The 56145-nt window shown below is 41.3% G+C and carries 62 protein-coding genes, 1 rRNA gene and 1 pseudogene (1 of these 64 only partly in view); 20 read left to right on the forward strand and 44 right to left on the reverse strand.

The annotated features are described in order from the left end of the window. Window positions 1-80 (reverse strand): 16S ribosomal RNA (locus ACRRMM_RS13980); the annotation flags it as partial. Between the two features lie 317 nt (window positions 81-397). Beyond that, window positions 398-1276 carry a nucleotidyltransferase-like protein gene (locus ACRRMM_RS13985; RefSeq protein WP_268439283.1) on the reverse strand — a complete coding sequence of 293 codons (879 nt, stop codon included), beginning with the start codon at window positions 1274-1276 and terminating at the stop codon, window positions 398-400. A gap of 189 nt (window positions 1277-1465) precedes the next feature. On the opposite strand from ACRRMM_RS13985, the gene ACRRMM_RS13990 reads away from it, so the two are divergent. Continuing rightward, window positions 1466-1813: a YgzB family protein gene (locus ACRRMM_RS13990; RefSeq protein ID WP_007496750.1), complete on the forward strand. Its 348-nt coding sequence runs from the start codon at window positions 1466-1468 to the stop codon at window positions 1811-1813. 35 nt (window positions 1814-1848) lie between these two features. Here the strand turns inward: ACRRMM_RS13990 and perR are convergent, their stop codons facing one another. After that, window positions 1849-2286, reverse strand: coding sequence for a peroxide-responsive transcriptional repressor PerR (perR, locus tag ACRRMM_RS13995; RefSeq protein WP_003217782.1), 438 nt, complete (start codon window positions 2284-2286; stop codon window positions 1849-1851). A gap of 159 nt (window positions 2287-2445) precedes the next feature. Continuing rightward, window positions 2446-2913, reverse strand: a complete 468-nt coding sequence (bcp, locus tag ACRRMM_RS14000) for a thioredoxin-dependent thiol peroxidase (protein ID WP_007496746.1) — start codon at window positions 2911-2913, stop codon at window positions 2446-2448. 129 nt (window positions 2914-3042) lie between these two features. Here bcp and ACRRMM_RS14005 point away from each other — a divergent pair, with 129 nt between their 5' ends. Both ACRRMM_RS14005 and ACRRMM_RS14010 read left to right on the forward strand, forming a co-directional pair. Beyond that, entirely contained in the window at window positions 3043-4338 is a 1296-nt protein-coding gene (locus ACRRMM_RS14005; RefSeq protein WP_008341922.1) for a glutamate-1-semialdehyde 2,1-aminomutase, read from the forward strand. A 247-nt stretch (window positions 4339-4585) separates the two neighbouring features. After that, window positions 4586-5659 (forward strand): FUSC family protein, encoded by a 1074-nt coding sequence (locus tag ACRRMM_RS14010; RefSeq protein WP_025206980.1) that lies wholly within the window; start codon window positions 4586-4588, stop codon window positions 5657-5659. 227 nt (window positions 5660-5886) lie between these two features. Here ACRRMM_RS14010 and ACRRMM_RS14015 read toward each other — a convergent pair whose 3' ends face one another. From ACRRMM_RS14015 to fabL, 10 genes and pseudogenes are all read right to left on the reverse strand, one after another. Next, the gene (locus ACRRMM_RS14015; RefSeq protein WP_007496739.1) at window positions 5887-6783 is read right to left on the reverse strand and encodes an ABC transporter permease; all 897 of its coding nucleotides are present in this window, start codon (window positions 6781-6783) and stop codon (window positions 5887-5889) included. A gap of 18 nt (window positions 6784-6801) precedes the next feature. Beyond that, a complete protein-coding gene (locus ACRRMM_RS14020) occupies window positions 6802-7803 on the reverse strand; it encodes an ABC transporter permease (RefSeq protein WP_007496737.1) in 1002 nt (333 codons plus the stop codon). Window positions 7804-7864: 61 nt separating this feature from the next. Then, window positions 7865-9451 carry an ABC transporter substrate-binding protein gene (locus ACRRMM_RS14025; protein WP_096881158.1) on the reverse strand — a complete coding sequence of 529 codons (1587 nt, stop codon included), beginning with the start codon at window positions 9449-9451 and terminating at the stop codon, window positions 7865-7867. After that, window positions 9426-10403 carry an ABC transporter ATP-binding protein gene (locus ACRRMM_RS14030; RefSeq protein ID WP_342493383.1) on the reverse strand — a complete coding sequence of 326 codons (978 nt, stop codon included), beginning with the start codon at window positions 10401-10403 and terminating at the stop codon, window positions 9426-9428. Before ACRRMM_RS14030 ends, ACRRMM_RS14025 begins: the two co-directional genes overlap by 26 nt. Then, the gene (locus ACRRMM_RS14035) at window positions 10372-11394 is read right to left on the reverse strand and encodes an ABC transporter ATP-binding protein (protein ID WP_342493382.1); all 1023 of its coding nucleotides are present in this window, start codon (window positions 11392-11394) and stop codon (window positions 10372-10374) included. Before ACRRMM_RS14035 ends, ACRRMM_RS14030 begins: the two co-directional genes overlap by 32 nt. A gap of 112 nt (window positions 11395-11506) precedes the next feature. Continuing rightward, the gene (locus tag ACRRMM_RS14040; protein ID WP_428828833.1) at window positions 11507-13249 is read right to left on the reverse strand and encodes an ABC transporter ATP-binding protein; all 1743 of its coding nucleotides are present in this window, start codon (window positions 13247-13249) and stop codon (window positions 11507-11509) included. A 95-nt stretch (window positions 13250-13344) separates the two neighbouring features. Further along, window positions 13345-13875: a nucleoside tri-diphosphate phosphatase gene (ntdP, locus tag ACRRMM_RS14045; RefSeq protein WP_008341956.1), complete on the reverse strand. Its 531-nt coding sequence runs from the start codon at window positions 13873-13875 to the stop codon at window positions 13345-13347. 147 nt (window positions 13876-14022) lie between these two features. Then, complete coding sequence (locus tag ACRRMM_RS14050) at window positions 14023-14283, reverse strand: YgaB family protein (RefSeq protein ID WP_129548180.1); 261 nt, start codon at window positions 14281-14283, stop codon at window positions 14023-14025. 174 nt (window positions 14284-14457) lie between these two features. Further along, window positions 14458-14607 (reverse strand): annotated as a pseudogene (locus tag ACRRMM_RS14055) (gamma-type small acid-soluble spore protein); the annotation flags it as partial. 75 nt (window positions 14608-14682) lie between these two features. Continuing rightward, window positions 14683-15435: an enoyl-[acyl-carrier-protein] reductase FabL gene (gene fabL / locus ACRRMM_RS14060; protein WP_007496726.1), complete on the reverse strand. Its 753-nt coding sequence runs from the start codon at window positions 15433-15435 to the stop codon at window positions 14683-14685. Between the two features lie 81 nt (window positions 15436-15516). Here fabL and ACRRMM_RS14065 point away from each other — a divergent pair, with 81 nt between their 5' ends. Then, the gene (locus tag ACRRMM_RS14065) at window positions 15517-15741 is read left to right on the forward strand and encodes a hypothetical protein (protein ID WP_008341962.1); all 225 of its coding nucleotides are present in this window, start codon (window positions 15517-15519) and stop codon (window positions 15739-15741) included. Here the strand turns inward: ACRRMM_RS14065 and mutY are convergent. Beyond that, window positions 15728-16828: an A/G-specific adenine glycosylase gene (mutY, locus tag ACRRMM_RS14070; RefSeq protein WP_017366880.1), complete on the reverse strand. Its 1101-nt coding sequence runs from the start codon at window positions 16826-16828 to the stop codon at window positions 15728-15730. The two genes, ACRRMM_RS14065 and mutY, sit on opposite strands and share 14 nt — an antisense overlap. Before the next feature lie 191 nt (window positions 16829-17019). Here mutY and ACRRMM_RS14075 point away from each other — a divergent pair, with 191 nt between their 5' ends. After that, window positions 17020-18000: a metal-dependent hydrolase gene (locus ACRRMM_RS14075; RefSeq protein ID WP_008341965.1), complete on the forward strand. Its 981-nt coding sequence runs from the start codon at window positions 17020-17022 to the stop codon at window positions 17998-18000. A gap of 27 nt (window positions 18001-18027) precedes the next feature. Here the strand turns inward: ACRRMM_RS14075 and rsoA are convergent, their stop codons facing one another. Continuing rightward, the gene (gene rsoA / locus ACRRMM_RS14080; RefSeq protein WP_041116267.1) at window positions 18028-18249 is read right to left on the reverse strand and encodes a sigma-O factor regulator RsoA; all 222 of its coding nucleotides are present in this window, start codon (window positions 18247-18249) and stop codon (window positions 18028-18030) included. Beyond that, window positions 18197-18799: a sigma-70 family RNA polymerase sigma factor gene (locus ACRRMM_RS14085; protein ID WP_048002116.1), complete on the reverse strand. Its 603-nt coding sequence runs from the start codon at window positions 18797-18799 to the stop codon at window positions 18197-18199. Before ACRRMM_RS14085 ends, rsoA begins: the two co-directional genes overlap by 53 nt. Window positions 18800-18965: 166 nt before the next feature. On the opposite strand from ACRRMM_RS14085, the gene ACRRMM_RS14090 reads away from it, so the two are divergent. The 3 genes from ACRRMM_RS14090 to ACRRMM_RS14100 all read left to right on the forward strand — a co-directional run bounded on the left by ACRRMM_RS14090 (window position 18966) and on the right by ACRRMM_RS14100 (window position 20878). Then, window positions 18966-19130: a YvrJ family protein gene (locus ACRRMM_RS14090; RefSeq protein WP_003217819.1), complete on the forward strand. Its 165-nt coding sequence runs from the start codon at window positions 18966-18968 to the stop codon at window positions 19128-19130. Window positions 19131-19224: 94 nt separating this feature from the next. Next, window positions 19225-20388, forward strand: a complete 1164-nt coding sequence (locus ACRRMM_RS14095) for an oxalate decarboxylase family bicupin (RefSeq protein ID WP_048002115.1) — start codon at window positions 19225-19227, stop codon at window positions 20386-20388. A 67-nt stretch (window positions 20389-20455) separates the two neighbouring features. Next, the gene (locus ACRRMM_RS14100) at window positions 20456-20878 is read left to right on the forward strand and encodes a regulatory YrvL family protein (protein ID WP_048002114.1); all 423 of its coding nucleotides are present in this window, start codon (window positions 20456-20458) and stop codon (window positions 20876-20878) included. A 4-nt stretch (window positions 20879-20882) separates the two neighbouring features. Here ACRRMM_RS14100 and ACRRMM_RS14105 read toward each other — a convergent pair whose 3' ends face one another. After that, on the reverse strand, window positions 20883-21350 hold the full coding sequence (locus ACRRMM_RS14105) for a DinB family protein (RefSeq protein WP_025206969.1): 468 nt from the start codon (window positions 21348-21350) through the stop codon (window positions 20883-20885). A gap of 206 nt (window positions 21351-21556) precedes the next feature. Here ACRRMM_RS14105 and ACRRMM_RS14110 point away from each other — a divergent pair, with 206 nt between their 5' ends. Further along, window positions 21557-22690: an FAD-dependent oxidoreductase gene (locus ACRRMM_RS14110; protein ID WP_129548179.1), complete on the forward strand. Its 1134-nt coding sequence runs from the start codon at window positions 21557-21559 to the stop codon at window positions 22688-22690. A gap of 23 nt (window positions 22691-22713) precedes the next feature. Here ACRRMM_RS14110 and ACRRMM_RS14115 read toward each other — a convergent pair whose 3' ends face one another. The 3 genes from ACRRMM_RS14115 to ACRRMM_RS14125 form a co-directional block, all read right to left on the reverse strand. Next, complete coding sequence (locus ACRRMM_RS14115; protein WP_428828832.1) at window positions 22714-25308, reverse strand: YfhO family protein; 2595 nt, start codon at window positions 25306-25308, stop codon at window positions 22714-22716. Between the two features lie 87 nt (window positions 25309-25395). Next, window positions 25396-26379, reverse strand: a complete 984-nt coding sequence (locus ACRRMM_RS14120; protein ID WP_008341983.1) for a glycosyltransferase family 2 protein — start codon at window positions 26377-26379, stop codon at window positions 25396-25398. A gap of 298 nt (window positions 26380-26677) precedes the next feature. Continuing rightward, complete coding sequence (locus ACRRMM_RS14125) at window positions 26678-26950, reverse strand: YfhJ family protein (RefSeq protein WP_017358840.1); 273 nt, start codon at window positions 26948-26950, stop codon at window positions 26678-26680. A 116-nt stretch (window positions 26951-27066) separates the two neighbouring features. Between ACRRMM_RS14125 and ACRRMM_RS14130 the strand changes: the two genes are divergently transcribed. Together ACRRMM_RS14130 and ACRRMM_RS14135 are read left to right on the forward strand one after the other, a co-directional pair. Beyond that, entirely contained in the window at window positions 27067-27216 is a 150-nt protein-coding gene (locus ACRRMM_RS14130; protein WP_003217849.1) for a small, acid-soluble spore protein K, read from the forward strand. A gap of 25 nt (window positions 27217-27241) precedes the next feature. Further along, complete coding sequence (locus tag ACRRMM_RS14135) at window positions 27242-27415, forward strand: YpzG family protein (RefSeq protein ID WP_003217811.1); 174 nt, start codon at window positions 27242-27244, stop codon at window positions 27413-27415. A gap of 62 nt (window positions 27416-27477) precedes the next feature. Here ACRRMM_RS14135 and ACRRMM_RS14140 read toward each other — a convergent pair whose 3' ends face one another. Together ACRRMM_RS14140 and recX are read right to left on the reverse strand one after the other, a co-directional pair. Then, the gene (locus tag ACRRMM_RS14140; protein WP_282834012.1) at window positions 27478-27792 is read right to left on the reverse strand and encodes a YfhH family protein; all 315 of its coding nucleotides are present in this window, start codon (window positions 27790-27792) and stop codon (window positions 27478-27480) included. Window positions 27793-27795: 3 nt separating this feature from the next. Beyond that, on the reverse strand, window positions 27796-28587 hold the full coding sequence (recX, locus tag ACRRMM_RS14145; protein ID WP_428828831.1) for a recombination regulator RecX: 792 nt from the start codon (window positions 28585-28587) through the stop codon (window positions 27796-27798). A gap of 95 nt (window positions 28588-28682) precedes the next feature. Between recX and ACRRMM_RS14150 the strand changes: the two genes are divergently transcribed. The 3 genes from ACRRMM_RS14150 (at window position 28683) to ACRRMM_RS14160 (ending at window position 29959) form a co-directional block, all read left to right on the forward strand. After that, window positions 28683-29579 (forward strand): TIGR01777 family oxidoreductase, encoded by an 897-nt coding sequence (locus tag ACRRMM_RS14150; protein ID WP_428828830.1) that lies wholly within the window; start codon window positions 28683-28685, stop codon window positions 29577-29579. A 52-nt stretch (window positions 29580-29631) separates the two neighbouring features. Continuing rightward, window positions 29632-29742: a YfhE family protein gene (locus ACRRMM_RS14155; RefSeq protein ID WP_017358836.1), complete on the forward strand. Its 111-nt coding sequence runs from the start codon at window positions 29632-29634 to the stop codon at window positions 29740-29742. A gap of 61 nt (window positions 29743-29803) precedes the next feature. Then, window positions 29804-29959, forward strand: a complete 156-nt coding sequence (locus ACRRMM_RS14160; RefSeq protein ID WP_008341997.1) for a YfhD family protein — start codon at window positions 29804-29806, stop codon at window positions 29957-29959. A gap of 35 nt (window positions 29960-29994) precedes the next feature. Here ACRRMM_RS14160 and ACRRMM_RS14165 read toward each other — a convergent pair whose 3' ends face one another. Further along, window positions 29995-30582: a nitroreductase family protein gene (locus tag ACRRMM_RS14165; protein ID WP_024720283.1), complete on the reverse strand. Its 588-nt coding sequence runs from the start codon at window positions 30580-30582 to the stop codon at window positions 29995-29997. A gap of 270 nt (window positions 30583-30852) precedes the next feature. Between ACRRMM_RS14165 and ACRRMM_RS14170 the strand changes: the two genes are divergently transcribed. Then, window positions 30853-32109 (forward strand): transcriptional regulator, encoded by a 1257-nt coding sequence (locus tag ACRRMM_RS14170; protein ID WP_035391280.1) that lies wholly within the window; start codon window positions 30853-30855, stop codon window positions 32107-32109. A 35-nt stretch (window positions 32110-32144) separates the two neighbouring features. Here the strand turns inward: ACRRMM_RS14170 and ACRRMM_RS14175 are convergent, their stop codons facing one another. The 3 genes from ACRRMM_RS14175 to mprF all read right to left on the reverse strand — a co-directional run bounded on the left by ACRRMM_RS14175 (window position 32145) and on the right by mprF (window position 36163). Further along, complete coding sequence (locus ACRRMM_RS14175) at window positions 32145-32612, reverse strand: thiol-disulfide oxidoreductase DCC family protein (protein ID WP_007496690.1); 468 nt, start codon at window positions 32610-32612, stop codon at window positions 32145-32147. Window positions 32613-32950: 338 nt separating this feature from the next. Further along, the gene (locus ACRRMM_RS14180) at window positions 32951-33499 is read right to left on the reverse strand and encodes a thioredoxin family protein (protein ID WP_008341670.1); all 549 of its coding nucleotides are present in this window, start codon (window positions 33497-33499) and stop codon (window positions 32951-32953) included. A gap of 93 nt (window positions 33500-33592) precedes the next feature. Beyond that, window positions 33593-36163, reverse strand: coding sequence for a bifunctional lysylphosphatidylglycerol flippase/synthetase MprF (gene mprF / locus ACRRMM_RS14185; protein WP_428828829.1), 2571 nt, complete (start codon window positions 36161-36163; stop codon window positions 33593-33595). 168 nt (window positions 36164-36331) lie between these two features. Between mprF and ACRRMM_RS14190 the strand changes: the two genes are divergently transcribed. Then, window positions 36332-36811: a MarR family transcriptional regulator gene (locus tag ACRRMM_RS14190; protein WP_008341672.1), complete on the forward strand. Its 480-nt coding sequence runs from the start codon at window positions 36332-36334 to the stop codon at window positions 36809-36811. A 17-nt stretch (window positions 36812-36828) separates the two neighbouring features. Here the strand turns inward: ACRRMM_RS14190 and ACRRMM_RS14195 are convergent, their stop codons facing one another. The 6 genes from ACRRMM_RS14195 to ACRRMM_RS14220 form a co-directional block, all read right to left on the reverse strand. Next, window positions 36829-37113 carry a hypothetical protein gene (locus tag ACRRMM_RS14195; protein ID WP_048002106.1) on the reverse strand — a complete coding sequence of 95 codons (285 nt, stop codon included), beginning with the start codon at window positions 37111-37113 and terminating at the stop codon, window positions 36829-36831. A 12-nt stretch (window positions 37114-37125) separates the two neighbouring features. Beyond that, the gene (locus ACRRMM_RS14200) at window positions 37126-37653 is read right to left on the reverse strand and encodes a YfiT family bacillithiol transferase (protein ID WP_048002105.1); all 528 of its coding nucleotides are present in this window, start codon (window positions 37651-37653) and stop codon (window positions 37126-37128) included. 13 nt (window positions 37654-37666) lie between these two features. Continuing rightward, window positions 37667-38674: a zinc-binding alcohol dehydrogenase family protein gene (locus ACRRMM_RS14205; RefSeq protein ID WP_048002104.1), complete on the reverse strand. Its 1008-nt coding sequence runs from the start codon at window positions 38672-38674 to the stop codon at window positions 37667-37669. Between the two features lie 89 nt (window positions 38675-38763). Next, entirely contained in the window at window positions 38764-39261 is a 498-nt protein-coding gene (locus ACRRMM_RS14210) for a hypothetical protein (RefSeq protein ID WP_048002103.1), read from the reverse strand. A gap of 99 nt (window positions 39262-39360) precedes the next feature. After that, window positions 39361-40119, reverse strand: coding sequence for an anti-sigma factor (locus ACRRMM_RS14215; protein ID WP_048002102.1), 759 nt, complete (start codon window positions 40117-40119; stop codon window positions 39361-39363). After that, complete coding sequence (locus tag ACRRMM_RS14220; protein ID WP_017358828.1) at window positions 40116-40682, reverse strand: RNA polymerase sigma factor; 567 nt, start codon at window positions 40680-40682, stop codon at window positions 40116-40118. The genes ACRRMM_RS14215 and ACRRMM_RS14220 overlap by 4 nt, the downstream gene beginning before the upstream one ends. Before the next feature lie 354 nt (window positions 40683-41036). Here ACRRMM_RS14220 and ACRRMM_RS14225 point away from each other — a divergent pair, with 354 nt between their 5' ends. Continuing rightward, window positions 41037-41363, forward strand: coding sequence for a YnfA family protein (locus ACRRMM_RS14225; RefSeq protein ID WP_007496671.1), 327 nt, complete (start codon window positions 41037-41039; stop codon window positions 41361-41363). Window positions 41364-41418: 55 nt separating this feature from the next. Here ACRRMM_RS14225 and ACRRMM_RS14230 read toward each other — a convergent pair whose 3' ends face one another. From ACRRMM_RS14230 to ACRRMM_RS14260, 7 genes are all read right to left on the reverse strand, one after another. Beyond that, window positions 41419-43134, reverse strand: a complete 1716-nt coding sequence (locus tag ACRRMM_RS14230; RefSeq protein WP_048002101.1) for an ABC transporter ATP-binding protein — start codon at window positions 43132-43134, stop codon at window positions 41419-41421. A 12-nt stretch (window positions 43135-43146) separates the two neighbouring features. Then, window positions 43147-44073: an ABC transporter substrate-binding protein gene (locus ACRRMM_RS14235; RefSeq protein ID WP_169476138.1), complete on the reverse strand. Its 927-nt coding sequence runs from the start codon at window positions 44071-44073 to the stop codon at window positions 43147-43149. Window positions 44074-44184: 111 nt separating this feature from the next. After that, window positions 44185-45789: a helix-turn-helix domain-containing protein gene (locus tag ACRRMM_RS14240; RefSeq protein WP_048002100.1), complete on the reverse strand. Its 1605-nt coding sequence runs from the start codon at window positions 45787-45789 to the stop codon at window positions 44185-44187. A gap of 75 nt (window positions 45790-45864) precedes the next feature. After that, on the reverse strand, window positions 45865-46905 hold the full coding sequence (locus ACRRMM_RS14245) for an NAD(P)/FAD-dependent oxidoreductase (RefSeq protein WP_007496663.1): 1041 nt from the start codon (window positions 46903-46905) through the stop codon (window positions 45865-45867). Between the two features lie 153 nt (window positions 46906-47058). After that, window positions 47059-47688, reverse strand: a complete 630-nt coding sequence (locus tag ACRRMM_RS14250) for a rhamnogalacturonan acetylesterase (RefSeq protein ID WP_017358823.1) — start codon at window positions 47686-47688, stop codon at window positions 47059-47061. A 150-nt stretch (window positions 47689-47838) separates the two neighbouring features. Further along, window positions 47839-48303 (reverse strand): DUF6884 domain-containing protein, encoded by a 465-nt coding sequence (locus tag ACRRMM_RS14255; RefSeq protein WP_025206957.1) that lies wholly within the window; start codon window positions 48301-48303, stop codon window positions 47839-47841. Further along, window positions 48300-48848, reverse strand: coding sequence for a VanZ family protein (locus tag ACRRMM_RS14260; RefSeq protein WP_007496656.1), 549 nt, complete (start codon window positions 48846-48848; stop codon window positions 48300-48302). The genes ACRRMM_RS14255 and ACRRMM_RS14260 overlap by 4 nt, the downstream gene beginning before the upstream one ends. A gap of 164 nt (window positions 48849-49012) precedes the next feature. Here ACRRMM_RS14260 and ACRRMM_RS14265 point away from each other — a divergent pair, with 164 nt between their 5' ends. The 3 genes from ACRRMM_RS14265 (at window position 49013) to ACRRMM_RS14275 (ending at window position 50331) form a co-directional block, all read left to right on the forward strand. Beyond that, complete coding sequence (locus ACRRMM_RS14265) at window positions 49013-49591, forward strand: TetR family transcriptional regulator (protein WP_008341700.1); 579 nt, start codon at window positions 49013-49015, stop codon at window positions 49589-49591. 80 nt (window positions 49592-49671) lie between these two features. Beyond that, entirely contained in the window at window positions 49672-50016 is a 345-nt protein-coding gene (locus tag ACRRMM_RS14270; protein WP_003217798.1) for a DMT family transporter, read from the forward strand. Beyond that, window positions 50017-50331: a DMT family transporter gene (locus ACRRMM_RS14275; RefSeq protein ID WP_017366853.1), complete on the forward strand. Its 315-nt coding sequence runs from the start codon at window positions 50017-50019 to the stop codon at window positions 50329-50331. It begins immediately after the preceding gene. Window positions 50332-50371: 40 nt separating this feature from the next. Here the strand turns inward: ACRRMM_RS14275 and ACRRMM_RS14280 are convergent, their stop codons facing one another. The 4 genes from ACRRMM_RS14280 to ACRRMM_RS14295 all read right to left on the reverse strand — a co-directional run. Next, the gene (locus ACRRMM_RS14280; RefSeq protein ID WP_025206956.1) at window positions 50372-51184 is read right to left on the reverse strand and encodes a hypothetical protein; all 813 of its coding nucleotides are present in this window, start codon (window positions 51182-51184) and stop codon (window positions 50372-50374) included. 383 nt (window positions 51185-51567) lie between these two features. Further along, window positions 51568-51894: a hypothetical protein gene (locus ACRRMM_RS14285; protein WP_048002098.1), complete on the reverse strand. Its 327-nt coding sequence runs from the start codon at window positions 51892-51894 to the stop codon at window positions 51568-51570. Further along, window positions 51887-52489, reverse strand: a complete 603-nt coding sequence (locus ACRRMM_RS14290; RefSeq protein WP_008341713.1) for a class D sortase — start codon at window positions 52487-52489, stop codon at window positions 51887-51889. The genes ACRRMM_RS14285 and ACRRMM_RS14290 overlap by 8 nt, the downstream gene beginning before the upstream one ends. Window positions 52490-52510: 21 nt before the next feature. Further along, on the reverse strand, window positions 52511-56145 hold the 3' portion of the coding sequence (locus ACRRMM_RS14295) for a SpaA isopeptide-forming pilin-related protein (RefSeq protein WP_432450827.1). Its footprint extends 2509 nt past the window's final position; only the last 3635 of its 6144 coding nucleotides appear in the window; its start codon lies beyond the right edge, outside the window; the stop codon is at window positions 52511-52513.

Genomic DNA, 56145 nt, shown 5'->3' on the forward strand with positions numbered 1-56145 from the left:
CTCCCTTCTGTCCGCTCGACTTGCATGTATTAGGCACGCCGCCAGCGTTCGTCCTGAGCCAGGATCAAACTCTCCGAGGTATGCAGGATGCATATCACACATGCGTTGCTACACGATGTAGCGAACTTAGCATGTGATCATTTCCTGCCTCGTCAGTCTGACTGACTACCTATGAAGTATCATAGGATTTTTTTATAAAAAACTCGAATTAACAGGTACGTTTTGTCTTGTTTAGTTTTCAAAGATCATTTTCGTTATCGCTCAGAAGCGACTTTCTTAATATAACATTTGAGCACCGTGTGCGTCAAGTGTTTTTCTGAATTTCTTTTTGTCCGCTTTTCTTTCAAAGCAACTCAGTTGCTCATTAGCGACGTTTAATAATATACCATCATAATATTCATACGTCAATATCTTTTTTAACAAAATATCCTCGATGATAGATTTTTTGCCCCTTCGTCTCAATTGGCTCTACTAGCACAATTCCTTTTTCCACAAAGAAATCAATCATCACACTAAGATCAGGCGTGAAATGTTTGAGATCAGGATGTGCAAGAAGCTCGCCAAACAGCCAAATTTCCTGCTGTTCCATGACATGACGCAAATGAGCCGCACCAATTTCTGCTTTTGAATGAATCAAGAAATCATTCGCTAGGAATAAAAGTTCTAACCGTTTATGAAGACTTTCGTGGCTTTCAATCAGCTCTGAATAAAGTTTATATACTTCCGGCTCCATATGACGTACTTGGTTCCAAACGGTCACTTCTGGGTGGAAGCCTTTATCAATCACTTCAATACGCGCCAGATGATGCAGGGCATGCACAATGGAATTATATGCATCGAGGAATTGATTTGATTCAAAAAATGCTTTTCCTTCTATATATCTTCGAATGAGCTTGCCATATTCTAAACCAATTTTGAGCTTGCGGTTAGAAAACGGGAATGTACTCAGTTCATCAATCAAGTTGAAAATATATTCATTTCGATCAAACAGGACTTTTCCGTTTAAAATCCAATCAATAATCCGTCTGTTGGTACCTAAGGTAATCCATTCCTTCAACTGATCATCTGTGACAACATTTAAAGAAGCTGTTTGGTGACCGGATTCATAGTGCTTAATAAATAACGGTTCTTCCGCATCCTTTACGATGACTAGAAGCGCTGCATCAAAGTTATCCGTCTCAGAAGATACTTTATGTCTTCTTTCTACTATAATCACAGCTAATGTATCTGGATGACTTGCTCTCTCTTGATAAATAGGACGGAGAAGATTTTCCATAGTGATTCCTCCAATACTCGGGTGTAAGGTTCTTCTCTAATGCTATGTATTTCTCCTCATAGAATCAAAATTCCTTCAATACATGAAAAAAGATCGTTGAATCATTATAAGCAATTTATTCACAAAACTCTATAACTAATTCAAACAGAAAGGTAAAATGTGCTATATTGGAGATAAGGGGGACTAGGGATGGCGAAATACTCCAGTAAGATTAATAAAATCAGAACATTTGCACTTAGTTTGGTTTTTGTTGGTTTTTTGATCATGTATATCGGTGTGTTCTTCAAGGAATCGGTCTGGCTGTCGACCTTCTTTATGCTACTCGGCGTGTTATCGATTGGATTGAGTACAGCCGTTTACTTTTGGATCGGTATGCTTTCTACGAAGGCAGTCCGGGTCGTATGTCCAGGCTGTGAGAAGGAAACAAAAGTGCTTGGGCGGGTGGACATGTGCATGCATTGCAGAGAGCCACTTACACTCGATCCAGCATTAGAAGGCAAAGAGTTTGATGAATCCTACAATCGAAAAAAGTCATAAAAATAAGCTGACCATTCAACTGGTCAGCTTTTTCATTAATGATTTTCTTTTTTTGCACATTCTTGACAAGTGCCATAGATCTCCAAGCGATGATGACTTACTGTAAAGCCTGTCACATGGGATGCAAGCTGTTCTACTTCATCAAGGCCAGGATAGTGAAAGTCAACGATCTTTCCGCAGTTTTCACAAATCGCATGGTAATGGTCAGATGTCGCAAAATCAAATCGGCTTGAGGAATCCCCATACGTTAATTCTTTTACTAATCCAGATTCCCGGAAGACTCGTAAATTGTTGTAAACCGTTGCTACACTCATATTAGGAAATTTTCCTTCAAGTGCCTTATATATATCGTCCGCGGTTGGGTGTGTCATAGAATTTACGAGAAACTCCAAGATGGCATGGCGCTGCGGAGTAATTCGAACACCGGTTTCTTTTAGAGCGTCTAAAGCATCTTTTAGTTCGTGAGCAGCCATTTCATCATGCACCTCTCTTTTCAAAAATATTCTTATATTATAATCTTTATAAATAGTGTACCCCCAGAGCCGAAACTTTGTCAATTACAATCCTCTTTTTTACCTATTCTTCTATACAAAAAAGACCGGCACGACTGCCGATCTCATCACGTCAACATATTAAGCGTGAGCTTTCAGTTCCTCAAGCGCTTCTTCCACATGATCTTTCACCTTTACTTTACGCCACTCTTTCACAAGCTTTCCTTCTTTATTAATAAGAAACGTTGAGCGTTCAATTCCCATGTATTCCTTACCAAAGTTCTTTTTCAGCTTCCATACACCGAAAGCTTCAGACAATTTTTGTTCGTCATCTACAAGAAGCAGGAAAGGTAAGTCATGTTTTTCTTTAAACTTTTGGTGCTTGTCTTGACCGTCTGGGCTTACGCCGATGATCACAGCATCTAATTCCGCAAAGCTTTGATGGCGGTCACGGAAATCACAAGCTTCCGTTGTGCACCCCGGCGTCATATCTTTTGGATAAAAATAAAGGACAATGTGTTTCCCTTTAAAATCAGAGAGCTTTACTTTCTCTCCATTATCACCAAGTAATTCAATATCAGGTACTTGCTGCCCCACTTCGATTGTCATGATACAATCCCTCCAACCTATTTTTTCATTAGCCTATCCAATTTCGAGAAGATATTCAACTAAGGACGCTTGCATCGGCATGTTAAAATAATGATAGACGACGTGATACGTTGAGATAGGAGGCTATTTATGAAATTCACCGAATCAGAAAAATTACATCAAGAGGCGCTGGAGCATATTGTTGGAGGGGTTAACAGCCCATCTCGTTCATATAAAGCAGTGGGCGGCGGGTCACCTGTTGCAATGGAAAAAGGCGAAGGCGCTTATTTTTGGGATGTTGACGGAAACCGTTATATCGACTATTTAGCAGCATACGGTCCAATTATTACGGGACATGCTCATCCTCATATTACAAAAGCCATCACGAAAGCAGCCGAGACGGGTGTCCTTTACGGAACACCAACGAAGCATGAAGTCACTTTTGCTAAGATGCTGAAGGAAGCGATGCCTGCTTTGGACAAAGTTCGTTTTGTCAATTCAGGTACAGAAGCTGTGATGACGACAATCCGTGTCGCTCGCGCTTATACAGGCAGAACAAAGATCATTAAGTTTGCCGGATGTTACCACGGTCATTCTGATCTTGTGCTAGTTGCGGCCGGCTCTGGACCTTCCACTTTAGGAACACCAGATTCAGCGGGCGTGCCTAAAAGTATTGCCAATGAAGTCATTACCGTTCCATTCAACGATATAGACAGCTACAAAGAAGCATTAGACCGCTGGGGTGATGAAGTAGCAGCTGTTCTTGTTGAGCCAATTGTCGGGAACTTTGGCATCGTAGAGCCTAAAGACGGTTTCCTGCAGCAGGTGAATGACCTGACTCATGAAAAAGGGGCTCTAGTCATCTATGATGAAGTCATTACAGCTTTCCGCTTTATGTATGGTGGTGCACAGGACTTGCTTCAAGTAAAACCTGACCTCACTGCATTAGGTAAAATTATCGGCGGCGGTCTTCCAATCGGCGCTTACGGCGGCAAAAAAGAAATTATGGAGCAAGTCGCCCCGCTTGGACCAGCATACCAAGCTGGTACGATGGCAGGTAATCCTGCCTCCATCCTTTCTGGTATTGCATGCTTGGAAGTGTTAAAAGAAGACGGGGTCTACGAACGTCTTGATCAGCTTGGGGCCATGTTAGAAGAGGGAATTTTAGCCCACGCAAAAAAACATCAAGTAGATATTACAGTGAATCGCTTAAAAGGTGCTCTCACCATTTATTTTACAAAGGAAACGATTGTGAACTACGAGCAGGCTGAAAATACGGATGGTGAAATGTTCGCCCGTTTCTTTAAATTCATGCTCGCACAAGGTATTAACCTCGCTCCTTCTAAATATGAAGCTTGGTTCTTAACCATTGCACATACTGAAAATGATATTTCTGAAACGCTCAAAGCAGTAGATCATGCGTTTGAACAGCTGAAACAATCATAATGAAGAGAAAAACAGACGTAAATTCATGCGTCTGTTTTTTTATTTACCAGCTCTTGATTGTCAAAAGCGAGTGAATCTGTTACATTTTTTCTCAATACCTTCTTTTGATGTTTTCATGAACTTTCAAAAATCACTTGAATATTTCGGAAGACCGCTGTATATTACTTAGTTGTTTCATCAAAATATTTATGATATATGACAAGTGGTCATCTATTATCGAAAAGAAAGGAATGCAGGGACAAAACCAATGAAACTTGGAGCCCGTATTTTAAAAACTGGTATTGCCATTGTACTCGCGCTTTACCTGGCAACATGGCTTGGGTTGCCGACACCCGTCTTCGCGGGAATTGCAGCTGTATTTGCTATCCAGCCATCTATTTATCGATCATTTTTAACGATTGTTGATCAAGTGCAAGCCAATATTATTGGAGCAGCACTTGCCATTACGTTCGGTCTGCTTTTTGGCACAGGACCCGTCATCATCGGCTTAACTGCCGTCATGGTCATTGCGATTAATTTAAAGCTGAAGATTGAACACACGATTCCGATTGCACTCGTAACCGTCATCGCGATTTTAGAAAGTGCAGGGGATCATTTCCTTTCCTTTGCCTTAATTCGAACAGCAACTGTGGTGTTAGGCGTACTTTCTTCATTTTTAGTGAATTTGATTTTCCTGCCGCCAAAGTATGAAACAAAGCTTGTTCATCACATTATGGAAAATACGGAGGAGATTTTAAAATGGATCCGTCTGAGCTCCAGACAGTCTACTGATCATTCCACTTTAAAGGATGACATCGATCAAATAAAAGAACGCATGATCAAATTAGATCACATTTACTTGTTATACAAAGAAGAACGAAGCTATTTAAAGAAAACAACTTATGTCAAATCTAGAAAGCTTGTTTTATTCAGACAGGCAATCATGACGTCTAATCGAGCGCTGTACTTGCTGAAAAAGCTTCATAAGTTAGAAAATGAAATTCATTTGATGCCAGAGCATTTCAGAGAGAGCTTAACAGATGAGATTGATTATTTACTTTATTGGCATGAACGTACCTTGATGAAGTTTGTTGGAAAAATGAAACCGCAGGACGATGATTTTCAGAATGAATGCTCTCTTCGTCTTGAAGCATTAACGAAATCATTTATTCAGCACCAGCAAAATCAAGAAAACGACTTGCTGGATTACAATATGCTGAATGTGATGTCGAGTATTATTGAATACCGTGATGAATTGGAGCATCTAGATACTTTGATTACAAGCTTCCAAACGTATCACCCAAAAGATAGTGAGATTGAGACAGAAGAAAAAGAAGCTTAAATACAAAAGCCCGATTCTAAGAATCGGGCTTACATTTTTGACAAAGGGCTAAAATGATCTTTATTTTAGACATTTGTCTTCATTTCAGCGTAGTTGAAAACTCTTGCAGTCTAGGAAGGACGAGTACCGGAGCGGAGCGAATCTGACATTCGTGAGCACCGGCACGCAGGACTAACAACGAATGCGAGGGTTTGCCTACACGCTGAGACCGATTCTTAGAATCGGTCTTATTTTATTTTCTTCATTTTAGGATCAAGGGTGTCCCTTAATCCATCTCCCATCAAGTTAAAGCCAAGAACCGTCAGCATGATCGCAATCCCCGGGAAAAATAAAGTCCATGGCGCTTGTACGAGATAAGGTCTCGCATCTGCAAGCATTTTCCCCCACTCTGGACTTGGCGCTTGTGCACCTAATCCTAAAAATCCTAAAGCCGCCGCTTCAATAATGGCAGTACCAATCGCAAGCGTCGCTTGAACGATGACCGGCACCATACTATTTGGCAGAATGTGACGAAGAACAATGCGGCGGTGTGACATCCCAACTGCTTTTGCTGCTAAAACATATTCTTCTTGCTTAATGCTCAGCACCTTTGAACGAACCAGCCGCCCAAAAGTCGGGACGTTAATAATCGCTATGGCAATAAGGGCATTTTGTAAGGAAGGGCCTAAGATGGAAACGATCGCAATCGCTAATAGAATGCTAGGAAAAGCGAGTAAAATATCAAATAGTCTTGAGATGACAGCATCCAGTAATCTACCGCCGTAACCTGCCATCAATCCAAGCAATGTCCCTAAAATAACCGACCCGAGAACGGAGAAGAAACCCACCCATAATGAAATCCGAGCTCCATGCACGACTCTAGAAAATATGTCTCTCCCGAAATCATCTGTTCCAAACCAATGCGCAGCTGAAGGGGCACTAAATCGTTCGCCTAGTGACTGCTCGTTGATTCCATAAGGAGCAATGAGCGGTGCAAAGATTGCTAGGATCAGAAATAAAAAGACAATCACAGTGCCAATGACCGCCAGCTTGTGCTGAAAGAACAGTTTCATCGATTCAAGAATCAGTGATTGAGAGCGTTCTTCCTTTTGTTTAGGTGCTTGAAGCTCTTTTTGCGCTTCCATGTCGTCACTCTCCCTTCCCTAGTATTTAATCCTCGGATCAATGACTGCATACAAGATATCCACAATGAAATTGATCAGCACAAATATGAGCGCAACAACAAGAATGCCAGTTTGAATGACAGGATAATCACGATAGCTAATGGCATCGTAAATATATCGCCCAATTCCCGGCCAAGCAAAGATCGTTTCTGTTAAAATGGCTCCGCCTAGCAAGAGACCTGTTTGAAGACCAATAATCGTTAAAATCGGAATGAGCGCATTTTTCAGCCCATGCTGATAAATGATGAAAAATGAACGTACCCCTTTTGCTTTTGCTGTTCGAATAAAATCTGAATGAAGAACTTCCAACATACTTGCCCTCGTAATCCTTGCAATAATCGCAGCAGGAATCGTTGCGAGAGCGGTACTTGGTAAAATTAAATGCTTGATGCTGTCAAAGAATTGATCAAATCGCCCTTGCAAAAGCGTGTCCAGCGTATGGATATAGGTGATCGACTCTACCGGATTTCTGACGTTTTCTCGTCCTGTAGTCGGCAAAATACCTAATTCAATCGAGAATAGCCACTGTCCCATTAAGCCTAACCAGAAAATCGGCATGGACACCCCAATGAGCGCAATAAACATGGCCACATAATCAAAGAAAGAATGTTTAAACCACGCACTAATGATTCCGGCATTCACACCGACAATAATCGCCAGCAACATAGCGAAGAAAGTCAATTCTAATGTAGCGAATAAGTAAGGCTTCATTTCCTGGGCAATAGCCGCTCCTGTTCGTATGGAAGTCCCTAGATCGCCTTTTAAAAGCCCCAGCATGTAGTGACCATATTGTACGTACCACGGCTGGTCTAAACCAAGCTGAATCGTCAATTGCTCTACTGCTTCTTTCGTTGCCCGCTGTCCTAAGATGACCTGCGCCGGATTTCCAGGGATAAACCGAATAATAGAAAATACAACTAAGGTCATTCCGATCAGTACTGGAATGAGCATTCCTGCTCGCTTCATACAATAAGCAAACAAACAGCTTTCACCGCCTTTTCATTGTTTGGATAAGGGAGATCGAACGATCTCCCTTATTTGCTTATTCGAAATATACGTCAGTCAATGCTTCGGAACCAGTCGGATGCGGCTGGTAGCCTTTTAAATCTTTAGATGCGGCAAGCATTGGAATTGAATGGACTAATGGGATCCAAGGCGCTTCATCATGAATGATTTCTTGAGCTTCTTGATATAATTCATTTCGCTTCTTTTGATCTGTATCGGTCTGCGCTTCAATGAGGATGTCATGCATTTTATCGTTTTGGAAGAATGTATAGTTGTTACCGCCAATACTGTCTTTATCTAATAATGTGTAGATGAAATTATCAGGATCGCCATTGTCCCCTGTCCATCCTAATAAGAACACATCTGCTTCGCCTTTACTTGCTTTATCTAAATAAGTCGCCCAATCATATGTGACGATTTCGGCTTTGACACCAACTTTTTCAAAGTTTGACTGAATGACTTCAGCTACCTTCATCCCGTCTGGCATATATGGACGCGGCACAGGCATTGCCCAAAGCTTGATGCGAAAACCGTCAGGGAAGCCTGCCTCTTTCAATAGTTCTTTTGCTTTTTCCGGATCATATGGATATGGCTCAATCTCGTCATTGTAGCCTTCTAATGACGGAGGAAGTGGATTTTTTGCTGGTTCAGCAAGCCCTCCATAAAACGACTCGATGATTGATTCTTTATCAACTGCATAATTGAGTGCCTGACGAACCAACTTGTTATCAAGCGGCTTTCTAGTCACTGTCAGCCCGATATAACCTACGTTCATGGATGGTCTTTCAATCAGCTGGAGCGCTTTGTCTGTTTTAATGCCATCTAAATCGGACGGATTGACGCCATCCATTAAGTCGATTTCGCCTGTTTTAAGCGCATTTAAACGAGCAGAGTTTTCAGGAATAGAGCGGAAGATGATTTGTTTCAGTTTTGGTTTATCTTTTTGCCAGTAATCTTCGTTCTTTTCTAAGACAATACGGTCGTTTTGCTTCCATTCTTTAAACTTAAATGGTCCTGTGCCCACTGGGTTTTCTCTAAATGAATCACCGCTTTTTTCAACTGCTGCAGGACTAGCGATACCAAATGGTGACATGGCGATGTTTTTCAGAAATGTTGCCTGCGGGCGTTTGAGTTGAAATTCAATTTCATGCTCTCCTTTAACGATGATGTCTTTAATGACATGCCCTTTATCTTTTTTATAGCCGCCAAACATGCCGTAGTAAGGAAATTTTTCGGCATCTCCATTCATCCAGCGGTCAAAGTTGAATTTCACTGCTTCTGCATTAAAGTCTGTGCCATCGTGAAATTTCACACCTTCTCTTAAGTAGAACGTGTACGATTTTCCGTCCTTTGCAACATCCCATTCTGTTGCGAGGCCCGGATGGATGGTCGTGTCTTTTTCACCGTAATTCAAAAGCTTTTCAAACATATTCTCTGTGACCTTGAAGGTTTCGCCTTCTGTTGTTGTAATCGGATCAAGTGACGTAGAGTCCCCTCCTCTGCCGAATACGAGAGTGTCTTTTGTGGCTTTTTCTTCTGATGTTGATGAAGATGAACAGCCCCCTAAAAATAACGCAAGTGCTAGCACAAGAATGAAACTACTGAATAACCATGTCTTCTTCATTGTGTTCCTCCTTTTGATATAAATAGCACGCAGCTGCATGACCTGTTTCCTCCTCATACAAAGGCGGAACAGCTTGCAAGCATTGCGCCCACCTTTTTGGACATCTTTTATAGAAAGGACAGCCATCTTCTGACAACAAGGTGGATTCTTCTGCTGACACATCCTGCGTTTCCAGCACGTGATCCATATGTGGAATGGATGTCAGAAGAAGCGATGTATAAGGATGAAGCGGCTTGTGAAAGACGGCCTCCGCAGGACCCATTTCTACAATACGGCCAGCGTACATCACTGCAATTCGGTCGCTCATATACTTGACAACGCCTAGATCGTGAGAAATAAACAAGTACGTCAGAGAAAGCGTCTTTTGCAATTCGAGCATTAAATTCAAAATTTGCGCTTGAACCGATACATCTAAAGCGGAAACTGGCTCATCGGCAATCACAAGACTTGGATGAGTAATCAGTGCCCTAGCAATTCCAATACGCTGCCTCTGGCCGCCGCTGAATTGGTGCGCATATCGATCTCCATAGGATGGGTCAAACCCAACAATGTGCAGCATCTCTTTTACCCGCTTTTGTCTTTCTGCTTTTGTTCCATGTTTATGAACAATGAGCGGTTCTTCTAAAATGTCTTTGATTTTCATTCGTGGATTTAAGGAAGCGTATGGATCTTGGAAAATCATTTGAATGTCTTTTCTGAAGGAACGCATGTCTCGTTCTTTAAGAAGCATCACTTCTTTTCCTTTCATTTGGATTGAGCCAGAAGTCGGTTCGATTAATCTCATTAAGCTTTTGCCAAGGGTTGATTTCCCGCAGCCAGATTCGCCCACAATGCCGAGCGTCTCTCCTTCTTTCATGTGAAAGGACACTTGATTTAAAGCCAAAGTCGTCTGTTTGTGTTTAGAAAAAAATGCCGATGTGTCATAACGCTTCGTCAGTTGATTCACTTGCAAGAGTGGGTGATTCAGTGTCTTCTCCTCCTTCCATTAGAAAACATGCGACGCGGTGATTGTGTGAAATGGATTGTAAAGATGGGTCTTTTTCAAGACATTGCGTCATTTGATATGGACAGCGTGGTGCAAATTGACAACCGGACCGAATAGCTCCTGGCTTAGGTACATGACCCGCAATGGACATGAGTTTTTCTTTTTTCTCTTTAAATGATGGAACAGAGGCGAAAAGACCTTTCGTGTAGGGATGGAGAGGTTTTTGGAAAATACGGTCAACGGTTCCTTCTTCTACGATTCGACCGGCATACATAATCATGACACGCTGGCATATTTGCCGCACGACGCCTAAATCATGAGTAATAAATAAAATAGCGGTGTCCATCTCTTCATTTAACTTTTTGAGCAAACGAAGAATTTGTGCTTGGATGGTGACATCAAGTGCAGTCGTTGGTTCATCTGCAATCATGAGCTTTGGGTGACACAGCATCGCCATCGCAATCATCACACGCTGACGCATGCCGCCCGATAGTTCATGTGGATATTTTTTGAGTAATGACGCTGCTTGTTTCAGGCCTACCGTTTGAAGCAAATCTACTGCCTTCACTTTTGCTTCTTTTTGGCTGATGGCCTGATGTGTGAAAAGGGCTTCTGTCATTTGCTTGCCGATGGTCATGAGTGGATTGAGAGAAGTCATGGGTTCCTGGAAAATCATTGAGATGTCATTCCCTCTGACCTCTCGCCATTGTTTCTCCGAAAGTGACAGCAGGTTTTGACCTTCAAATTGTATGTGACCTGTTGTTTCTGTTTGGTGATTCAGCCCCATTAAAGACATCGATGTGATGCTTTTCCCGCAGCCAGATTCGCCCACAATACCTAAGGTTTCTCCTTTTTGAATAGAGAATGAGATGTCATGGACGATCGGCACTCTCTGCTTTTTTTGCTGAAAGGCAATGGACAGCTGTTTGACATCTAGCAATACTTCTTGTTCTTTCACATCTTCACCACCCCGTCATACTTTTTAAAATTGTATTGAGACAAGCTGGGAAATATGTCATGTTTTTGACAAGCATAAAAAAGCCTATCCGCTAGAATCGGATAGGCTTCTACTAATTTAATGTTTGAATGGTAAATAGATGGCGATAGTGGCTGTCTCGGTTCATTAATTCTTCATGTGTTCCTTTTTCCACAATCTCGCCTTGTTCCATGACCACAATGAGGTCCGCATGTGTGATCGTTGATAAACGGTGCGCAACAATAAAAGTTGTGCGATCTTTTGCCAGCTTTTGCATCGCTTCTTGAATGTAATGTTCACTTTCTAAATCAAGTGCAGACGTCGCTTCGTCTAAAATAAGCAGCGGTGGATTTTTAAGAAATACCCTCGCAATTGAAATTCGTTGTTTTTGACCGCCTGATAGCTTTACGCCACGTTCTCCTACCTTTGTGTCATATCCTTCAGGAAGAGACATGATGAACTCATGGGCATTAGCCGCTTTGGCCGCCGACACAATTTTCTCAAAGGATGCTTCTGGGTCTCCCACAGCGATATTTTCTTTAATGGTGTCACTGAATAAGAATGTATCTTGGAGCACCATCCCGACTTGATTCCGCAGGCTTCTTGCCTTGTACTCTTTAATATCAATGCCGTCAATTTCGAGTGATCCGCTTGTGACATCATAAAATCTTGGAATTAGGCTGACGAGCGTCGACTTCCCTCCGCCGCTCATTCCTACAAGCGCAACGGTTTGACCTTTTTCTACTTTCAAGGAGATATTGTGTAAAATTTCTTCCTGTGTATGTTCGTAACGGAACGACACATCTTTAAATTCTACCTCTCCTTTTAAGTGATTGGCTTCTTTTGCATTCGGCTTGTCTGTTACTTCATACGGTTCATCAATAAACTCAAAAATACGATCCATTGATGCTACTGACTGAGTTAAAGTCGTCGATGAGTTAATGAGACGGCGAATCGGGTTGTACATCCGATCAATGTAGCCGACAAAGGCAATCATTGTCCCAATTGAAAGCGACCCGTTAATGACGGTATAACCAGCAAAAGCAATGATGAGCAGCGGCGCAATGTCTGTGATCGTATTGACGACAGCGAATGTTTTGGCATTCCAATTCGTATGATTGATCGCTTTGTTTAAGAAATTTTTATTTTCATCGTGAAAATTCTCTTGTTCGTATTCTTCAATCGCAAAGCTGCGAATGACAGGCATTCCTTGTACTCGCTCATGCAGGTGCCCTTGTACCTCAGCCAGTGCCTGCGACCGCTCTTTTGTCAGCTTGCGAAGCCGTCCGTAAAAATACTTCACTGCTAACGCATACAGCGGAAAAATAATGACAGACACAATGGTGAGTTTAAGATCCAGTGTACACATAATGGCTATCACAATCAGGACGGTCATCAAATCAAGCCAAATGTTCATAAGCCCTGTGATGACAAATTCCTTTGTTTGCTCCACATCGTTGATGACCCTTGAAATAATTTCCCCTGTTCTCGTGTTGGCGTAATAACGAAGGCTTAGCTTTTGAATGTGCGAGAACAGTTTTTCCCGAATATCAAATAATACTTTACTGCCTGTCCACTGCGCACAGTATTGTCTGTAGTACTCAACAGGCGGTCTCATCACTAAAAATAATACAAGCATGATTCCCATAATAATAAAGAGAGTGGATGTTTTTTCTTCAGCCGATCCAGAGCCTTGAATCACATCATCAATGACATACTTTAAAAGCAGAGGCAATGTTAAGGGAATCGAGAACTTAATCATTCCGATCACCATTGTCAATGCAATCTGTTTTTTATACGGTGTTACAAAAGCCATGTAACGTTTTATGACCCCCATGTAAATCTCCTTCCCAATCTATCAGTGCCTCTTATCCGTACGCAGTCAAAAACCTGTTGGCTTTGAAAAGCCAAACAGGTTTTAGCTGCTGTTACTTATTTTGTATAACGCAAAAAACGTTCATACCACATATCCACAAATTCTGGAGCAAACGGTCCCTTCCGCTGGTGAATCCAATGCAGTAATGTATTTAGATGCTCTCGTAAGATACTATCGATTTCTTTTGGATAATTCATCTGCCTCTTATGATCTGCATATTCATCCTCATCCAAAATATTATACGTCATGTCCGGAAAGACTTTGACATCTAAGTCGTAATCAATATACTTAATCGCCTCTTCATCTGTCGCAAAAGGAGAGCTGATGTTGCAGTAATAATACACCCCATCATCTCGAAGCATCCCAATGACATTAAACCATTGTTTTGCATGAAAATAGCAAATAGCCGGTTCTCTTGTCATCCATGTACGGCCATCGGATTCAGTCACCATTGTTCGATCGTTTGCACCAATGATACACAATTCCGTTGCTTTCAGAATGGTGGTTTCATTCCAAATCCTGTGGATCAAGCCATTATGTTTATAGCTTTGAATTTGGATGGTTTCTCCTTCCTTGGGATAGCCCATATTTTCTCCCCTACTTTCTATAACAAACAAACCTAACAGTCCAAAGACCTAATTTCCCAACTAAACATGTCTCTATTATATTATACCGTTACATCATTAAAAAATGAAATGAAAAAGCCATTCAACCCAATTGAACGGCACACTCTTTTACATGACGGTTGAGCTCTTCTCCATTTGTTTATACGAATTGATAACTTGTTCAGTCTGTTTTGTAAATAGTGTTTGGACTTTTTGCAGTTCCTCTCGTTTCTGTTTGATTTGATCACGAAGCTTATGCCGCTCTTCCTTTTTTTCACCTTGCAGCAATTGTTTTTCTGTCTCTAAGTACAGATCAAGTTCTCCTTGTACATCGAGCAGCTGATCCATAAGCTGCATTTGTTCTCTGACAAGCTGATCGAAATCAGACATCTAACTCCTCCCTTTCCTTCGATTCCACTTTTTGTATCTATACCATTTCTTGAAAGAAGGAAGAAGTCCTTTGACTGTTTATGTAGAGGTTTTACAGGTTTTGTCGGATGATGGGGAGAGACAAAAAGAAAAGCACTTCATTCGTAGATGAAGTGCTTCCCTTTGTTTCAGTGATTAGCTGTTTTGTTGTTTGTTTTGCTCAGCTTTTTGGTTGTATTTTTTTACGTGCTGTGCGTCAGTCTCGCTAGCAAATTCAGTGCCATATTGACCGCCTTGTGCAGCAGCTTGGTTTTGTTTTTTCACTTGTTGTGCGTTTGTTTTGTTTTGTTGTTTATCCATCATTATCACCTCCACGCACATTAATTTGTGCAGAAGGTGTACATCTTATTCATCATTTTTTTAAACAAGCAAAGAACGTCCGCCATCGACGATAATCGTCTGTCCTCTAATCATATCTGCTTTGCCTGATACAAGGAATTCTACACTGTCGACCATGTCTTTAATTTCCACCATACGGCCTGCTGGTGTATTTTTCTTAGCGTCTTCTAATAGCTCTTCACGATTTGGGAAGTGCTTGAGTGCATCTGTATCAATGGCACCGCCTGATACGGCATTTACGACGATATTTTTTTGTGACAGCTCAACGGATAAGTAGCGTGTCAACGCTTCTAGTGCTGCTTTAGATACACCGACCACCGTGTAGTTTTCAAGGTAGCGGATGGAGCCTAGTGAGCTAATGCTGACGATATGTCCGCCGCCGTTTTTCTCCATTAATTTGGCTGCTTCTTGTCCGCAGAATAACAAGGCCTTCGCATTGATATTCATGGTCCAGTCCCAATGATTTTCTTCAAGATCCATGATTGGGCGCTGAACGCCAGATGCCGCATTGTTCACAAATACGTCTAAACGGCCAAACGTTTCGTCAATTTGCTGGAACATGTCTTTGATTTTCTCTGGCTGACCAACGTTGGCTTTGACAACTAATGTTTTAACACCCATCGCTTCAATTTCTTCAGCTGTTTCAAGTGCTGCTTTTTTGCTTCTTGCATAGTTAATGACAATGTCATATCCTTTTTCAGCCAGGCGAAGGGCTACTTCTTTCCCGACACCTCTACTGCTGCCTGTAATTAGTGCACATTTACGCTTGTTCATTATGGTTCATCTCCTGATTTGAATAGTTTTCGTCCATTCGCTTCACACTAATAGGAAAGTTCCTATTAGGAGGTTACATTCATGTATGTCGGACGCGATTTAAGCCAGCTTGGCATGATGTCAAAGGATCAATGGAAAGATACTGAGCTTGCTTTTTTTCATCATGCTTTCCAACAAATTTTACCTTATTTAAACGAAGAAGGGCAATCTAAGTATCGAGAAATCATTTCTGAAATTGAAAACCGCGGGGGTCTGCACCGAAATGAAGCCGATTATACCCATGGTACAACGGTTAAATATGACTAGGCTGTTCAAGTGCCATCTTCCATATTTTTTGATGTGAGACTGGCAAAGCATATGCCTCAAATTCTTCTGTTGTGACTTTTTTCAGCATCGTGTCATCTGATACAGAGGTCACACGTCCAAAGAAAACAGAAATATTCCAGATGAGGTGGGTAAATACATGTTGAATGGTGCCTTCTAAATCACCAAGTTCTGCTTGTACACCCGCTTCCTCTTTTAAGAAATCAATCAGCTGCTCTTTTTCCGTTTTTCTTCCCTTCATTGTTTCCATGTTTGGGAACTCCCATAAATTCGCAAGCAGACCTGTACTTGGACGCTTATGAATATAGAGGTGGCCTGCATCATCAAATAACACCACCGCTGCCATTGATTTCGCAGTCGGCTTTTTCTTTTTACTTTTCACCGGCAGCTCATGCTGAACGCCTTCCTCCAGTGCTGAGCAATGCATGTTTACAGGACAAATGAGGCATGCAGGAGAGGTTGGGGTGCAAATAAGTGCACCTAGCTCCATTAGCCCTTGATTGAATTCTGACGGCTTTTCCCGGGAAATGAGCTGATCAACCGCAAATTCGAAAATGTTTCTCGTTTTTGGTTTTGCAATATCATCCCATATGGACAAGATACGGGAAATGACCCTCATCACGTTGCCGTCTACCGCAGGGTATGGCTTGTTATAAGCGATACTCAGCACTGCGCCGCTCGTATACGGACCTACACCTTTCAGCTTTGAAAATTGTTCTTTCGTATCAGGGACAACGCCCTCGTAGGATTCATATACTTCTTTCACAGCAGCCTGTAAATTACGCACTCTTGAGTAGTAGCCCAGACCTTCCCATGCTTTCATGACCTTTTCTTCATCAGCTAAAGCAAGATCTTTCACCGTCGGGAATTGCTCCATAAACCGGTTGAAGTACGGAATGACCGTATCCACTCTCGTTTGCTGGAGCATCACTTCTGATACCCAGACGCGGTATGGATCTTGATTTTCACGCCATGGAAGTGTTCGTTGTTCTTTTTCATACCAATCGATTAAATCATGCTGAAAACCCGCAATATCTTTGCGGTCCAGCTTTTCTTGAATGTCTTTCATCTCTATACTCCTTCTTATCGAACCGAGAGCTAACGTTCTGAAAAGAACCTTATTTGTTGTATACTGTTTGTAGATACGTTAACATGTTACATTAAATCGGGATAAAGCAAAAGTGATTTTGCACATAGTCTTGATGAGAAACGTATACTTTGTATGATTGTTCCTAAGCATGACAACTAGGAGGTAATCAATTGGACACTGGTACTCATGTAGTAATGGGCATTTCTCTTGGGGGACTTGCGCTTTTAGATCCAGCCGTCAGCGCAGATCCACACATGGCACACGCCGTGATGATCGCGACCATCGCCGGCTCCCAAGCACCAGACATTGATACTGTGCTAAAACTAAAAAATAATGCAGTTTATATAAGAAATCACCGGGGATTTACTCATTCCATTCCGGCTGTACTGTTTTGGTCATTGCTAATTCCTGCTGTGATTTTCCCATTTGTGCCGGGGGCGAATTTACTTCACCTTTGGTTATGGACACTATTAGCCGTCGTGCTTCATGTGTTTGTCGATATATTCAATGCATACGGCACACAGGCCATTCGTCCATTTTCAAAGAAATGGGTAGCGCTTGGGATCATTAACACGTTTGATCCGTTTATCTTTTTTACCCATCTTGTCGCCATTGTCGTTTGGGCGATTGGCGGGCATCCCGGCTATACGTTTATTACGCTGTATGCCGTGATTTTCTGTTATTATATCGTCAGGGTCATCATGCAGCTTCAGATTAAACGTCAGCTGCGTGCACGATTCGATGAAATTGAAGACATTATTATTTCGCCTACAATGAAGTTCAGACAATGGCGCATTGCCGTGAAATGTAAATCCTCTTTCCATGTTGGACGCAGTATGAATGGTGAGATCATCATTTTAGACACCTTTAACCGTGTGCCGGTCCCTGATACAGAGATTATGAAAATTGCCAAGCAAGACGAAAACATTTCAGCCTTTCTCTCCTTCTCCCCTGTCTACCGGTGGGAAGTGGATAAATACAAGGACCATTATGAGGTACGGTTCATTGATTTGCGCTACCGCAGCAAAGGTCACTATCCTTTCGTCGCGATCTGCCATATCGACATGGACCACCAAATCAAAAATTCCTATACCGGCTGGATTTTCAGTGAAGAAAAACTGCAAAAAAAATTAAGACTCGGCTCTGTGTGAGCGAGTCTTTTTTTGTGCTTACAACTCTTACAACTTCGTCATATATTCCACAATAAACTCCCAAAATCCAGGTCCTTCTTGGTAAATCAGCCAGTCTACTTTTTCGATGAGTTTGATATAGAGTTCTTGTTCGAGGTCTTCTCTTTCTTGATATGCCGTGTTTTGTAGTTTCTTTTTGATCATGGGTGTGAAGGTTTCAATGAGTTCTTCCATTTCTCCATTGGTCATTTTGTCTTCGTGCACGGACATCTCCCCCTGTTTCTTCTTTTAGTTTATTGAGTGCTTTTTTGTGGATATTTGAGATGTTTTGTCTTGATTCACCCAGCCGATCGGCTATTTCCTTCATCGTTTGACCATCGACATAGATTTGGGTTAAGACCATTTTTTGTTTGTCTGTGAGCTGCTGGTAGGCCTTGTACAATCTTTTGTCTTGCAGGTGCTCCCCTAAGTCTTGTTGGTTAAAGAGCACAGCTTCATACATATCTGTTTGAACAGGATCTTTCACTTCTTGCGTATCAGGATGATCGAGTATGAGCGGAAAACGCTGCTGCTTTTTTTTCACTCGTTTGTCAAAGTCGACTGAAAAAATGCGGATCATTGTGGAAATATACTTGATGATGCGGATTTTTTGATAAAACTGCTTGAACTCGGAATCTAGTTTTTTCGCATTTTCCTCGTTTGGCTCTTCCATGACTTGCCGGAGCAGCTGCTGGTTTTTAGGATTGCTTAAAAACTGCTGAATGAGCGGGTGGTCAACGATTTCCTTCCATTTTGCTTTCAATAACAGCCGATAATCCATGTGCATCCTCCCCTTTGTTCTCTCTACTTGCATTAAGTGGACAAAAGTTAAAAAAAGTAAACTTTGTGAAACGGGTCTAATGGTTCATTTTCTCCCCCTTTGATTTCCTATTTCTTCTTTCATACCACTTATAGAGAAGACGAGCATCCGCTGGGAGGTGAGACAAATGGAGACCTTTTTTTCGGAGGAATGGCTGAAGCAGCTCGGTCAGGCTGGCTTCCCTGCCATTTTGACGGTTTATTTGCTGACACGTTTTGAACGAAAGTTTGATGAATTAAGCAAACTCATCCAACGATTGGTCGCTGTTCAAAAAAATGATGAATCAGATTGACATCTTCTTGATTCGTTTCACCTTATGAAAGCGAGGGCGAAATGAAAGGCCTTTTGTCACCTCACACAATACGATGTTGAAAGGGGATTTTATCATGAGTGAAAAGCAAAATGGTGTACCGCAGCCGATTCGAGGAGAAAAAGGAGCAACGGTCAAAATTCCACGTAATCTCGAGCGAGACAGACAAAACCCAGATATGCTCACGCCACCAGAAACCGATCATGGAACGGTTCCCAACATGAAATATTCTTTTTCTGATACGCACAACCGTTTAGAAAAAGGCGGCTATGCCCGCGAGGTAACGGTGCGTGAACTGCCAATCTCTAAAAGTCTTGCCTCTGTGAACATGCGGCTAAAGCCTGGTGCGATTCGCGAGCTTCACTGGCATAAGGAAGCGGAATGGGCGTACATGATTTATGGGGAAGCCCGAATTACATCGGTTGATGCAGAGGGGCGCAATTTTACAGAGGATGTGACTGAGGGAGATTTATGGTACTTCCCTTCTGGCTTGCCGCACTCTATTCAAGCACTTGAACCAGGAGCTGAATTCTTACTTGTGTTTGATGATGGTTCCTTCTCTGAAAATAGTACGTTCCAAGTGACTGATTGGCTTGCGCATACGCCAGAGGAAGTTGTGCTCCAAAACTTTGGAATGACAAAGGAGCAATTTGAGAAGCTACCAGAGAAAGAGAAGTATATTTTCCAAAAAGGAATTCCTGGTTCCCTTGAATGTGACAAGGTGCAAACAGAGCAAGGGGAAGTCCCAAATTCTTTTAAATATGAATTGTTAAAGCAAGAGCCGATAACGTCAAGCGGTGGACAAGTGTGGATTGCGGACTCTACCAATTTCAAAGCGTCTAAAACGATTGCATCCGCTCTTGTGAAAGTTGATCCAGGTGCCATTCGTGAGCTGCACTGGCATCCAAATACGGATGAATGGCAATATTTCATTTCTGGAAAGGCACGAATGACGGTCTTTGCTTCTGATGGACATGCGAGAACCTTCAACTATCAGGCGGGAGACGTTGGCTATGTGCCATTTGCGATGGGGCATTATGTAGAAAATACAGGTGACGAACCGCTTTATTTCTTAGAAATCTTCAAGAGTGATCATTATGCAGATATCTCACTCAATCAGTGGCTTGCGGTCACACCGAAACAGCTTGTTTTGGATCATTTAGATCAAGGTGAAGAATTCTTGAAATTGCTTGATACTGAAAAACATCCTGTCATCGCTGCACCTAAAAAAGAGGATTAATTCTACCTTCCTGCAAAAAGGCTGTCCTTTTTGCAGGTATCTTCATGTAAAGGAGTGTTGTTTACCCATGCAACAATCTGTTCACGCTTTATGGCAAGGGCTGAAATGGCTCATGGCGCTATCAGCTGTCTGTTACATATTTTTGTTGTTTTGTGTGCTGTTCTTTCATTTGACCGGTGCTTTTTACCAATCGGTTTTATCGCTGCTACTGTTTATGGGCATCTACGTCGTACTCGGGATCTCTTTTGAACATCTGGAACACGTGCTCATGCGGTTTCTTCGTAAGTGTCGGTCCAAAAAACGATCCATCGTTTTCTATACCGTTTTATTTCACCTTTTGTTTATTTGGGGTGCTGTCTACTTATCAGATGAATTGGTTGACGGCATTTTGCTGACTACTTCTGAAGAAATTCTCTTTGCGCTAAGTCTTTGGCTATTTCATTTTTTGTTTGATTATGCGTCGTTTTCGTTTGATAAGGAAGCTTCGTGAGGCGCTATCGTCTTTCTGTAGAGAGCGCTTGTTTGACCTGCTCCATATGATGGAGATCATGTTTAATCAAACCTTGAAAATAACTTGATAACGTCAGCTCGGTTTGACCGATCAGAAAGGGTGTAGCCCAGCGAGATGCTTCGATTTTCTTCATTTCTTGAAGCAATTTTGTTCTAACAGCAATAAATCGCCCGATCGTCTCGCTTCTCTCTTCCTTTCTTGCTCTTTCGGCTGACTGCTGATTCATTTCATGCACATCAGGTGCCTGAGGTAACGCTTTATTGTTCCAAAATTCCTTTAGGCGATCGTGTAAAATAAATTCATCCCATGGAACGAAATGTGCGATGATCTCAGCAATGCTCCACTTTCCATCAGCGATGGCGCTACGCCATTCTTCTTCTGTTACTTCCGTTAGTGACTGTACCCATTCAAGGGTGTGTTCATAGTGTTTTATCACGGTGTCTTTGTTCATGTTTTGTTATCCCCTTCATGTTTTTAAAAGAAGTTGATCAGAAATTGGTTAGTTTCATTCTTGCTAAATCATTTATAACATATTATCATATACTTTAATTACCAAATGAAAAGGGGGAATTGTGATACGCTGTCCTATATGAAAAAGCTTATTTTTTTGCGCCAAAATAAACCGACCGGTCTGTTTATAAAAAGGGAGGAAAAATGATGAAATCTCAAAATGTGATCATTATCGGCAGTGGTGTAGCAGGATTGGCTACTGCTTTATTTTTAAAAAAGGCTGGAATGGAAAGTACGATTTATGAAAGCAGGTCAGATGAAGAATTAGAAACAGGAGCAGGTTTTTTACTATCTCCGAATGGGGTAAAGATTTTGGATGGAATCGGGTGTAAAAATGAAGTGATAGCAAATGCAACAGTGATAAAGAAGATCCAGCAAATAAACAGTGAAAATGAAATAGAAGCGATCTTTCACAATTATAGTGAAAAATATTATGATGCCCCTTTACTGAACGTCATGAGAGACCAAATCATCAAATCACTTTTAAAAGAAGTTCACCGCCAAGGAATAGAAGTGAAATACAACAAAAAGTTAACCTCGATCAAACAGCAGCCTCATTCCGTTCAGGCTCTTTTTGAAGATGAAACTGTGATAACAGGTGATATCGTAATAGGAGCAGATGGAACTTTTTCTAAAACAAGAGAGGCTATTGCGTTTAATGCTAAATTAGACTATAGCGGTTTTTGGGGACTACAAGGAGTATCGTTTGTGAAGGATTTTGTATTGGATGAGGCAACAAGTTATTTTTACAATGACGGAAACTTTCAATTCATTTTTGGGAAAGCGCATCCAACAAATAAAATGAATATTTTATGGCAAGCTTTCTCTCAGTGTCCTGAGAAGTTACCTACAAAACATTTTGAGAAAGCCAATCAAGAAACCATCCGACAGTTATTATATAAACAAATGGAACATTGGAACATTCCTAAACACCTTTCTGACATCATCGATCATACAAACATGTTCTTTCCAAGAAGTATCTATGAAATAAAGGATTTTCCTGTGTGGTCAAAAGGACGTGTTGCTCTTATAGGTGATGCGGTACATACGGCGAACCCTTTTGTTGGTCAAGGAGCATCGTATAGTCTAGAAGATGCCATGCTCATAGCAAAGATGCTAAGGGATCATGATTATCGAGATGCGTTCTATTATTATGAAAAGGATCGAAGAAAGAGGACAGAAGAATTGAATGCGCTATTTCAGCACATGAGTATTCAAAACGATATTGATAAAAAAATGAACGAATACACGATTGAATGGGATGAAGAAACTTACGTATGAGATGAAAGATAAAAAAACACCACTTATGATGAAAAGTGGTGTTTCTTGTGTTTTCTCCGTGCATAGAGGATCGCACCGATCAAACTGACGAGTGAAATCAATGCGAGAATTCTGATATAAGGCGGATAGTAGGTTAGCACGATCTCGTTTTTTCCTTTTTCTATTGGAAAACCGATAAACGCATAATTGGCTTGTTCAATATCGGTTTGCTGGCCGTTCACCGTGAGCTCCCAGCCTTTTTCATATGGAACAGGCAGAATCATATAATCATCGCCACGCTTGTTATCATAAGAAATCGTAAAGCGGTTATTTTTAAGTTTCACCTGCTGGCTGCCATCATCCTGTTTTTCTTTTTCATATGCTCGCTCAAGGATGCGGTATGGCTCATGATATAGCTTTAATTGACTCAGCTCATACGTCCCTTTTGGAACTCGAATGGAAAGGATTTTTTCAGCTGGGACTCGAATCGTCACGTCATTAACGCCTGTTTTGTAGATAGACGTATTGCTTTTACGTGATGTGACGTAGTCATCCACAGATAACTGAAACCCTTCGTTACGGTCGGTCCGCTTCACATAAAAGCTCACATACACATCCCCCACGCGAGCGATATCATCTGGAAGGGTGATATTCAGCCCGCCCGTTTCCCCGTATACATCAAGCACGCCATTTTCGTATATCGCTTGTTCTGTATGAATGTTTGTATCCTTTATTCGATCAGGCGATTGGTCAATTTCAGCATTTCCTTTTTTGTTTAAGATCACACCTTGCAACATCGCATGTTCTTTATCAAGTGCTGACGCATGCTCTAGTGACTTTTCTGAATAGACGGTACTCGTTGTTCTTGCAAATGGGAGCGGACGTGTATTTTCATACACTTCATAATGTTCGCTTTCCAATATTGGCTTAAAATAAACCGGCGGTGAGAAAGACATCGATTTGTCTCTCATATAATACTTCCCGTAGGTCAGGCTGTATAAATTCGCCCTGTCTCCCATTGATGCATACCGGCTGACACTTTCCCTCCCCATATCAATTTGCAGGTCATTCCAGTAGAAATGGAGCAAATGCTGATTCAATATACTTGAATACGCACTCATGCCTTGAAAGCCTTCAAACAACGGGGTGTTGTTGCGCACGCCGTTCATCCAATCAATCCGGGCAAGCGGATCTTTTGAAGAGCGGCTTTGAATCTGCTGAATGAGCTTCATTTGCTCATGTCCAGCATACGCCTCACTATTCAGATACGTATCTGATACGCTCTTAATATTGCTTCTTTCAAATAAGTAGCCCTGCTGATACACGCCTGCTGTCAGTAAGCTCACAACGATGAGCACGGCTGAAAAGAGACGAAGGTGCAGACGTTTCCCAGCATGTATCGAGAGGAAGAACAAGCTGATCACAAGCAGTCCTATTCCGGTAAATACAACAACATCCATGTTTCCCTTTGCTCGTTCTGAAAGGGCGACAGCGAGAAGGAACACGATCCAAGCGCCTAAAACCGCACGTTTTTTCCACTTCCACTCAATTTGCGAGAAATGCTTGATGGTGATGGCTACGACCGCTCCAACTGTAAAAGCAAGAATGTATTCAAACCTGTATTGCGGTGCTGAAAAACCATTAAACACGCTCGCCATCTTTGGACTGTAGTGAAAAACAATGAGCAGAACGCTGATCGATGTAAACATGAAAAACCACCTGTTCCGGTAAAGCGGAACGAGGAACATACAAATGAGAAAGATCACAGGTAATAAATACACCCTGCTTGTAAACATCAGATGATCATGCAGCTCGAACCAAGGAATTGCCTGTTCATACGGCGGTCTTACATTATTGAGAAAGCCGTAAACAGACGGAATAAAAAAGGCAGCACTGATCCCAAACGATAACAGCGTAGAGATCGCAAGGGTCCAGAACACCTTCCAGCCTCGCTCCTCGCTTTGAAGCTTGATCATATATCTGAAGACGAGATAAATGGCTAAAAAGATAAAGTGAATGTAAGCAAAGTAAAAATTATTGATCAGCATGAGACTGCAAGCCGCAATAAACCAAGCCGGCTTGCCTGTTTTAAAAATCCGTTCAACCCCGAGCACAAGCAGCGGAAGCCACATCATGCTGTCGGTGAAAAACTCCCAAAACGTTTGATGCCGAAAGTACACAATAGACAGTCCGTAAATACCGGCACCTGTCAGCGCCCCCAGCCTATGTTGCACAATCGAAAGGAGCACACGATATGCGATGAACAGAATGACTGTCAGCTTGATCACACTAAGCCAAATAACAGCATTTGCCCAAAAGTGAATATCTGTTGACTGTATAAGGTGAAGCGCATTCAACAGCCAGACGACAGCAACTGTGACCATAAAAACAGTCGATGTTGTGAAATAATAACCTAATTGCGTATATGTACCGCCGCCTAGACCGAATTGATAGGAATAAAAGAAGTTCCCTTTGACGTATTCATCGTAAAGCAGCTTTTTAAATGGGAGCATTTGCGAAATGCCATCCCCATCTCCCGTCATATATCGGCCTTGCGTATATTCATATAAGAAAAAGGAGTGTCCTAATAAAGCAAGAATGAGGCACATTCCAATGAGTATCCATCTACGTTTCATCATCTAAATCCTTTCTCCAAAAGATCCACTGTTCATTGAAACAAAACAACCCAGCAAGCGTTTCGTGCTTGCCGGTTATTTGACTCCACGTTATTTAAATAACTGCGTTAACACTCGGTCTTGTTCTTTTGAGCTCGTCTCTTGTTCCATGACATTTGATTCTTGAATTAAGTAATGCGGCCTCTTTTTCGTTTCATAGTAAATCCGGCCAATGTATTCTCCGATCACGCCTAGACTCAAAAGCTGGACACCACCGAGGAAAAGCACAGCTGAGATTAAAGTGAAATAACCCGGTACCATGATGCCCGTTCTGACGATTTGAATAAAGGTCGCCACGATGTAAATCAAAGAGAGAAATAAGATCAAAATACCCGTATAAAAACAAATACGCAGCGGGCGGTTGTTAAAGGAAATGACACCATCAATCCCGTAGTTAAATAATTTCTTCAGTGACCATTTTGTATCACCGTGCTGTCTTTCCACATTTTCATAATAGATGACCTTTTCTTCAAAGCCAATCCAGCAAAAAAGCCCTTTTGAAAAACGATTTCCCTCTTTCAGCTGAAGCAATGCGTCGATCGCTTGACGGGAAATTAAGCGGAAATCTCCTACACCATCACGCAAGTCCACTTCGACCACCTTGTTCATCACTTTATAATACATCGATGATAGGTAAGAACGAAGCTTGCTGTCCCCTTTACGGTTTCGTTTGGCAATGACTTGATGATAACCTTCTTCGTAGCCTCTAACAAAATCCTGAATCAAATACGTTGGGTGCTGTAAGTCGGCGTCCATAATGATCGCAGCTTCCCCTTTTGCATGCTCAAGACCTGCTAAAATTGCAGCTTCTTTCCCAAAGTTACGGGAAAAGGAAATGTATTTGACTTTTGCACTTTTGTGAGAGAGCTCTCTCATGTATTGAAGCGTATTGTCTTTGCTTCCATCATTCACAAAGATGATTTCAAAGTCATAATGAAAATCGCGAAACTCTTCCTCGAGTGCCTCAAAGATTCGTCTGATGTTTTCACCTTCATTGTAAGAAGGAATTATAACAGAGAGCAGTTCCCGTTCCATATCGCACCTTCTCTTCACTTTTTTCACATAGTCTGTTATGTTCATTATTCCTTTTTTATCAGAAAACGAAACCCTTTTTTATTATCCATAAATTTCATGTATCCTTAATCGTTACATTATATCAGAGTTTTATTTCCAGTGATTTTCACCAACATGAATTTAATGTAATTTGTTTATCCATTGTAAAAAGCCTGTAATTTTGATCACAGACTGGGTATTGTTTCATAAAATTGTTTAGTTATTTATATATTTTCCTGTTTATTGAAAAAGATGAGTAGAAGTGAAAAGGGCAACCCTTTTAATGCAGTAGCCCTTTGTTGTTTTGTTGCAAATGCTCATTTGCCTTCGATTGTTTATTTTGAAATAAATGCAGCTGAGCACCATAGCTTTCGATCCATTCTTGGACAATCCGTTCAGTCGTTTCCTGTCCTTTATATTTGCGGCCAGCCTTTGCATAGGTTGTTTCAAAATCACTCCAAAGGAGCTCTACCCATGTACGTGCTTCTTCATATGTGAGCATATTGTTTTTTTCCATTAGTTGTTCGGTTAATCGCTCAAAATATTGTTCCATACTGGTTCCTCCTTCATCTAGCAGAAAGTGCCTTTTTAAAAAAATCTCTTTTTTCATATACTACCCTTACGTCTTCAAAAGACGCAAATGATTTGTATTGTTTGGAGGGAATCAGTATGCGTAATAAAGCAAAGGGCTTTCCAAATCAAGTGAATCACAAGTTTGAAGGCGAACCAGGGGCCACAGATGCTTATGCATCTAAAAGGCCGAACGGTGAGACGAATACACGTCCACAGGAACGTATGAGGGCATCAGGGAAACGCTAATTTTTCCAAAGGGAGTGCTTGAGATATGAGTTCAAATGGGAAATCGTATATGGAAGACTTTGTTCAATTAAGAACAACCGCTTACCCTCAACCATGGGCGAATGCTAAACATTCTGCCTCTCAGGTCAACGGAGAAACGCAGCAAACGCAGCACGACATCGTACTTCAGAACAACGTCCGTAAACAACGTTCGAAGTAAAGAAAAGGACTGATCTCTAGGGATCAGTCCTTTTTCTTCTTACCTCAGCAAATGGCTATTGATCAGTCCTTTTTCGTAAGCATTGAAATCGGCAGGGCATCTTCTTTATTTGGCGCTGATACTCTGTAGCCCCAAGCAAAAACACCATTTAAATACTCCACATAAAACTGCTCGTCTGTATCTTTGATTTGATAAGTCGTTTTGGTCTGAATAGTAGCTGGATCTAATAAATAGGCTTTCGCCATGTCAATTTTCCGCTCCAACACGGCATATTCATTCACAATGCCTAGCTGCTCAGCCTTTCTTGCTTTTTCAGAAAGAGCGGCAATCTCCTGCTTTAATTCGTATTCTGTCATTTCACTATAGCGTTTTTCCATCTGTCATTCCCCTTTGTCTAAAACGTGATCAATTGTATCAAGATCAAATCCTTTTCGGTAAAGGAATTGCTTCACTTTCATTTTTTTCTCAAATGATCCGTCATAACCTACCTTGCGTTTTGCCTTCTCAAGCATATAGTGAAGGGCTTCTTCTTCCTTTCCCTCTTCTTGTCCATCATAGGCTTCTTGAAGGGCTTTATCAATGATATCAAATGAAAATCCTTTTCGCTGAAGCTGCAATTTGATACGCTGTTCAATTTCTTTTGCGGACCGGTTTTTCTCTTTCTTAACCAGCTTCAGCACTTGTTTCACTGCTTCCTCTAGCTGCAAATCATTCGGATATTGCGATAGTGCTTGTTCGATGGTGTCATCGTCTATGCCTTTCAGCTTTAATTCTTTTTTTAGCACTGACGGGCCTTTGCTATTCGTTTTTCGGTGGGTGCTTACATACGCTTCTGCAAATTCAAGATCATTTACATACTTATAATGCTTTAATTTGTGTATAATTTCACTAATAGAAGGTGCTGGTATGTCTTTTTTCGTCAAATAATCGGTGACTTCTTTCACTGATCTCATCCGATACGATAAATAATCGACGGCCTGCTGAAATCCTTTTTTTACTGCATCACCGAATTGAATCTCTATGATATCGGCTTCATCCAGCTCTTTTCCCTTTTTCAAATCATGCTGGATGAGCACATCTAGATCAACGCTAAAAGCGTACTTTTCATCAAGAAAGATGTTCACGCGTTCTGTATTGTTTTTCTGAGCAGAGATTTTCGTAATATAGGGCATCCTGTGATCACTCCTTTTTTCCAACAGTCAGGATGTTTCTTCTGATTCAAAATCGTGAAAGATATAGGTATGTATATGAGAGGAGAAGATGTCAATTGAATATCGCCATTACCGGAGGAACCGGGTTTATCGGCCAGCACGTCACAAAGGTGCTCGCAGCTGAAGGACATCATCTATATATTTTAACAAGAAATCCAAAGGAATCCGAACAAAATCATTTACATTACGTCCAGTGGCTGACAGAAGGTGCTAAGCCTGAACATGAATTGCCTGCGATTGATGTATGGATTAACCTTGCTGGAAAATCCATTTTCACACGCTGGACGGACAAAGCAAAAAAAGGCATTCTCTCCAGCCGTATTCAATCCACACAAGAAGTGAGACGCATTATAGAAGCGCAGGAATCGAAACCGTCTGTGCTCATTCAAGCAAGTGCTGTCGGTATCTACGGCACTTCCAAGACAGAGGATTTTACGGAGGAGGCCCCTCCAGCCGATACAGATTTCTTAAGTTATACGTCAAAACTTTGGGAAGCTGAAGGTCAAAAAATTGAGGCGCTCGGTATTCGCACGGTTTATACACGCTTTGGGGTAGTGCTAGGAGAAAAAGGCACACTTCCTCTTATGACCTTGCCATACAAGCTGTTTGCCGGTGGAACGATTGGCTCTGGCTCGCAATGGGTATCATGGGTTCACGTGGATGATGTAGCACATCTCATTGCGTATGCCATTCACCATGAACACATATCAGGTCCACTCAATGTCACGTCTCCAAATCCTGTTCAAATGAAGCAGCTGGGGCAAACCATTGCATCTGTCCTTCATCGCCCTCACTGGCTGAAGGTGCCGTCCTTTGTCATCAAAACCGCACTTGGCGACATGTCATTGCTTGTTCTAGAAGGCCAACGTGCTCTGCCGAAAAAGGCACTGCTGTCTTCTTATGAATTTTTACACCCTGAGCTAAAAGAAGCGATTTTGCATTCAGAGGAATAAATGTTGTCAAAAACACCCATCCTATTAAAAATGAGATGAGGGGGCGAAATTGATGAAGAAAAAAGAACACCAGCCGACTTCAAAACTGAAGAAAACCCAGGAAGTTCTGTATCAGCAGGAATTCAAAAAAGCGGAAAGAGCAGCAGAAAAAAGAAACAAATAAAACGGATATTCCTCTTTTACAAGCACATAACTAAAGTGATCTTGTAAAGGAGGGAAAAGCTTTGAAAAAAGACCAACACAAAAAATCCAACCACCAGCTTGCGGCACAAGAGACGGATGGCGAATATGTTGAATTTTCCAAAGAACTTGCAGATCCGAATGACGTAAAAGCGATGGCACGTATGAAAGCAGCCGATCAGCGTGCCAAAAAACAATAAGTAAAAAGAAACAGACCTTTTGATAAGGTCTGTTTTTATTTGATTTCAGTTAGCAGGCTTGATGCCTTCTGACGTGACTTTTCCTCAGGCACCTCTTCTGGATAACCAATGTGAAGAATTGCGGCAAAGCGCTCGTTTTCCTTTAATCCCATATCCTGTTGAAACCCTTTGTCGTATAAAATACGGCCGCTCTTCCATACCATACCGATTCCTTGATCCCAAGCCAACAACTGGAAGTTTTGAATGAGCGCACTCACAGCGGCAAAATCATCATTTCTCACAACTGGGTTTTCGTCTTCTTTTAGAACGACAAGTAAAAGTGCTGGTACTTTAGAAAAATAATCTCTGTACTGATTGATCTTTTCTTCTTTTGCGTCTGGGTTGTTGCGTTTAAAGAAAGCAATGAACCGCTCAACAAATACCTCTTTTGCTTCATCCGTCACTGCATATAAAAAACGCCACGGTTCCGTGATTTTATGATTGGGTGCATAGACTGCGTCCTCTAATAATGGCTGAAGCTGTTCAATGCTCACCGGCGTTTCTTTGAATTTTCGAATCGATCGTCTATATCTGACAGCGTCTCGAACCGTTAACGCTTCTGTTTGTTGTTTTGTTTCTGGCATATATGTCATCCTTTCAATCAACCTTAATTGAAATTGATTCTCATTCACATTATAAACATGATCATGTGTTGTTTGCAAATAGGACCTCACCTCTCTGCTAAAAAGTTGTTTGACTTTTTCAAGTAATGTTACAATCATATTACGTTTTAAACAAATTTTGAGAAAAAAGCCAAGATGATGAAATGATTTCAGGTATTTCCACTTTGTCTCATGCGGCTATTTTTTCAAAAAGCTTTCAACCCATGATTGGAAGGGAGGCTTCTGGATGGAATGAAAATCAATATTGGGCAAATCATCAAACTCTATCGTTACAAACAAAATATGACCCAATCGGAGTTGGCAGAAGGAATTTGTTCTGTCTCTCATTTAAGTAAAATTGAAAATGGCTCAAAAGAGGCCAATCAAGATACGATCAATCTTTTGCTTGAACGGCTTGGAATTAGTCAAGAAACGCTGTCGCAAAAGGCGCGTCACCTGCTGTCATTGCTCGATGAGTTTCAAATGAACATGTATTTCTATGCGCTCGATCAAGCAGAGCAAAATGCAGAAATGATCATTCATCACGAGGAACAGTTCTTTTCGCTAGATTTAGGGATTCAGTATCATTTGTCCTTATTTCAATTTTATTTATTAACAGAAAAACAGCAGCTTGCCTTAAAAACGCACCGCGTGCTTAAGAAGTTTGAAAAAACCTTTATTGACACAGAAAAAGAAACGTTTGAATATCTAGATGGCATCCATCAGATTAAAATCGGTCAGCTCGAAGAAGGATTGAAAAGACTTGAAAGCTGCTTTTCTTACGCTTCTGTTGAACAGAGTGACCTGTATTATCACTATGCAAAAGCACTTGGAGCTATGGGGCATCTCGGTGATGCGCTTGAGGCCACACATCAAGCAATGGATTTGTATAGACAAAAAAATAATTTCAAGCGGGTCATCCATTGTACACTCATTCATGGGGTCATCTCACTGGAATTAAAGGCCTTTCAAACAGCTAAAAGATATTTAAAAGAAGTGATTTTACACACGTCGCTTCACCCTGATGCTTATATTAAGATGACAGCTTATTTTTATTACGGGGTTCTCTTAAAACGCCAAGGAGATTTCTCATCCGCTGTGCCTTATTTACTAGATTCACTCAATTATTTTAATCAAGAACAGATAGAAGATCGTTACTGTGAAACGCTTTATGAAATCGCGACATTGTATGCGGAATATGATCGCAAAAAGGCGCTTCCATACATACACGAGCTGCTCAAACAGCCTCGTATTCAACCAAACTGTTTATATATGATTAAAATCTATAAATTGATGATTGAAGAGAATCCTCATGATTTGAAAACTTATTTAGTAGAAGCAGCGATTCCTTACTTTGAACACAATCAGCTCCACAATGAGTACTTGTTTGCTCTTAGAACCTTGCTTTCCTATGCGGCTTCTGAGCTTGATAAGCGTGCATATATGTCTTACACAACGAAGCTGCTTGATCACTTAGCATCATTTATCCCATATTACAAAAAAGCATGACCTTCTGCCGATCGAAGGTCATGCTTTTTCTATGATTAGATGGTCTTTTGTTGATCTGTATCGGGACGGGTGACTTGTTCGACAGAATGAATGTACCGTTTTCTCGCAAAATAATCGTAAGCATGCTGCCCAAAGCCAAGCCAAATGCTGAGTACAATGAATGGGACCGTTCCCCATAATGCAGGGATATGACAAGCCATTCTCAGCCACGTATAAATCCCTGAGTTTTTTTGATTTTTCGCTAAGGAAATAGACACGATTCGTTTCTCTGCCTTCTCTTCACTAATTTTATTCAGTCTCAGCAGCTGTGAGTGTCTAAATGATTCAAAGTGAATTCGGTTTTTCCAATCGAGTGATTTCAACAGGTCAATGGCTTTTGCACATGAAGGACTTTGTCCGTCATAAAACACAAGCAGTCTGAGTGATTTGATGGAACGCTGTTCTCTTTTCTTTGATTCAGCGAGCTTCTTTTTTTCTTGATCGAGATAGATGATTTTTTTCATAAATTGATCGCCAGCCCTTTTCCTTCATTTATTTTCTTTAGTTCGTTCAAAGGAGATTACAACTAGATTACTATAGTTGCTGGGCCTCTTGTATTGGGAAAAAGCCATCCGACGTGCGTTATATGAGCCTTTAGATAAGGGCAAAATAGCTGTTTTCATGGCATATATGAGGTTTTTCAACTAAAAGTGGTTGGGAAAATCGTGATGCTTTGCGGTTTTCTGCGGTATTTGATAGAATTCTGCGGTTTTTCTACATCTTTATGCGGTGTTTTGTAGGTGAAACGCAAAAACAAGATAAAAAAAGACTACTTCCCATTGCGGCGAAGTAGTCTTTTGGTTTATATTTTTGCCAAAACTTCTACTATTTCTTTCTCAATATCTTTCCATAAGTAACGATCTGTCGTATAGTGATGTGCGGCTTCTTTCGCAAACACTTTAAATGCCTCCTCAAAATCGGGTGCATCTTTATCCGGCTTTTTCTCGTCGACAAAGCGCTGAGCTTCTGCTGAGCGAGGTCCCCATTTCCCCACTTCTTTCCCGTCCTGATCAATGATGACGATAATCGGAATCGATCTTGCGGTCCCGTTCGTTAAATACTGATCCATCAGGTCTAGGTGCTCGTCCCGAATGAAATAGCGCGCATCAATCAGTGCTTCATTTGCAATACGCATGAAAATAGGTACATTGACCATCGCATCACCGCACCAATCTGCCGTGATCACAAGCGCTCTGAGCTTTTTCTTTTGAAGTTTTTGAAGCAGCTCTTTTTCCTTTTGATGAATTGCGTACTGGTTGTACACCGTGAGTAAGTTTTCACGATTTTTCTCCATGTTGTGTACATATGTACGTTCAGCTAATCCCTTTGTAAACCATTCATTTAGTGTCATGTGAACATCCCCCTTACCCTTCAACTTTACCACTTTTGCTATTCTTTTGTCTAAAAAAACCTTCACCTAGTGAAAGGTAAAGGTTCTCTGGACTTATGGACGCCGTTTTCGATTTGGGTCCATTCCTATCAGCTTAGTGACGAGCACCATTGTGACAGGCAGTGATGTATTCTTTTTATACGCTAAATATTTTCCGCGCCATTCTGGTTTATATTTCTGTTTAAACGACCGTAAGCCGCTGAAACTATACATATATCTGACGTTATTGAAGATGACACTCGCCAAACGTTCTGTCAGAAAGGACTGGTGGAACGTGCCAACATTCGATAATGGCGCCATTCCCATGTTAAAGGATGTGTAGCCTTTTTCTTTCGCCCATTGAAAAAGGTGGATAAAGAGTGCATCCATCATCCCATTCGGTGCATCATGCATATGACGCATGAGGTCGATGGATATCTCTCCTTTTTGGTACATCGGCATTAAGGACACAAAAGATATGATCTGTCCTTGTTCATCCTTTAAAATCGCAATCGGTGCTTTTTGAATGTAGTCTTCATGGAAATAGCCTAATGAAAATCCTTTTTCTTTTTTCTTGCCCAGCCAGCTGTCAGAGATTTGTTTTAAGGTTGCAATCAATTCCTCTGAAAAGGGTGGCTCCAGCATTTCAAACGTATAGCCTTCTCGTTCAAATTTATTTGCGACAGCCCGTAAGTTTGATTTTTTCTTTCCTGACAAAGAGAACGTTTCTAAATCGACCATGGCTTCTTCTCCAAGCTTAAAGAAGTGAAAACCTAGGTCATGATAAAGCGCCATTCCTTCACGTTCTACTTGATAAAAAGCGACACGATAGCCTGCTTTTTCTGTCTGCTCCAAAAATTCTTCTAGTACAAGCGGATAAGAGGCTTTACGGCCAGAAGGATCTCCAAGCACAATAACGCAACGGCCAATCCGGCCAAACTGAAGCATCGCCTCTCCATCACTTGAGAAAAACAGTTTTTTGTCTCCCAAAAAACCTAGATGACTAAGAGCATTTCCTCCCTTTTCTTCGAGAAAAGTTTTTAATTTTTCTTCATCGGCTTCTTCGCCGATTGGAACTGCTTTTTTATTAAAAATCAATTTGCTAATGAAAAAGAAAAGAGGGACGCCAATTAAAGCAATCATACTGGTCATCGTGATATGCCGTTCATTATGAACCAAATAGTCCTTGCTTAGAAAATGACCAATTTTCATCCAAATGAAGTTTCCAATGACATTATAGTTAAACAACACGAGTAAATATCCGGCGGCGGCGGCCACAAACTGATTCAAAGAATAAGGCGCCTGCTGCTTCACAAATTGATTTCGAAGCGAGAAAAATACCACCATGATGACCGGCAATATAAAGATCAAACTCAGGTTAAACCCTTTTAGTAAAGTAAACACAAAGCCGCCTGCTAGGGCAATCATTGTCAATAGATAAGACCGTTTTGTTCTTTTATACACTTCAATGGACAAAATCATTAAAATGATCCCGAACATTAAAGAAAGACCATTAAATCCTGATAACAAAAAGCGTGGAATGGTTGTAATCACACCTAAACGATCAACAGGAAGCACAACGGAAGCCATAATGAGCAAACCGCTTCCAAACGTTAAAATGGACAAAGATCCGTACAATAAACGGATGAGCAGCGCTCGGTGCAACACAATTAAGACGTTTGTTGTTTCAATAGCAGGCGCCATTCTCGGATTGCCTTCAAGACGCCTGAGTGTTGTTCCAGTTAAATCGTATGCCGCTAGACAAAGTCCAAGAATAAACGGGAAAATGGAGTAAACGAAGCGGTACAAGACAAGCGCTGTCAGCACCATCTCTTTATCAAACCCAATGTATTGCATACTGAGTAAAAAGATCAGATCAAACGAACCAAATCCGCCCGGAACCATACTAATTAAACCGCCGATTGACGCAATCGCAAAGACGCCTAATACAATTCGGACATCAACGTTCATCCCCATAGAGACAACAGCCATGTACATGACAAGACCAGCTGCCAGCCACTCTAAAAACGATGCACCAATATAAGCATAGATCGGGTGCTTCAGTCCGTTTTCACCGCTCTCAATCGAGCTTTTTCGAATGGACGCCATGATGATGTAAATGGGCACAATACAAGCAAAAATAATGACAAATGCCCATAACCACGGCTCCTGACTAATAATACTTTCAACTGGCAGGACCCTAACTAAAATCAAATCACTGAAAATAGATAAGCCTAGCAGAACGGAGGATGTTAAAAGGGCTATGCCTTTCAGCAGTTTTTTCGTATCGGTTATGTATTCCTTGTATAGAAGCGTTCTAAGCCCTGCTCCTGATAAACCACCGAATCCAAGTACACTGTTAAAGGAGTTGGCGATCCAAGAAATTCGGATCGTTTTCCAGCCGCTGATGGGCATATCAAGGCTTTTTCTTAAAATAAAATCATATAAGGACATGGATAAAACAGCGACAAGTCCAAGAAAGACAAGAATAAACAAGTCCATTCGATTCAAGCTGTCAATAATATAAAACGTCTTTTTAATGGAAAGGCCGCTCAGCTCCTGCTTGGCGACAAAAATTAAGACAAGGATGATCACGATCGGAAAGAGCATTTTTAAGATCGTCATACCCGTTTTTTTGTTCCACATGTTTTTCCCAACTTTCTAAGTTGCTTCATTAATTTCAACTGACCATTATTATACAACAAATACCACTTAATTCATGCAGTTTAACATTCAAAAGCTTCATGATACTTTCAATTAGAAGTAAAAATCAGTAATATAAAGAAAAGAGCCGCTTAAAGGAAGTGAACAAGCGTGGAATATAATATTCATGACACCACCGTACTAAAAGAGGAAATCCTATCTCCTGAGGAAAAAAAGACATGGGTGCTGTATATGAAAGTGCTCACTGCTGCAGGACTTGGAGATGTTTCTGAATGGATGAAGCTTGATATGAGTATGCCTCAAATGAAAGTGCTCATGCTGCTCAATAACCATGGCTCTCTTAAGGTGTCCGAAATTGCTGAAAAAATGGGGGCTTCTTTGTCCAATATGACAGGGCTGCTTGATCGGTTAGAACAATCGAACTTTGTGGAACGAAAGCATTCTGAGCGTGACCGTCGAATCATTGTCGTAGAATTGACAGAGGAAGCGAAAAATATTTTCAGAAGTATTTATCAAAAAGGGCATGAAAAAATTAAAAATTCCCTGCAACGGCTCAATGACGAAGAAAAAGAAAAAGTCAATGAAGGTCTAGCCATTTTAGAAAAAGCACTTCGTCCTGAACGTGGCTAAAAAAGGAAAAAAGACGGTCACTTGAAGTCCGTCTTTTTTATTTCTTCTTTTTCTTGTTTATCTGGGGTGAAAAGATATTGACGAATGACTTCCCGGTCATCCCACAAAAGATAACCTAAACCGATAATGAGAAAAATGATGCTGATCCACGTACCGCCTGGGAGTATATCTTCCAGTTCCTCGATCGTTCTTACTGTGCTTACATTTCCACCATAACGAATCTCAAACAAAACGAATTTTGCTATATAAAACAATGCCGCCATGCAGATAAACATAGCGCCGACAATTCTTCTACTAGACATGTGTTGACTCCTTTACTTCCACTGATTTCTTTTGATTAATTCCGTGATATGGGCGAGATGATGCTGTGAATGCCAGACGTACATTCCTGTTGCATCATATAAGGACACCGTTTGTTGATCGGCTGGATGGTAATATGCAGCGTTGAAATCTTCCTCTGTCATCTCGCGAAGTAATGCGACCCACCTGCGATGCAGACTGCTGATTAACGGCAGTGATAGACTGATAGACGCCTTGCTGTCAGGAAGTGAAGCAAATGCCTCCTGATCATATGGACGTATGTGCGGTGTTTCTTCTGTCAGCGCAAGTTTAAATCGCAAGTAGGCGTTCAGATGGCTGTCCGCTACATGGTGAATGAGCTGACGAACGGTCCATCCTCCTGGCCGATATGGGGTATCCAGCTGATCATTTGTCAATGGGACAACTGAATCTTCATACTTTTGAGGAATGAGTGCCAGCTCATCAATCCATGCCTCCAGCTGCTTTTTCGTTTGTTGGTCCACCGGTTCGTATAAGCCAATCGGATATTGTAATGATGTCATCTGCTGCCCCTCCTTAAAATCCTTCTAGAACAAATTTACCTATCATCTTCCCTTGCTCAAGTGTTTGATGTGCCTGCTTCAAATTGGCGGCATTGATGGGGCTGAGCACCTTTGTTAATGTATGTTTTAACTTCTTCTCTTCAAATAATGTACTCGCTTCTTTTAAAAGCTCATGCTGCTTCATCATATCCGAGGTTTTGTACATCGGCCGTGTGAACATGAATTCCCATACAAATGCAGCACTTTTATTTTTGAGTAATTGAATGTCTAAATGGTGCTGATTTTCAACAATGGTACAGATCGTCCCTTGAGGTTTAATCGCTTCTGCCATCCCTTTGAAATGGCCATCTGTATCATTTAAGCATAAAATGTAATCCACTTCGCCAATCCCTTTTTCCTGAAGCTGCGCTAAGAGCGGCTGGTGATGGTCAATGATATGATCAGCCCCTAATGAGAGACACCATTCATTTGTTTCAGGTCTTGATGCAGTGGCGATCACAGTCGCCTTTGCTAATTTGGCGAGTTGAATGGCGATAGAGCCCACTCCGCCTGCACCACCGATGATCAGCAAGGTCGAGCCTTCTGCATTCCGCTTCATATGCATTCGGTCGAATAGCGCTTCATATGCCGTAATTGTTGTAAGAGGCATGGCAGCTGCTTCAGCAAAAGAGAGATTTGCAGGCTTTTTCGCCACAATTCTCTCATCCACAAGCTGGTATTCACTATTTGAGCCTTGTCGCGTGATATCTCCTGCGTAATAGACGTGGTCACCCGGCTGAAACAACGTACACGCTTCGCCCACTTCCACCACCGTACCGCTTGCATCGTAGCCAAGAATTTTCAATTCATCTTCTTTCTGATTCTTCGGTGACCTCACCTTTGTATCCACTGGATTCACCGACACAGCCTCTACTTTCACCAAAATATCCTTGCCAGCTGCTTTGGGCTTTGCCACCTCCTGATCGATCAAGCTTTGTTCATGCTCAATTGGCAAATACTCAAATAATCCAACTGCTTTCACTCGCTCGCACTCCCTTTCTCCATGCTTCTTTTCCACATTTTATCATACATTTCTGCTGCTGATGGATCAGTCAGCAAGCGATTGCACATTTAGGATTTCTTCAAAGCCCTTCGTTCCCTCATGATGTAAGAAGGACGAGCCTTTTGTAAAGAGAGGACATAGGTGAACCAGCCGCTCGATTTAAAAAAGTACTGAACATAATAAAACTGAATGTGCTGTAAGAAAACGACGATGAACAGAAAAATTGTGAATAATAGCGTCACAATGTCTCCCTGCATCCATCCACTGATCAATACCATCACAAAACCGAGCATCATGAGCTGTTCGAGCCTCTGCATGATCTGGACAACGAGATGTCCCCGTTTGGTTAGGTCACCTGATTGACGCTTTCGAATGTTTCTTGATTTATAAAACCATACGATACTTGTCACTAAATGATGAATGATAAAAAGAGCGATCATGACCATAAGTAAAGGAGTTGATTTAAAAAGATCTTTTATAATGAATGGGATCACCAAAAAATAAAATGCGGTAAATGCGTGTCTACCTGATAAGAGAAATAGTTGTTTTTCTATGTATCGCTGCATGTGTCTCACCTCTATATGTAGTACGTCTCATTTGTCATAAGGTTCCTTCTGCCTATCAAAAAAGGATGCCCTGAAAAAGGCATCCTTCATGAATCAAGCTTAAAATGCAGCACTCAGTACGACAGGGCCTTGCGGAAGCTTGTTATCCTTTTTTGGTTCAAGGGTGACAGCCACAGTATCCCATGATTCGTTTGCTTCTTTTTCAGATAACGCATAGGTGACGGTGCCCTCCCCTTTGCTATCTGTTTTAAAGGCACCGGCCGGAACAGGCTGATCTCCTTTAATGAGCCATACTTGATAAACAGCTGATGAATCAAGCTGATCTTTTAATCCGTCGGCACTCACGACAAGCTCTTTTTTGCCGTGATGCTCAATCACTGAAAAAGCACCCGTTGTTTTTGCTGATTCGGCAGATGCCAGTGATTTTGTCGCAACAACTTTGATAGATTCTTCTGCTTGATCTGTTCCATTTGTTAAGAAATAAACGTTCCCAGCTGCAGAAATGAGAAGCAGTGCGGCAACGAGAGGCAAAAGCCATTGATTTTTTTTCTTCATTGGCGGTTTCATCTCATTTGCATCACGAACCATTTTGAGATCTTGAGGCGGGTTCGATGTTGCAGCGATTGTTGTCTCTCGTATCTCTTCTTCAAATACCCTGGATAAAATGCGGTCTTTCATCCCTGCCGGAGGCGTTTCGTCCTCTGCTAGAAACGGAATATCAGACATGAGCGATGTCAGTTCTTCAAGCTCTTCTTTGCAATCCGAGCAATGTTTGATGTGCTCTTCAAACTGCGCCTTTTCTTCTCCTTGTAAATGCCCGTTAAAGTAATCAATGACTTGATGTTTACACTGAGTCATGCCTCTTCCTCCTTTCCTCCGCGAGACAGTTTCGTTCGTAAATGCTTCAATGACAATCGAACTCTTCCCTTCACCGTTCCAATAGGAATGCCTAGTTTTTCCGCAATGCTCTTTTGTGTCATTCCTTTAAAATAGACATCTTCGATGATGGTTTGCTGTTCTTTCGACAATGTTGATACTGCTTCACGTATGATTTGTTTTTCTTCGTTCCATTCTACTTCTTTTGACACATCTTCTTGATGATCTGCCAAGTATTCAATATGCTCATCTTCAAGAGCTGTTTCATTTCGGTGTTTCCTTAATAGATCGATTGCCGTGTTTCGTGACATCATAAATAACCATGAGGAAAATTTCCCTTTATCTGTATTGTATTCTCCTATGCCGCGCCAGAGCTTGATAAAGACTTCTTGAAGCACTTCCTCCGCCAGCTCACGGTTTCCAGTCATTTTATAAATAAACGAATATAACACACGTTCATAGCGATCGTACAATAATTCAAGCGAGGGCTTATGTCGATCATGTTTGATCTTGTGATACAGCTCAAAATCCTTCAGTGTGTCCATGGTCATCTCCTTCCTTTTTCATGAGAAAGAGCATTATGCATTCATCATGAAATCTTCACGTATGGCTCATCACTCAAATTGCTGAGATAAGCCTCCTTTGTACTTTACTCTTTTTTCAAGAAGAAAAAAAGGGCGCTGAAAAAGGAAATGTGTTCCTCATGAGAATGTACATACTCAACGGATGGATTGACCATTTGGATCACCCGCCTCATTGAAAGTCAAGAATCCATGTGTTTCATTCACTGTTCAGTTGATTTTAGCAAACTCTCATTCGTCTCTCAATTTACATCAGGTAGAACGCACCCTTTCAACATGTCATAATAGAACGAAACAGGAGAACTGGAGTGTCCGAAAATGATTGTAACGATTGTTCTTTTTTTATTAGCTGGTCTGGCTGAAATAGGCGGCGGTTATCTTGTCTGGCTGTGGCTGCGTGAAGCAAAACCCGTCAGCTACGGAATCGCAGGTAGCCTCATCTTGGTCGCTTACGGCGTCATCCCTACATTCCAGCAGTTCCCGACCTTTGGGCGGGTTTATGCGGCCTATGGCGGTGTTTTTGTCGTTCTCGCTGTGTTTTGGGGCTGGTGGGTCGATCGCAAAACCCCTGATATGTACGACTGGATGGGTGCTTTGATCTGTTTAGCTGGTGTCAGTGTGATGTTATTTGCCCCCCGCAGTTAATGGTCGGATGATGATCACACGCTAAAAAGCCGGCAATATGCCGGCTTTTCCTCTTTTACATTCTAAATTGTGTTTCATACAAACGCCGGTACATCCCGTCCATTTCCAGCAGGTCTTCATGCCTGCCTTGCTCCTTGATGCCCTCTTTTGTCAAAACCACAATCCGGTCAGCATGCTGGATGGTCGCTAGGCGATGCGCAATAATAAACGTGGTTCGTCCTTCAGATAGTTCTTCAAGTGAGCCCTGAATAAAGGATTCTGTCTCCGTATCCAGAGATGATGTGGCTTCATCTAAAATAAAAATTGGCGGATTTTTAAGGAAAATACGTGCAATGGAGATACGCTGTTTTTGTCCGCCAGATAACATCATTCCGCGTTCACCGATAATCGTATCAAGCCCATTTGGCAAGCTATTTACAAGATCCTTCAGTTGGGCTTTCTCCACTGCCTGCCACACTTCTTCATCAGATGCATCGAGTTTTCCGTATAAAATGTTTTCTCGGATGGTCCCATGGAATAAATAAATATCTTGCTGGACGACACCAATTTGTCTCCGCAGCGAAGGCAGTGTCATCTTTCTTGTCTCTATGCCATCAATTGTAATGGTACCCTCCTGCCATTCGTAAAAGCGTGGCAGCAAACTACAAAGCGTCGATTTCCCAGCACCAGAGGGACCTACGACCGCAATGGTCTCTCCTTGTTTCACCTCAAGATTGATGTCATGAAGAACCGGTTTGTCTGATTCATATTGAAAAGACACATGCTCAAAAACGATATCCCCATTTAACTGATCAACTTCAATGGCATCATCCGCGTCCTTTTCATCAGGTGATTGATCGATGAGTGATGCAAATCGTTTAAAGCCCGCTGCACCTTTTGGATACATTTCAATGACTGCATTGATTTGTTGAATGGGGCCTAAGAAGATGCCTGTTAATAGTACAAATGACACAAATTCCCCATACGTCATATTTTTTTGCAGCACAAACCATGCGCCGCATACAAGGCCAAACACTGTCACACTCTTAATAAGAAAATGACTAACAGCGGTATGCACAGCCATCATTTGATATGTGGTTAGCTTTGTCTTTCTAAATTGCTCGTTATGTTCAATAAATCGGTCCATTTCATGTGATTCATTTCCGAATGCTTTCACAACCCGTATGCCACTAATATTGTTTTCCACACGTGAATGGAATTGACCAATACTCGAGAACATTTTATCAAAAGCAGCAGACATTTTTTTCGTAAAGTAGACGGATAATCCGATCAAGAATGGAACGACAATAAATGTGAGAACTGCCAGCTGCCAATTAATCGACAGCATCAAGCCAAAGGCACCCGTGAGTGTCATGATAGCGATAAATAAATCCTCCGGGCCATGATGCGCGATTTCTCCAATATCCATTAAATCATTTGTCATACGGGACACGAGTTTTCCCGTTTTCTTTTTGTCAAAGAAGCGAAAGGACATTCTTTGTACATGAGAAAATAGCTGATTCCTCATATCCGTTTCTATATTAATGCCTAATTTGTGCCCAAAATAGGTCACGACATAATGCATCGTAGAGCTGATCACGTATAAACTGAGGAGCAGAATGCCCCAAAACCAAATGGCATCCCAATCACCATTTGGCAGCAAATCGTCCATCACTTTACTGATGGCAAGGGGAAAGGATAATTCGAGTAAGGCTGCCAGTACCGCACAGGAAAAATCTAATATAAACAGCCCCATATATGGTTTGTAGTATGAGAAGAAACGCTTTAACAATTGACAGACCTCCTACCGATCAGACATTTCTGTCAATATGTCAGCAAACTCTTCCGCTTGATTGGCTACTGCAATCGGATCGTAAGGCCAGAAGAACTCTGTATCCATTTGATAGGTCTGCTCTTTTTTGACAGATTCTAGACTCTTCCAAATAGAATTGTTTTTATCAAATGTTCCGCCGTTGCTTTCATCAATGAAAATGTAGTCTCCTGCATATTCAGGAAGGGTTTCATAAGAAATGACTTCATACCCTGTTTTACTTTTTAAAATTGTATCTCTGACCTGTTTTGGCGGGTTTACCTGTAATTGCTGATATAATGCCTGCCCGCCTCGATAAATTCCGTTACCATATACATAGACATCATTTTTAAAAGCGCCCATGATCGAGACCGTTTCATTCTCTTTTAAAGCAGACTTCACTTTTTTCCTAGCAGCCTCAATTCGTTGATCGAAGGCGGTGAGGAATGCTTTTCCTTCCTCTTCTTTATTTAAAATTTTTGCCAGCGTCGTTAATTCTTCATGTGCATCTTTGAAAGAACCGTAAGGATACACGATGGTAGGGGCTATTTTTTTGTACACATCATAGACTTTTTCATCCTGTACGGCTGTGATAATCAGATCAGGCTTTAAGCTAAGTGCTTTTTCAGCTGAACGCTCGTCACTGATGTCCTCTATTCCTTTTATCTTGCCCTTTAAGTGTACGTTCTTTAAATCCTGCGTTGTCGATCCAACAGGCTGAACGTCAAGTGCAATCACACTCCCTAAATATCCATCTACGAGAATTCGTTTAGGTTCAGCTGGAATCTCTATCTTTCCTTTCACTGTTTCAACCGTTTTCGTTTCTTGCTTTGATTCTGCTGTTTTGGCCTGTTCTTTATTGCCACAAGCCGTCAATATCATTAGAAGAATGACAGCACATATCCAATACGTCTTTTTCATCTCCATATTCCTCCTTCATTTTCGCCACTACAAATGAGAATAGTTATCAATTACTAGTCTCATGTATTCTATCAACCTCATCTGTCGTGGTCTATGGAGGATTCTCGCAACTTACATATGGACAATTGTTGGATAGGCTGACTGTGTCAATTGAGAGACAAACCGGTCCATCAAAAGAAGTGCACGCTCTCCTTCATCAAATCGAAACTCCTCCAGTTTTACTGGATAAAAGGTACCATTTTTCACAGCCGATAATTGACGAAGAACATCACTTTCTTCCATTCGCTTGTCCATTTGCTTATACCACCCATATTGGTCAGAGACAATAAAAAACATATGATCCGCCTCGTATTCTCCAAGTCTCTCTAAAGGAATGACTGTATGTTGATTAGGAAGAAGAACTTCTTCTAAAATGGCTTTTGGAGGTTTTAAGCCAAGCGTTTCGTAAAGATAGAAGGCGCCTCTTGCCTCATAGGACCACATATACACTTTGTCATGTCCTCTCATTTCATAGATTGCAACGGTCTCGCCTTTTTCTCTAAAGGAAGACAGGGTGTTTCTTGCCTGTTGACTATGCTGTTCAAATCGTTTCACCCAATCGTTTGCCTCATCTTCTCTTCCTAAAAGGCGTCCTATAGACAGTACATCTTGTACAGCATGATGACCGGCGTATGGCAGAACAAGAACAGGTGCGATTTGCTCCAATCGCTTGATCAATGCAGGTTTTGAATAATAATAGTTAGGGACGATGATGACATCTAATTGAAGTGATTTAAAGACGTCATCAGGCGTATGTTCATTTATGATAAGCGAACTGGCCAGATGTTCTTTGAGTATATCTGAATGGAGATCGGTTTCTTCGTCAATACAAACAGGCTCAATGCCTATTGCAACCAATAACCCGACAAATTGAAAAGCAGCAATCCGCTCTGGTCTTCGGTTCATTCGAAACTGACTGGGCGTTCTTCCTGTTTTTTGACGGAACTTCCTGCTGAAATATAAACTGTCTGCATACCCGACTTGCCGTGCTATGATTTGAATTTGATCGTCTGTTTGCAGAAGACGTTTTTTGGCTTCGTCTATTCGAATTTGTGCAATGTATTCTGTCACACTCATCCCCATACTTTGTTTGAAAAAGGTAGAAAAGTAACTCTCATGAAACCCCATCTTATGAGCTAAGTCTTTTCTTGTTAGTTTTTGATCATAATGCTCAGCCATATACTGCAAGATCATGTTAATCGAATAATGCACTTTTTCGTTGTATGGCTTGGATTGTTTGCGGAAAATGAACATGATTTCTTCCAGCCATTTCGCCTGTTCTTGTATGATTTGGCTCGTCTGTATTTGTTTGATGTAAGAAAAAAGGACGGCAGAGCCTTTCACAACTTCCCCGTTATCAGGGAGATGATCGTGATTCACCTTATAGACCAATTCATTTTGTGCATCATGTGCCAGAGTGAATTGGTCAAATGTGACCGTATAGATCACTACTTGCTCGCTGGATAAAGATTCAACCATGACATCTATTCCTGAGCGGATCAACACACTGTCTTTTGCATTTAGCTCATATCGAATTCCTTCCATGTCAACTCTCACCGCACCGTCCGTAGTCAAGAACATCAGTGAAGATGTTTGCCATGAGTCCGTTTGTTTCACAGAAAGAGATCGTTTACTGCTTTCTTTCATGCGAAGAATTGTATGAGTATAGGCGGTCATTTTCTCTTTCTCCTTCCATATAAAAAAGTGCTAAAATAAACCATTTTAGCACTTCAATGTCTGACTGAATGGTGATTATCGCGCTCCAGCCGTTTGTAATTCTTTGTTTTTCTCTTTAAAGCGTTCATTATGTGAAGACACGTACGCTACTTTTTCTGCTTCTGGTTCGATGTATAGCTTTGCGCTATTGAGTGCATTGACTCCATCAACAAACGTACCGGCAATTAAACGCACTTTACTTTTATGTGTGCATAAGTCGCCAACTGCATAGACGCCAGGTAAATTGGTTTCCATCTTTTCATTGACCTCGATGAGTCCCCACTCACCTTGCTTGAGTCCCCATTCTGATAGAACGCTTAAATCACCTTTCATGCCATGGTTGACGATGACAGCATCGGTTTCGATTCGTTCGATGTCGCCTGTTTCTAAGTGCTGAATGGTGACGGCTTCAATTTTGTCACCTTGACCATGAAGCTCTGTGAGTTCATGCGGTGTGAGAATGCGAGCACTAGATGCTTTCATGTTGGCGACGTTTTTTTCATGTCCACCAAACATATCACGACGATGCACAACGGTCACACTTTCAGCAATTGGAACGAGGGCATTGGCCCAATCAACAGCTGAATCTCCGCCTCCAGAGATGACCACCCGCTTTCCTGCAAACGTCTTTAGCTCCTGCACAGTGTAATAAAGGTTTGTTACTTCATAACGGTCTGCATGCTCGATTTCAAGTTTTCGCTGAACTGGAATTCCGTGACCCATCGCTAAGATGAGGGTCTTTGTCAAATGACGGTCGCCATTTTCAGCCGTCAGCAGGATATGACCATTCTCATCCCGCTCGAATTGCGTGATTTTTTGATTCAACGCAATCTCTGGTTCAAATGTTTTCGCCTGCGTTTCTAGCTGCTGGATCAGCTGTTCACCTCTTGTTGGTGGCAAACCACCCACATCCCATATGACTTTTTCAGGATATAAGAGGATTTTTCCGCCAAGGCTTTCGTTATACTCCAGTACCTTCGTCTTTAAATCCCGCATCCCACTATAAAAGGCGGTGTACATTCCTGCTGGACCGCCGCCAATAATGGTAACGTCAAACAATTCAAGTTGTTCTGTCATTTGAGTCCCTCCAGTTTTTCATCGATTGATCTATTTATAAGTGATATTGATTCTCATTATCATATGTACCTATTGTAGTCTACTCTGGTGAAGGGAATCAATAGCTTTCTGCAAAAAAAGAACAGGACGAGCGCTTTCTCGTCCTGTCAGCCATCACACAATCGTTAATCCAAGGTCCTTTAATTCCAGCGAAACAAGTCTTGCAATCGCATCTGCCCCTTCTTTTGTAAAGTGCGTGCGATCCTCTATACCTGTTGACAGCATAAAGTAAGAAGTCGTTTTCTCTATGCCGGAAATTTGATAAAACTGGAGACTAACTGTATTTAAATCAACGAGAAGAACTTCTTCTTCATCGGCTAGTTCTTTCATCGCGGCACAGTAGTCAGGGAAATCATTGATATATTCTCCGTCTTTTTCATGAAAGCGGCCGACTGGCGTTAATAAAAGCGGTGTAGCTCCTTTCGCTCTTGCTCCGTGAATATATTGAGACAAATAGCTTTTATACGTTGTGAAAGGATCTGTATGCCGTTCCGGCTTCTCCGTTGAAGCATCATTGTGCCCCATTTGTGTAAACAGCCAGTCCCCAGGCTGAATGTCAGCTAATATTTTATCAAGCCGTCCTTCTTCAATGAATGTTTTTGAGCTTCTTCCACCGATTGCGCGGTTGTCGACGCTCACACCCTGCGCTGTGTAGCGATGTAAAAACTCTCCCCACCCTCCTTGAACAGGACGATCTGGGTAAGATGAAACGGTTGAATCACCAGCTAAATAGATGGTTGTCATGTTCATACGCCTCCTTTTTCATCTAGCCACTCTAATAAGCGATGCGGACATCCAAGTGGCTGCTGAAAAGATATGAAACAATCAGCATCGCTACTTCATTCATTCTCTTTTTAATGATCAAAAACCTGCTTACCTGTAGATGTGAATACGTTAAATATGCGGCGGAAGTTCTACTTTTGTCTCAACGGCTTGCTTTAACGCCTGAAGCATATAGCCAATTCCTTTATATGGAGCCAGCGGATAAATCGCTGTCTGATGAGGAAGTAATAACGGATCGATCACCTTTCGATATTTCTTTCCACCTAGTATCACTAATTCATCATATGCAGTGAGATGTTTTTCATGAAATTGCTGACTTAGTGCTTCTCTTGTTATCTGATCAGTATGCGGTGTACCAAAAGCCACATCATAATTTTCATGAATAATATCATCTGCCTTTAAGAATCCATGCTTCGCTGAAATAATTAGGTAGTCTGAAAAGAACGTTCGGGCATAGCTTTTCGTACGCTGATGCAGCGGACTTAAATAAACGAGGTTCGCCGGCTGGCTCCCTGCCTCTGGATGGACGTCCCATATTTTCTTGGCGCCACATGGAATGATACAAACTCGCTTCACTTGATTTTCTCCTTCCTTCGTTGATACATCCGATACAACATACAACCTAGCGCTGTGCCAAGTGTATTTAAGAGAATATCATCTATATCGCTGCTTCTTGTAATCATACCAGATTGTGAGAATATCCATTGAAGGATTTCGATGATCGCTGACAAGATCAACCCAGCCAGCACCGCCTTTTGAAAGCGACATGTCCGAAAGGCTTGATATAGAAAAAAACCGAGCGGCACAAATAAGAGAATGTTCCCTGCCAAATTTAACAAGACAAGGTTTGGATAGCCATGCTGAAAGGCGTGTAGGTTTTGTTGAATGGAGTGGAAGGGAATCAGATTGACGCTCACTTGATCTTTTGGTGCTGAAAAGCGATTCGGAAAGACCGTTAAATAAAAGAGAACATTCGTATATACAAATAGAAAAGCAAGGACCATTTCTGTTCGTAAATAGATAAAACGTTGCTGTTTTTTTGCCAGCCTATATCTCATAGTTAGATAGAACGGGACGAGCAGAAGAAAATAAGCCATTGAAAACATAGCACTGGATGTCATACAAATAGCTGCCCCTTTCTTACACCATGCTTGACCATATTACAGGTTATTCAGGCTTTCCTGTATCTATTCATCACTTATTCTCACAATTCATGCGATATTGACAAATCGTCATTTTCTCGGTATACTGACTGACATTCAGTCATTTTAAGGTCGGTGATCCTGTGTCAAAACGAGAAAAAATTATGCTTGCTGCGATTGATGCCTTTAAAGAGAAGGGAATTGAAAAGACGACTATATCGGATATTGTGAAAACAGCAGGAGTAGCGCAAGGAACTTTTTATTTATATTTTCCTTCAAAGCTGTCTGTCATGCCTGCCATCGCTGAACATCTGATCGCACAGATGGTGCCTGCGATCGAAAAGGAATTAACTCAGCATGCAGATGTCCTCGATCAAGCAGATGCGCTTGTTGAATTTATTTTCTCTTTTACAAGACAATACCGTGATGTTCTTGCCCTGACGTATTCAGGTTTAGCTGCCACCGAGCATTTAAAGGAATGGGAAGATATTTATGAACCGATTTACAAATGGGTCGCTTCTTTTTTAGAAAAGGCAAAACAAGACAAAAGAGTACGTGCGAACTTGAACTGTCAATATGCTGCGAAATTCATTATCGGTTTACTTGAATCGTCTGCTGAGCAAATGTACTTATTCACAGAAACAGATACAGAAGAGGTTCTGATTCAAAAGCGAGAGGTGAAGCAATTTCTCCTTTACGCACTTGGCATAGAGACACCTTAACTTAGTACAGCACTTGCTGTACGCTCTTTTTTGGTTTCAAAATGACGAATCGTCAGTTTTCAGTTTTAGGAGGAAATACGATGAAAAAAAGCTGGATGTATGTTGCACTCACATGTTTATTTGAATTACTTTGGGTGTTTGGTTTAAATAGAGCTGATGCTGTGTGGGAGTGGGCGATCATTATCTGCCTGATCCCGGTTGATTTTTATTTTTTAATGAAAGCCTGCGAGAAGCTGCCGACAGGGACTGTGTACGCCGTGTTTGCAGGAGTTGGAACGATTGGTACATCTTTGATGGATTATGCGCTGTTCGGCGGTTCGTTTTCATTAGAAAAGCTTTTATTTATGGGCATTTTAATTCTCGGAATTATTGGACTGAAGGTGTCTGATGGAGATGCACATGAGCAGAAAGGAGAAGCGGTATAAATGGGCTGGTTTTTTGTACTGTTGGCCTCTGCCTGTGAAATTGGCGGAACCATTGGTCTCAATATGTTTAGTAAGAAAAAGCAACTCACGACAGGCATGTTATTTGTCGGCGGATTTGCCTTATCCTTTTTGTTTTTGTACGCCTCGTTCTCTTCCGTTCAAGTCTCCGTTGCCTATACGGTTTGGATTGGACTTGGAACAGCGGGTTCTGTCTTGTTTAATATGATTCTATTTAAAGAGCCGAAAAACATGATTCGTATCCTCAGCTTGCTGCTGATTGTGATTGGCGTCGTTGGGCTGAAGTTATTTGCGTAATAGAAAAAGCAATGGAATAGATTATCCATTGCTTTTTAAGTTAATTTTTATACTTTTCTTGGTACGCTTTAAATTGTTTTTCGTATTTTTTCAACTTTTCCCCATCGACTTTTGAATTTATTTTCGGTTTCCGCTTTCCAATTACCATTACATCTTTATCTACAATAGGACTTGATAAAAAGATGTATGGCGCAAAACGATCACACTTCGTATTTGGAAGGGTGACGGATAATCTAGCGTATTCTTCTGTCGGGAATTGGTTTGAAATGTCAAGTTCCTTGAGTCCCTCTAATGCCGATATTGGCTCTAAAGACTCGTCCTTCACTTTTATATTTGATAAGCACAGATATTTTAAATTCTTGAGGTATCTTAAAGGTTGTAGAGTATTTAAGTTTAATGTATTCCAAATCCCGCCTGACAATTGCAACCATTCTAAACCAGTGTTTTTTTGCAAAGGAGCTATGTCATTCAACTTTGAAAAATCTGTTAAGGATAAAGATTTTAAAAAAGTGTTTTTTGATAGATCCCATAAACTTTGTGCCTTTGTATTCCATTCAAGTGCCAATACCTCAACATCTTGAAGAGAACTGATGATTGATAAATCTTCTACTCTCAGTTCACGCATATAGAGCATTTTAGGGTTAACTAAGCTCAAGATCGTATTGAATTCCTTTTGGCCCACTTTGTAAATCCACAATTTCGTCAGGTTAGAGAAAGAGTTCAACCTTTCAATATTTTTTGTTTTTCCTGTGATTACTAACTCAGTGGCATTTTCATCTACGTCGGCTAAATCATGAACAGCTTCTGGTCGTGCATCATGACGAAAAATATATTCAGGGTCTTCTTTTAACATTCTTTTACCTCCACACCTACTAATGATGGATATCTAAATGAATTTTATCAGATTTTTTCCGAAGAAACAGGGAAAGGGATAAAATCGAGATGGTCTTCTTTAGTCCGTTTAACCACAATCCGCCGATGATTAAGTCTATTTTCAATCCATTTTATAAAATCTTTATCATCTAAAATATGGAGCAACAACATATCAACGACTTCGCTTTCACTATACTCCATATATTCTGCACAGGTCTTGACGATAGCTCGTACTCTTTCATATAAACAAATAAAAGAACTCCAATTCATATACGAATTAGAGTCCTCATTATATAACTAATACAATTTTCCCACCTTAAAACCGAACCCGTTCATTAAAGATCTTGCTTTTTTATTTCTCGTTTAATGTGGATCATGCTGCTCAAGCAAGAGATCCATTGCGTAAATCGATTCGCCTTTTTCATCCAATAAAAAGTATACAATCAAAGGCTCTCCAAAGGACCCTGTCTGCTGCGTGAACAAAACACATGTGAATTTTTCAATACCTGCCGGAATCTTTCTTCTTAATAAAGGATGAAGAATAGGCGAAGTCCGAATTGTATCTATATCCACATCCCAACGTTCGTTTTTTAAAGTGGGATAATGCTCTGATAACAATTGGTGTAACATGTCGGTCGTGAACGCTGCTTTTCCATCAAACTCATCATCTATTATGTTGGTGTTATACATCCGACGGTTGCTTATCCTTTGAAGCATTAATTCGTATTCCTTTTAAGACAAATCGTTTCTGGCCATCAAGAGTACAAGTGATCAATGTCAGTTCATTTTTCCCACGATCCTTTAGTACATCAACATCCGTCGGTTCTATCGTAGCTGAGCTGACAATTTTGTATTCGTATGTTTCTGCTTGATGATGTAAGACGACTTTTTCCCCTTTAGGCACCTCTGGCAGCTGTCGGAAAAGCCGGTCGCCTCTATACCCTCTATGGCCTGCAATCGTGAAATTTCCTTCACCTGGCATTTGATGAGATTTGATTTGAGTCAGTGCAATACTTAAATTTTCTTTTGATGTAACAGGTAGCACTTTTTCATTTAAATCAATTGACGGGATCTCAAGCTCCATCGTATCTCGCAGGTCTTCTTCTGACACAGTTAAATGTGGAATAGAAGAAAGGGCATCACTGTCATTTTCTTCAATCATTTTCAATGCCTCTTCCATGGCTGCTGCCTCTTGAGACGTTCGCCACTCATATAGAAAAGGAACGGAGATGAGCATTAGTCCTGCGACCACCAAAAAGCTGCCTAATAAGGTTCTTTTTTTCATCAATACACTCGTTCCTTCCTTTTACTGAATGGTCCTTCTTCTGACTACAAGAAGAACAGTTCCAGACACTACTAGTAAAATCCCTGCATACATCAAATAACGTAGCCATTCTTCTCCCGTCTTTGGCAATTCACCGTTTGAATCATGAGGTGGATGTTGATCCCCTTGATCTGAGGCTGGAGGATTCGTGTGGTCCTCTTCATTCTTCATTGGAGCATTTTTTACAATCAATGTCTTGATCTCCACTTCGCCCATTTGAATTGTAAAAGCGATTGGTTTTTTTAACGCTACATAACCATTTGGAGCTTTCGTCTCTGTGAGTGTATATTCACCAGGTTTAAGCCCTTTGACAATGGCTTCTCCGTCTTTTCCTGTTGTCACAGATTTGATGATTTTCCCGGCTTTTGTACGAATGTCAAAGGCTGCACCTTTTAAGGTTCTATCAGTCTGCTGGTCTACCTTTATGATACGCAGACTTCCTAAAATCAAGTGATTCTTCGCTGTTAATTGAAGAGGCTTCTGCTGATTTTTCTCAATCGTAAACCGGATCGGCTGATCATCTAATTCGTAGCCGTGAGGCGCTTTCGTTTCAACGAATTGATATTCTCCCGGTTTTAGATCGTTGATGTGAAGCTTTCCTTTTTGATCCGTTACAAGTGATTTCTTCAGCGTTTTCCCGTCTTTACTCTGAAGAGCAAACTCTGCGTTTTCCAGCGTGTGTCCTTCAGCATCCACTTTGGTCAGTTCCACTGCTCCCGGCGTCAGTTTGTTGATCATTTCTACTTTTGTGGGTTTGTCTTGACCTAAACGAATCGTAAATGAGACAGGTGTCTGATCCAATTCATAGCCGGCAATGCTTGCTGTTTCGACAAATTGGTAGGTTCCTGGCTTCAGTTGATCGACTGTCAGTTGACCGTTTTTGTCTGTCTTCAAGTCTTTCTTCACACGCTGATCATGCGCATCAATCAGGTCAAAGGTCACGCCAGCGAGCAACTGACCATCCTCCCCTTTTTTCTGAAGCTTCACAGCACTTGTCGTGCGAATATTTTCTTTTGTCACTTTCACCAGTTGATTTGGGTTGAAATCAATCTGAAAGTCTACTGGTTCTGCATCTAGTTTATGTCCAAAAGGAGCCTTCGTTTCAACCAATTGGTAAGCGCCTGGTTTCAAATCGTTGACAGTGATGATGCCTTTTTCGTTGGTTGTTAAACCTGACAGCAATTCTTTACCATTGTCATTGAAAAGGGTAAATTCTGCGCCTTTCAATCTTTCTTTTTCTTCCCCTATTTTAGTTAGTTCTACAGAACCTTTCTTGAGCTGATTGATTGCCTCCACTTGAATCAAGTCTTTTTGACCTAATTCAACTTCAAAGACAAGTGGTTTCGCACTCAATTCATAGCCTTCAAGACTCTTTCTTTCAACAAATTGATAGGTTCCAGGTTTAAGACCTGTGAAGGTAATCTTTCCATCCTGATTGGTTGTAATTCCTTCTCCTCCTGCCACAATCTTTCCTTTGGCATCAGATAGATCAAAGACAACCCCTTCTAATGATTTCCCATCTTCACCTTTTTTGTGTAACAGCACTCCGCCAGTTGTGCGGCTATTTTCTTTTGTCACACTGACCAGCTTCTCAGGGTTAAATGGAATAGCAAAAGTGACAGGTGTTTCGTCAAGCTCATGACCGAATGGCGCCTTCGTTTCAACAAACTGATAGGTTCCAGGTTTCAGATCGTTGACGATGATCTTCCCGTTCTCATCTGTGACAAGACCTGTTTTTATCTCTTTTCCATTTGCATCTACTAGCTTGAATTCTGCTCCTTCAAGCGCTTCATTCTTTTCACCGAGCTTCGTGAGCTGGACAGCTCCAGTTTTGAGATCATTGATCACTTTGATCTCTGCCGGTTTTTTTTGTGCGATTTCGATGGTAAACGGATAAGGTTTATTTTTCTTTTGGTAACCATCAATACTCTCTGTCTCCACAAGCTGATATTTGCCCGGTTTGAGGTCATCGACCAACAGCTTCCCATCTTCATCTGTTGTCAAATCTTTACGCACGACTTTGTCATTTTGATCCAAGACTTCAAATCGAACACCTTGAAGCTTCTTGCCATCTTCCCCTTCTTTCATCACTTCTAATGCACTTGTTTCATAGAGGTTCTTTTGTGAAATGATGACTGGTTCTTTTGGATCGAGTGGTACTTCAAATGTGATGGGTGTTTCATCTAATACATAACCGTCTGGTGCGTTTGTTTCGATGAGCTGATACGTACCCGGTCTTAGTTCATTGATCGTGATCTTGCCATCTTTTCCTGTGACAAGCGCACCATTTAGCTCATGCCCATCTTGATCTAAGAGCTTGAACTGTGCACCTTCTAGTCTCTCTCCGCCTTCACCTATTTTGCTCAATTCTGCAGAGCCTTTGATGATGTCATTTACTGCGGTGACAACCGTTGTTTCTGTTTGATTTTCTTTAATGGTGAACGGCCATTTTTGCTGATTTAATTGATAGCCTTTCGGTGCGTTTGTTTCAACAAAATAATAGGAACCTGGCTCAAGATGTTTGAATAGGATTTCTCCTTTTTCATCCGTTTTCAAATGGGTTTGGACGGTATCTCCAGATTCATTTTTCAGTTCAAATTCTGTATTTTCTAATGCCGCACCCGTTTCTTTATCTTTTTTCGTAAGTTTCACATGCTGGCGGATTTCTTGGTTTTGCACCGTCATGCTATTTCCTGTTTTCGTTTGATCTCCTGATTCGTAAGGCTGATCAATCGTGACATTGATCGGTTCCTTCGTTTTCAAATAACCATCAGGTGCTTTCTCTTCTGTCACGATATAGTCACCATACAGAAGACGATCAAATCGAAGAGCTCCTTCTTCATCTGTTGTCTTTGTTCCAATGACGATACCGCTCGCAGCATCTGTCAGAGAAAAGCTTGCTCCTTTTAGCGCTTTTCCACTACTCGCATCTACCTTATGAATGGTTAAAGTGCCAATCGCTCCTGTGCCATCTCCCATGCCAGCGGTACGTTTGACCACAATTGAGGCTTCGGATTCCTTTTTGATTTCTTTTACATTTTCACCTCTAAACGTTACTTCGTTTTGAAGTGTACTTCCCACCTTATCTAAAATGAGAGATTGGTATTCTAAAATATAGGGTCTCGTGATTTCTTCTTTAAATTTGATTTGAAAAGAATCTGGATCGAATTCAAGGTCTAGTTCATAATCCTTCCCTTTTTCCAGCTCATCCTTTTTAGTCACTTGCCCCTTTTCATCTATTGTTGTCGAATAGAGATGAAATGAGTTTTCTATTATGGCTTGGTTACTGCTCGGATGGTCTATAATCGTCGCATCTTGGACTGTTGATTGACCAAAGTTGATATTCAGTTTCCAATCAATGACTTTCCCTTGTTGATTTCCTGATTTGCTCGTGTATTTCCCTCCATTTGGAATAGACACCACAGCATTCACGTCTGATTCTTTCGTCTTTCCATCATAAAGGGTCGCTTTATTTTCGTAGGTTTTCTGTACTAAATCCATTCCTTCAACACTTGTTTGATACGTGATTTTGTATGGGGAATCAATGGCATGTTTGAAAATGACTTCGAAGCCTGATTCTCCCTTTTCATTTTCAAGGAATTTGATGTCATAATGTT

Source organism: Bacillus sp. XT-4, from assembly GCF_050864245.1.
GTDB classification, from domain to species: Bacteria; Bacillota; Bacilli; order Bacillales; family Bacillaceae; genus Bacillus; species Bacillus altitudinis.

Coding starts and splice junctions, on each gene's coding strand:
- ACRRMM_RS14215 (WP_048002102.1), bottom strand. CDS start 40,119: ATGACTCAGTGTAAACATCAAGTCATTGATTACTTTAACGGGCATTTA.
- ACRRMM_RS14220 (WP_017358828.1), bottom strand. CDS start 40,682: ATGGACACACTGAAGGATTTTGAGCTGTATCACAAGATCAAACATGAT.
- ACRRMM_RS14025 (WP_096881158.1), bottom strand. CDS start 9,451: ATGAAGAAGACATGGTTATTCAGTAGTTTCATTCTTGTGCTAGCACTT.
- ACRRMM_RS14040 (WP_428828833.1), bottom strand. CDS start 13,249: ATGGGGGTCATAAAACGTTACATGGCTTTTGTAACACCGTATAAAAAA.
- rsoA (WP_041116267.1), bottom strand. CDS start 18,249: ATGTCCGTGCACGAAGACAAAATGACCAATGGAGAAATGGAAGAACTC.
- ntdP (WP_008341956.1), bottom strand. CDS start 13,875: ATGGGCTATCCCAAGGAAGGAGAAACCATCCAAATTCAAAGCTATAAA.
- ACRRMM_RS14085 (WP_048002116.1), bottom strand. CDS start 18,799: ATGGATTATCGGCTGTTATTGAAAGCAAAATGGAAGGAAATCGTTGAC.
- ACRRMM_RS14125 (WP_017358840.1), bottom strand. CDS start 26,950: ATGGAACAATATTTTGAGCGATTAACCGAACAACTAATGGAAAAAAAC.
- ACRRMM_RS14100 (WP_048002114.1), top strand. CDS start 20,456: ATGCAACAATCTGTTCACGCTTTATGGCAAGGGCTGAAATGGCTCATG.
- ACRRMM_RS14210 (WP_048002103.1), bottom strand. CDS start 39,261: ATGCAGCGATACATAGAAAAACAACTATTTCTCTTATCAGGTAGACAC.
- ACRRMM_RS14140 (WP_282834012.1), bottom strand. CDS start 27,792: ATGGAAAAACGCTATAGTGAAATGACAGAATACGAATTAAAGCAGGAG.
- ACRRMM_RS14200 (WP_048002105.1), bottom strand. CDS start 37,653: ATGACATCATTACAATATCCGATTGGCTTATACGAACCGGTGGACCAA.
- ACRRMM_RS14010 (WP_025206980.1), top strand. CDS start 4,586: ATGAAACTTGGAGCCCGTATTTTAAAAACTGGTATTGCCATTGTACTC.
- ACRRMM_RS14275 (WP_017366853.1), top strand. CDS start 50,017: ATGGGCTGGTTTTTTGTACTGTTGGCCTCTGCCTGTGAAATTGGCGGA.
- ACRRMM_RS14180 (WP_008341670.1), bottom strand. CDS start 33,499: ATGACACTAAATGAATGGTTTACAAAGGGATTAGCTGAACGTACATAT.
- ACRRMM_RS14050 (WP_129548180.1), bottom strand. CDS start 14,283: ATGTCTGATTTCGATCAGCTTGTCAGAGAACAAATGCAGCTTATGGAT.
- ACRRMM_RS14130 (WP_003217849.1), top strand. CDS start 27,067: ATGCGTAATAAAGCAAAGGGCTTTCCAAATCAAGTGAATCACAAGTTT.
- ACRRMM_RS14235 (WP_169476138.1), bottom strand. CDS start 44,073: ATGAAAAAGACGTATTGGATATGTGCTGTCATTCTTCTAATGATATTG.
- ACRRMM_RS14110 (WP_129548179.1), top strand. CDS start 21,557: ATGAAATCTCAAAATGTGATCATTATCGGCAGTGGTGTAGCAGGATTG.
- ACRRMM_RS14015 (WP_007496739.1), bottom strand. CDS start 6,783: ATGGAAGCGCAAAAAGAGCTTCAAGCACCTAAACAAAAGGAAGAACGC.
- ACRRMM_RS14280 (WP_025206956.1), bottom strand. CDS start 51,184: ATGTTAAAAGAAGACCCTGAATATATTTTTCGTCATGATGCACGACCA.
- perR (WP_003217782.1), bottom strand. CDS start 2,286: ATGGCTGCTCACGAACTAAAAGATGCTTTAGACGCTCTAAAAGAAACC.
- ACRRMM_RS14270 (WP_003217798.1), top strand. CDS start 49,672: ATGAAAAAAAGCTGGATGTATGTTGCACTCACATGTTTATTTGAATTA.
- mutY (WP_017366880.1), bottom strand. CDS start 16,828: ATGAAAGACATTCAAGAAAAGCTGGACCGCAAAGATATTGCGGGTTTT.
- ACRRMM_RS14285 (WP_048002098.1), bottom strand. CDS start 51,894: ATGTATAACACCAACATAATAGATGATGAGTTTGATGGAAAAGCAGCG.
- mprF (WP_428828829.1), bottom strand. CDS start 36,163: ATGTGGAACAAAAAAACGGGTATGACGATCTTAAAAATGCTCTTTCCG.
- ACRRMM_RS14115 (WP_428828832.1), bottom strand. CDS start 25,308: ATGATGAAACGTAGATGGATACTCATTGGAATGTGCCTCATTCTTGCT.
- ACRRMM_RS14175 (WP_007496690.1), bottom strand. CDS start 32,612: ATGAAAAAAATCATCTATCTCGATCAAGAAAAAAAGAAGCTCGCTGAA.
- ACRRMM_RS14065 (WP_008341962.1), top strand. CDS start 15,517: ATGTATGTCGGACGCGATTTAAGCCAGCTTGGCATGATGTCAAAGGAT.
- ACRRMM_RS14240 (WP_048002100.1), bottom strand. CDS start 45,789: ATGACCGCCTATACTCATACAATTCTTCGCATGAAAGAAAGCAGTAAA.
- recX (WP_428828831.1), bottom strand. CDS start 28,587: ATGCCCTATATTACGAAAATCTCTGCTCAGAAAAACAATACAGAACGC.
- ACRRMM_RS14290 (WP_008341713.1), bottom strand. CDS start 52,489: ATGAAAAAAAGAACCTTATTAGGCAGCTTTTTGGTGGTCGCAGGACTA.
- ACRRMM_RS14155 (WP_017358836.1), top strand. CDS start 29,632: ATGAAGAAAAAAGAACACCAGCCGACTTCAAAACTGAAGAAAACCCAG.
- ACRRMM_RS14170 (WP_035391280.1), top strand. CDS start 30,853: ATGAAAATCAATATTGGGCAAATCATCAAACTCTATCGTTACAAACAA.
- ACRRMM_RS13985 (WP_268439283.1), bottom strand. CDS start 1,276: ATGGAAAATCTTCTCCGTCCTATTTATCAAGAGAGAGCAAGTCATCCA.
- ACRRMM_RS14195 (WP_048002106.1), bottom strand. CDS start 37,113: ATGTCTAGTAGAAGAATTGTCGGCGCTATGTTTATCTGCATGGCGGCA.
- ACRRMM_RS14260 (WP_007496656.1), bottom strand. CDS start 48,848: ATGACATCCAGTGCTATGTTTTCAATGGCTTATTTTCTTCTGCTCGTC.
- ACRRMM_RS14245 (WP_007496663.1), bottom strand. CDS start 46,905: ATGACAGAACAACTTGAATTGTTTGACGTTACCATTATTGGCGGCGGT.
- bcp (WP_007496746.1), bottom strand. CDS start 2,913: ATGACAATCGAAGTGGGGCAGCAAGTACCTGATATTGAATTACTTGGT.
- ACRRMM_RS14095 (WP_048002115.1), top strand. CDS start 19,225: ATGAGTGAAAAGCAAAATGGTGTACCGCAGCCGATTCGAGGAGAAAAA.
- ACRRMM_RS14005 (WP_008341922.1), top strand. CDS start 3,043: ATGAAATTCACCGAATCAGAAAAATTACATCAAGAGGCGCTGGAGCAT.
- ACRRMM_RS14090 (WP_003217819.1), top strand. CDS start 18,966: ATGGAGACCTTTTTTTCGGAGGAATGGCTGAAGCAGCTCGGTCAGGCT.
- ACRRMM_RS13990 (WP_007496750.1), top strand. CDS start 1,466: ATGGCGAAATACTCCAGTAAGATTAATAAAATCAGAACATTTGCACTT.
- fabL (WP_007496726.1), bottom strand. CDS start 15,435: ATGAACAAGCGTAAATGTGCACTAATTACAGGCAGCAGTAGAGGTGTC.
- ACRRMM_RS14120 (WP_008341983.1), bottom strand. CDS start 26,379: ATGGAACGGGAACTGCTCTCTGTTATAATTCCTTCTTACAATGAAGGT.
- ACRRMM_RS14135 (WP_003217811.1), top strand. CDS start 27,242: ATGAGTTCAAATGGGAAATCGTATATGGAAGACTTTGTTCAATTAAGA.
- ACRRMM_RS14165 (WP_024720283.1), bottom strand. CDS start 30,582: ATGCCAGAAACAAAACAACAAACAGAAGCGTTAACGGTTCGAGACGCT.
- ACRRMM_RS14250 (WP_017358823.1), bottom strand. CDS start 47,688: ATGACAACCATCTATTTAGCTGGTGATTCAACCGTTTCATCTTACCCA.
- ACRRMM_RS14225 (WP_007496671.1), top strand. CDS start 41,037: ATGATTGTAACGATTGTTCTTTTTTTATTAGCTGGTCTGGCTGAAATA.
- ACRRMM_RS14105 (WP_025206969.1), bottom strand. CDS start 21,350: ATGAACAAAGACACCGTGATAAAACACTATGAACACACCCTTGAATGG.